Here is a 57045-nt window from a genome sequence, read left to right on the forward strand (position 1 = left end):
CCGGGCCTGTCGCGCGGGTTCGGATCAGTGGTCCGGGGACAGGCCGGGTTGGTCGGGGGTGGTGGGAGTGGTGTTGTTCGGGATGGGACCGGTGATGCCGGGCTGACCGCCCGGGTCGCTGAGTTGCGGGTCAGCGGGCGGTGCGGGGGCGGGAGAGGCTGGGGCGCTGGGCGTTTGCGGTGCCGGAGCCGGAGCCGTGGAAGGGGCCTGGGTGGATTCGGGCGGGGTCGGCGACGGTGAGGATTCGGGCGGCGGCGTGGGAGACGCTGGGGGAGTGGGGGTTGGCGGCGTCGCCGGTTGCTGTGGCGTCTCGGGACGTTGCGGTTGGGATGGGAGTGATTGTGGTGCGGTGTGATTCGTCCGGGGCGGAGTGGGCGAGGTGTCTCCGGGCACTTCGGGAGGCTCGGGCAGCGCTGGAATCCCGGTTCCCGCACCGGAATACGCCGGTTTGTAGATCGTGTTCATCGCCAGCACCGCTTCCTGACGCTGTGTCTCCTGCGCCAGCTTCGCATCGATGACGTGCGCGGCCTCGAGTGCGCGGGCGACCGCGCCGATCGGTCCGGAGACACCGGGCGGGACGACCGCCAGCTTCACCGCCTCGGCCGCGGCGGCCACCGCGCCCAATCGCGCGCCGACCTCGGCCATGACCTCGGCCAGATCATCGAGCGCCTCGGCGAAACTGCGCGTGCTGGCGTAGGCGGCGTCGGCCGCCGCGCCCTCCCATCCGACCGAATTCATCACCCCGTCGGTGGTGGAGCGAGTGATCGGCATCGCCGTGCCGATCGTGGCGGCGCCGTTCAGCCATACCAGGGACGCCCGCGCGATCTCCCCGGCATCCATCTGCTGCGTGCCCGCGTAGATCCGCTCGTGCGGTACGGACTCGAAATGTTCCATCGCACTGATGTATTCGGGATCGGTGGGACGCGCCTGCGGGCCGAAATGGGCGGATCCGAGGAGGCGCTCACTCATGACACACCCCGTCCGCACCCGAACTCGCTCACCACGGCTGCCTCGACGACAGCGTGCGCAGCGCGGCGGCGTGTGCGACGTCGGCCTCCTCGTACAGCCCGGCACTGATCAGGAAGGCCTCTTTCATCCGATAGGAGGCGGAGATGTACCGATCCAGCTGTGCGGCCGCATCCCGGGCCTTGCGGGAGAATCCGGCCTGCAACTGCTCGGCGGAGAAGAATCCGCCGAAACCGTGCAGCTGTGACACCGACTCGAGCTGCTGTTGTAGGGCGATCAACCCCTCGGCCTGCTCCTCGTACTGCGCCGCGCACCGCCGGGCCGCGTCCGGATCGAAACGTACCGTGCCGCTGCGCGCCGCCCGCATGAACCGGGCGATATCTGCCTGACTGGTATCGATCGTCAATGCGCACCCCTCGGGGATCGGTCGGTCGTGCCAAGCGTAACCGCAGGGCACGTCGGCAGGCGGGCGATAACGGCATCTGCGGCATCATCGCGGAATACGTTTCTGCAGGTGAGCGCCGATCTGCTGGGTCGAGGCGGGCGCCAGGTGCACCTGTTCGCCCGCGCGGATCAGATAGCGGCCGTCTCCGGCGACGTCGATCCAGGTGTAGTAGACGGGCGCGGGCGGAGTGGCCCGGTCCAGCCTCGGTTCGATCCGGATCTGCCCCTCGGCGCTGTGCGGTTTGAGCAGCAGCCGCCGGATGCGTGCGGCGAGCCGGTCGTTGGATACCACGGTTTCCTCGTCGCGCACCGCGGCCGCGGTCGCCGAGCGGGCCGGTTCACGTCCGGGTGGGGTGTCGGGCAGCAGCGCGGCGATCCGCGCGCCCAGTTTGCCGCTGTGACCGATCGAAATATGCACCTGCCCACCGAAATCCGCTGACGAACCGGTGTCCTGCACGGCCAGTACGGCATGGTCGTAGACCGCGGCACCCAGTGCCCGGATCTGCGAATCCGGATCGTGCGCGCCGCCGATGGCCACCACCCGCGTATGCGGCTGAGCCAGTATGCGCAGGCATGCCGACAGATCCGGGTCCGACCCCAGCGGCATGCGATCCTCCAGCGTGCGGCGCAGCGCGGCGGCCTCGTTGTCGGTGCGCGGGGTCTCCAGAATCCGGATCGGGAAGGGGTGCCGATCCAGGTCGGTCTCTCGCCAGATGTGTGCGAACTCATCCGGTGTGAAAGACCAACTCACGCCCAGACACCCTTCACCGTCCCATCCCCCGAACTAGATCAAGCGTAACGGGGCGTCGCGGGGGCGGCCAGACGGTGTCGCGGAATCCGCGATCCGACGGTCACCGGAAGGCCATGGAAAGGGCAGTGGGAGGGCCGCCGGAAAAGTGCATGCTGGAAGTGCACCCGGCGCCGCAAGGAGATGTCCCCTTCGCAGATTGCGGCGCAACCGGATCCGGTGTGGTCCGCCCTTACCACACCGGGCTCGCGGTCCGGTTCCCGCGTTTGTGGCGCCGGGTGTGTACGTAATACAGGTGGGCGAGGTACTGCCTGCGGGGCGCGCAGGCCGCCGGACCGGCTCGCCGCGGTCTTGGAGGTACACGTCATGTACGTACCGCAACCCGACGGTCCGGAACAGTGGCCGGGCGGCGATTCCGCTGCCCGCCTGCCGGATTGGCACGAACTGCTCGCGGCTTTCTGCGGGCACATCGGCGACGAACCCGATGCGCACCCGGTGACGAGCTGGGCCCGCGCACTCGCCGAACTCCATCTGACCCGCCGCGAATCGCCGCTGCGCACCGCCGAGATCGATTGTCGGCGTGCCGAAATCGTCGCCCACGTCGACGACTGGATCGCCGTGGTCACGCACACCCGGCGTCCGGCTCCGCAATCGCTCGGCGCGGTCATCGATGCCATGGCCGCGGCTCAGGTGCGCGCGGTCGCATTGCTGCGCGGCGGCCAGGACGTCGGCGACGAACGCATCCATACGGCCTGGTCCCTGCTGGCCGCCCTGGCCGACGAGTGGTCCGAACTGGTCCGTCGGACGACGCCGGTCGTCACCCCGGAGCCGATCATCCCGCCCCGCGCGGCGGGACAGTAAGGGCAGCGGCAGGGCCGACGAAGGGTGGTGCTGTTCGCCTGCTGTTTCCATATGCGTGGCCGGGGGAGGGTTTGATCGTTGCCGATTGCGGGAATCTTGTGGAGACCCGGAACAACAGGTTCATGATCAGCGGGGCAGATATCGCATATGGACAACCGAGCCGAGGAATACCCCGGACCGTCGGGTCGATCGGCCATGCCCGCGGGCGGTGGCCAGGGTGCGGGAATGATCGCCGATATGGACGCCCTCGCACCACAGGGATCCCGCGATCTGACCTCCGCCGAGTCGCTGCGACGGCTGGGGCTGGTGGGATATGGGCGAATCGTGCTCGCGCGTTATGCATTACCCATCATTCGCCCGGTCAATCACATCGTCGACGGTGAGACGATCGTCGTGCACGCCAGTCGCGGTGTGGCGCTGTCTCCCGAGCGGCAGACGGTCGCTTACGAGGCGGACGTCATCGACGAGAACACTCATCGGGGGTGGTGCGTGATCGTGACCGGTTCCGCGGAGCCGGTGGAGGAACCGGGCGAGATCGAGCGCCTGCGCCCGCTACTCCAACCGTGGCTCCCGGGACCGCGCGAACACATCATGCGGATCCTGCCCGATATGGTCACCGGACTCGAATTCGTCGATCCCGCCGACGGCGGGTAGTTCAGTACCCGGCCGCGACGTCGACGCGGGCGATCAGCTCGCGGCCCTGGGCGAAACGGCTCACATTCTCCGCGACGTGTTCGGCGAAGGCGACGGTGCGCAGCTGCGGCGGATTCGAATCGTGCGGTGTCACCAGGGCATTGGGCAGATCCCACAGCGGGTGGCCGTCGGGCAGGGGTTCCGGGTCGGTCACGTCGAGCCCGGCGCCGCCGATCGTGCCCGCGCGCAGCGCGTCGACCAGGGCGTCGGTGTCCACGAGACTGCCACGGGCGATGTTGATCACCCACGAGTGGGGCTCGAGCTGGGCCAATTCGGCTTTGCCGACCAGATGCCGGGTGCCGGGGGTGGCAGGGGCGGCGATGACCACGTGGTCGGTGCGGGACCAGACCTCCGGAAGACGCTGCGCGGGAAGGGTTTCCACCACGCCCGGCAGGTCGACCGGCGCGCCGGAACGGTTCACCGCGATCACTCGGGAACCGAGCGGGGCGAGCAGGGTGATCAATTCGCGGCCGATGCCCCCGGCGCCGACGACCGTGACCGTGGCGTTGCGCAGGGTGCCGATATTCCGGGCGAGTTCCTTGGTGCGCCAGCTGCGGGCCGCGAGATGCTCGGGCAGCGCGCGCACGCCCGCGAGCAGCAGCATCAGCGAGTGTTCCGCGACGGTCCTGGCGAAAGCGCCTGCCGCGGAGGTGAACAGGATGTTCGGGTGCCGGTCGAAGACGGGAGTGTCGAACCATTCCTCGATGCCCGCGGAGAACAGCTGAACCCATTCGATGTTCTCGGGCAGCTGCTCCGGGAATCCGGCCGGACCCGAGTCCCAGATCAGGGCTCGCGCGTCGTCCAGATCGGCCAGTACGCCCCCGGCCCCGGTGATCGCCTCTTCCAGCAACTGGGTGTGGTTCGGTGCGAGGGCGATGGGGGTGGCCGTCATGTGGCTCTCCTGTGCGATATCCGGGGCCGGTCGGACTCGACGTTAGCCGGGTGTATCCGATTCGGTGTCACCAGCGTCCTCGTCCAGGTCGATCTCGACGGGTTCGCGCTCGGCCCACTCCAGGAGTTGATCGATCCGGAAGACCGCCTCGTCGATGCCCGCGTGCAGATCGCCCAGTTCGGCGTAGCGTGCCGGCACAGTGGTGATGGTGAAGTCGCGGGGTTCGATGTCCGGGATCTCCGACCAGCGCACCGGAGTGGAGACGGTTGCCTCCGGGACGCCGCGCACCGAATACGCGGCGGCGATGGTGTGGTCGCGGGCGTTCTGGTTGTAGTCCACGAACAGCATCGCCGGATCGCGGTCCTTACGCCACCAGGTGGTGGTCACGTCGTCGGGCGCGCGGCGTTCGACCTCGCGGGCGAATGCCAGTGCGGCCCTGCGCACATCGGTGAATCCCCACTCCGGCGCGATCCGGACGTACACGTGCAGTCCCTTACCTCCGGAGGTCTTCGGCCAGCCGACCGCGCCGATCTCGTCCAGCACCTCCCGCACCACCCCCGCCACCCGCTGTACCCGCGACCACGGACATTCGGGCATCGGATCCAGATCGATCCGCCACTCGTCGGGTTTCTCGGTGTCGAACCGCCGCGAATTCCACGGATGGAATTCGACGGTGGACATCTGCACGGCCCACACGACATCCGCGAGCTCGCGCACGCACAGTTCGTCGGCATGCCGCCCGTAGCGCGGAAAGTACACGCGCACAGTGGAAATCCACTCCGGCGCCCCGCCCGGCAGTCGCTTCTGATGTACCTTCCCGCCCGGCAGCCCCTTCGGAAACCGATGCAACATGCAGGGCCGATCCCGCAGCGCATTCACGATCCCCTCGCCCACCTCGAGGTAGTACCGGACCAGATCCAGCTTGGTTGCCCCGATCTCGGGAAAATAGACCCGATCGGGGTTGGTCACCCGCACCGTATGCTCGCCGACCGCCAACTCCACCGCCGGCGAGGCAGACTTACTGGCCATCCGACCGACGATAGCGAGTCGATCATGCTCCTTGCACCCGAAATGCCTACTCGTTCTGTCCGGAGGTCACCGGATGACCGGGTCGAGCAAGTACTTGTTCGAGATCCGAACAGCGCGCAGCAGTGGACTAGGCCAGGTTCCTGGTGCGAGCGTCATATCCGCGACGCTACCGGCTGTGTCCTGGGGTCAGGTGGGGGTGGCGAGGGCGAAGGGGAGGACGGCGGGAGCTCCGGCGGCTCGCAGGGTGTGGGCGGCCAGGGTGAGGGTCCAGCCGGTGTCGGTGAGGGCGTCGATGAGCAGGATCGGGCCGTCCAGGTCGTCCAGGGGTGGGGGATCCCAGGAGTTGTGCAGGGCTGCTACGCGGTGGGCGGAGTTGGCGGCGGAGACCGGTGGGCGGCCGGGGCGGATGTGCAGGGTGCCCAGGTCGCGGAGGCGGCCGATGTGGGCCAGGCGGGCGGCCAGGTCGGCGGTGAGTTTCGGGTGGGTGGGGGATTCCATGGCCAGGACCGAGGTGGGGCGTTGATCCCAGTTCCAGTCGCGTAGGACTGCGATGCAGGCGTCCACGACGTGGTCGGGGACAGGCGCGTCGGGGCCGTCGAGCAGGGGGCGCAGACGCTGGCCCCAGCCCAGATCGCTGAGTCGGCCCAGTACACGGCCGGTTGCCGGGCCGTCGGTGATCTTGCCGGACAGCGGAATTCCGAGTTTCGCCATACCGGTCGGCCACTGCTTGCGCGGGGACAGGTCGATGCCCGGTCTGTCCAGGCGGGTGCGGATGGCGGCCAGGTCCGCGGTGTCGACCGTCGTATCGGGACGGACGCCGGTGCAGTTGTCGCAACGTCCGCAATCGGGGGTATCCGGATCGGGTCCGCTCAGCGCCGGATCGTCGAGCTGGCGGCGCAGGAAACTCATCCGGCATTCGGCGGTCGACTGATAGTCGATCATCGCCTGCTGCTCGGCCTCCCGTGCGTGGGACAGCCGCTCGTAGCGTTCGGTGTCGTAGGTCCACGGTTCACCGGTGGCGAGCCAGCCGCCCCGGACCCGGCGCACCGCCCCGTCGACATCGAGCACCTTGAGCACCATCTCGAGCCGGGAGCGATTGAGCTCGACCAGCGGTTCGAGCGCACTGGTGGACAGCGGGCGTTCGAAATCCAGCGCGTCCAGGACGGCGCGGACGATATGCTCGCGCGGAAAGGCAACGGAGGCAAAGTAACTCCAGATCCGCCTGTCCTCCGGACCGGGCAGCAGCACGACCTCCGCCCGTGCGGTGCCGCGGCCCGCGCGACCCACCTGCTGGTAGTAGGCGATCGGCGAGGACGGCGCGCCGATGTGCACGACGAACCCCAGATCCGGCTTGTCGAAACCCATACCCAATGCCGAGGTCGCCACCAGGGCCTTGACCTCGTTGTCCAGCAGGGCCTGTTCGAGCGCCTCCCGTTCGGCCGGATCGGTCCGGCCGGTGTACGCGCCGACGTCGTGGCCGTGCGAGCCCAGGACGTCCGCGAGGTCGTGGGCGGCCGCGACGGTGAGGGTGTAGATGATGCCCGAGCCGGGAAGTTCGTGCAGATACCTGCTGAGCCATGCGGTGCGTGCGGTCGCGTCCTCGATGTGGACGACGGACATGTGCAGCGATTCGCGGTCCAGGGTGCCGCGCAGAACCAGCGTGTCGGTACCGATCTGACCGGCCACGTCGGTGACCACGCGGTCGTTCGCCGTGGCCGTTGTGGCCAGGACGGGGACGTCGTCGCCGAGGTCGGCGACCAGGGTACGGATCCGGCGGTAGTCGGGCCGGAAATCGTGGCCCCAGTCCGAGACGCAGTGTGCCTCGTCGATCACGACCAGTCCGGCGTCGGCGGCCAGCTCCGGTAGGACCGCATCGCGAAAATCGGGGTTGTTCAAGCGTTCCGGGCTGACGAGCAGGACGTCGACCGCTCCGGCCGCCACCCGGGCGTGGATATCGTCCCACTCGGTCATGTTGCCGGAATTGATCGTCGCGGCGACCACACCTGCTCTGCCGGCCGCCGCGACCTGGTTGCGCATCAGCGCCAGCAGCGGCGAGACGATGACCGTCGGCCCCCGGCCCGCCGCGCGCAGCAGTTTGGCGGCGATGAAGTACACCGCCGACTTTCCCCAGCCGGTGCGCTGTACGACCAGGGCCCGCCGCCGCTGCCGGACCAGTGCATCGATGGCGGTCCACTGATCCTCTCGCAGGCGAGCCCGTGGCCCGGCCAGGTCACGCAGCAGCGCCTCGGCGGATTCACGCAGGTCGGTTGTAGTCACGCCGACCATGGTGCCCGAGCCCACCGACACACTCCACCGTCCCGTGCCAGACGCACCCGATATCGGCAGGCGCACCCGTTCCCGGGCCTGGTTCGGGTGCGGGTACGTGTAAAGGGTGCGGGCAATGCCTCTTTCCGCAGCACCACAGCCGAGCGGGGTTGCCGCGCGATCCCGCGGATGCGGCTTCGCCGGGCGCTCGTGCGGGACCGGCGTGCGGTCGTTCGTGAACTGGTCGTCTGTACACCGTCCAATCCTTCGCATCCTGCCGAGACCGGTGCTGACCGGCCGCACCTCGTGTCCGAATCCGCATGGTTTCGGCGTGGCTGCGAAGTATGCGAATCATGGCAGCGGGTGCGGCTGTGACCTGGTCAAATGACTATGGAACCGGATCGCCCTACCCCGCGTCGAACTAGAACAAACCCGGTTCGACTCAATTCGTATGGGGAGGTTCGAGCGTGAAGAATTGTCAAGGTTGCCGCACCTCGTGGCGAAACGGAATCGGCTCTCGCGTACCGCGAGTGGGCCCCGTCCCCCGGCACGGTGAGTTCTGTGAGCGGTTCACCTCGCGCCCCACGCGGCGCCCGCGCCCGGAGACCGATTTCCGATGAGCGCCGCGACATTGCATCCGGTATTCGGTTCCGCATCGGGCCCGCGTCTCGCGAACCGGCTCGTCCATCCCGGCGGGTTGTCGGCGAGTCCGGGCTGCGGACCGGATTCCGGCCCGGTGCCTCTGGGAGGCGATGTGGCCGCGCCGCACGATTGCGCCGCTGGGCAGCCGTGTCCGGCCTCCGCCGATCAGGCTCGGATCCACCGCAGGCGTGATGCGCTCGCTCGCGGGGTGACCGATGATCAGATCCGTCGAATGTGTGCGGGCGGGCGGTGGCGACGGCTGCGGCGCGGGGTCTATTCGGAGGAAGCGGCCTACGCGGAACTGGATGTGCTTGCCCGCCACCGCATTCTGGCCGCGGCGGTGTTGCCCGACATGGCCGCCGACGCGGTGGTGAGTCATCAGTCGGCTGCGGCGATCTACGGCGCGCCGATCTGGGCCGCCCCGATGGACCGCCTGTGCGTCACCCGTAACCGCCGCAACGGCGGCCGGATCAAACCGGATCTGAAAGTGCACTGCGCACCGATCGACTCCGTGGCCGAGGTGGGCGGTCTGTTGCTGAGCACGCCCGCGCGCACCATCGTCGATCTGGGCCGCACGGTTCCGTTCGAGTCCGCGGTCGTCGCGGGCGACTGGCTGGCCCGTGAATACGGTGTCACCGCCGCCGATCTCGATGTGGAGCTGGAAGCGGCCAATCGTCGCCGTGGCATCGATCGAGCACGGCTGGTGGCGAAGTTCCTGAATCCGCACAGCGAGAGCGTCGGCGAGTCGCGCAGCCGGGTGATGCTGCGCGAACTCGGCCTGCCGATCCCTCGGTCGCAGGGCGATGTCTTCACCGCCGAGGGCAGATTCCTCGGCCGGGTCGACTTCTATTTCGGCGACACCGGCGTGGTCGGCGAGTTCGACGGCCGCACCCGCTACGGCCGCCGGACACAGCCTGGACACGATCCGGCGGACACGGCCGCGGCCGAGAGGCGACGTGAGGATGCCTTGCGCAGCGCGGGTTTTCACGTCATCCGCTGGACCTGGGACGAACTGCCCACCGATGCGGTGACCGCCCGCTTCCGCGTCGCACTGGCCCGCGTCGGCCGCCAGCGTCCGCAAGGACACATCCGCCAATCCTCCCTACCCGAGCCGAGACCCCTGATGATCCGAAGTCTCTGAGCGACAAGGTTGTTCACTTCGGGCGCTTCGCCGGAGGCTCGGGCGGCGTCTACTCGGCCGCCCGAGCCGAGTGTGGCCGACTCGCGACGCATGCTTCCTGGTCACTATTCGACACGGCGGCTGCACGGTCGTGGTTCCGACTCGTCGGGAGTCGCTCTCCGGTCTGACCGGATCTGCGCGGCAGTGCGTCCAAGCGCACAGATCGCCCGGAATCGAGTGCTGCTCGGGCACATCGGCATCGCTCAGGTCCGCATTCGCCACTCGGTGGTGACGAATGCGGACGTGGCGGTGATTGCGGTTAGGCGGTTTCGGCGGCCAGGGCCAGCAGGTGTGCGCGGACCAGGTCGGGACGTTCCTCGGGGATGAAATGTCCGCAGCCGGGGACGTATTCGACGGTGTAGTCGGTGGCGTCGGCGGTTTCGGCGGCGGCCAGCGAATGGTGGATCGCGCCGTCGGCGGTGCCGAAGAGAGCGCGGATGGGCAGGGTCGCGCGACGTGGTTCACCGCGTCGTAGTGCGGGGACCTCGCGCAGGAGGAAGGTGCGGTAGGTGTCGGTGGCCGCGCGAGCGGGAACCGGATCGCGGAAGCGGTCGGTGTATGCGTGCACGACATCCGGTGTGAATTCGGTGGAGTCGGCGACCGTGAGCCGGAACACCCAGTCCAGGAAGGGAGTGTGCTGTTGCAGTGGCATGCCCAGTGCCGCGACGAGGGGTTGGTACAGCAGGAATCGCCACATGTGCGGTGCGACGGTGCGCGGGGTCTGCCAGGGGTGCGTGATGTTCAGCGGCATGAATCCGGAGAATCGCTCGGGCTCGCGCAGCACCATGCGGAAGCCGACATACCCGCCCCAGTCGTGACCGACCAGTAGCGTGCGATCGGAGGTCAGCGAATCCAGCAGGGCCAGCACATCACTGGCGACCTCCTCTTTGAACCAGCGGTGCGGCGCCGGTCCGGACCAGCCGTAGCCGGGCAGATCCGGCGCGATGATCCGCAGTCCGGGCGGTGGGTCGGCGAGCAGGTGGCGGTAGGTGTAATGGTGCTGCGGCCAGCCGTGCAGCGCGAGGACCGGGCGGCCGTCGGCGGGCCCCGCCTCGGTGACGTGGAATCGCACCCCGCGTGCGGTGATGTGGCTACGGCGCACTCCGGCGATGTCGGGGGGTTGTGAGATCGCATCGGGCATATCCGATGCTAACCGTCCGCAACCCGGCGAGTCGTCACCCGAAGGATTTCGGCGTCCGCGAGGATAATTCAGGCGCCGGGCGCGACAATGAGTGCGGCAGAGGCGATCAAGCCCTCGGGCACCGCGGGAGCAGGGAGGACGGGCGATGCCGAACAAGTTCGAGTCACCCCCGGGCTGGGCGCCACCCGGTGCGCAGTTCCAGAGCCACGGCGTGACCGGCCGCACCGTGGTCGGCGTGCTGATCGGGCTGGTGGTGACGCCGATCGGGATCGCTTTCGCGGCCAAGGGCGGTGCGGACATCCGTTACTGGGTGATCATCGGCGGAGTCACCGACCGGTGGACCGCGGCCGGTGAGATCATCGTCGGCTCGGTGCTGTTGATGCTGGTGGCGGCGATGGCGGCGTTCTCCCCGGCGGGCACCTTCGTGGCCGGGCTGGTGTTCGGCGTGTTCCCGGGCATTCTGCACATCCTGTTCCCCGACGACACGTTCCGCCTGATCGGCGATCTGCCGTACATCGATTCCACCTGGCAGGTGGCGCTGCATTCCTGGGTCACCAACGGATTCGCGCTCATCTCCGGATTCATGATGATGGGTGCGGGTTTCGCCGGTTTGATCCGCAGACGCTGAGCCGCCACCCGGAACCGGCGGGCTCGTAAACCGCCACGCGCCAAAGTGATTCATCGCGCCGCGATCACCGCGGATTTCACGAGTAGTCGCGGAAGCTCAGCACGAATCCGACGGCGGCGAGCAGGAACAGCAGGACGTACGCGATTACCCGGAACGCCGTGGTCGGCAGTTCGTGTACCCACAGGCCGGTGATGAAGGCGACCAGCATCATCAGCGTGCCGAGGAACGCCGTCCGGCGCGGATGCCCTGCCATGCTGACTGGGTACCCGATCCGATCCGGATTTCCCCCGACCCTCGGAACGACGGCGTGTCGGCGTGTACCGGTTCGGCGGAGGCGGCACGGTAGCCGTATGCAGGTGACCGCAGGCCCCTTCCGGCACATCTACGACCCGAGTCACGGTGAGCCGCATCCGTGGTACATCAACGACCACACCGTGATTCGCGATGGGGCCGGGCTCTGGCACCTGTTCGGGATCACCCACCCAGAACCGGCCGACCCGTGGGACGAGACGCGGTTCGCGCATGCCACCGCCGAACATCTGCTGGGGCCGTGGACGAAACGTCCGCACGCACTGGCTGTGGATCGCGAGTACGGCGAGACGCACCTGTGGGCCCCGTACGTGATCGACAGCGGCGCGGGCTATGCCATGTTCTACGACGGCGGCGGCGCGGACCGCACCGCGACCGCGATGAACCTGGCGACCTCCACCGATCTGCGGCACTGGACACGCCATCCGCGGGGGCCGGTGTTCCGCGACGGCTACGACGCCCGCGATCCGATGGTGCTGCGCCTGGACGACCGCTGGGTGATGTACTACTGCGCGACCAGCGAACCCGAGGGCGGCAACCACGTCGTCGCCTACCGCACCAGCACCGACCTCGTGCACTGGAGCGATCGCGCGATCGCCTACACGGATCCCGCGACCGGCACCGGCGCGGGACCCACCGAATCCCCATTCGTCGTGCGGCGCAACGATTTCTGGTACCTGTTCATCGGCCCGCGCCCCGACTACGTCGGCACCGACGTCTTCCGCAGCGCCGATCCGCTGCACTTCCGCGTCCAGGACCGCGTCGGCCACATCGAGGCCCACGCCGCCGAGATCGTGACCTGCGACGGCGACTGGTGGGTCACCACCGCGGGCTGGGGCAAGGGCGGCGTCCACATCGCACCCCTGCATTTCACCGACCCGGCCTGACCCCCTGTCGACCGGTCGGCGAACCGTCGATGACGTCCCGCCAGGCCACCGAGCGGATCGGCTTCTCCGCACCCGGCGTCGTACACCATCGACCGTGGGATCGGCCGATGTGCCGCGTCCATCTCGGGTACCCCGGGCTTGCTACGGCCCCGCCTCCCGCGCCCGATCGGCTACGACGCAGCGAGGGCATCGAGATCGGTCGGGCCGATGGGAAAATCGGACGGTAGCCACGAGGAAGCGATCGGCTGGCGAGACCGACCGATGTGCCGCCTCGCACCGTGCGCCGCGTTCGGTGACGGCCGGTCTTCCGGTTCGGCCCGCACCAGCCATCTACGATGCGATGCGAGTACCGGGAGCGCTCTGGCCGGTGTGGACAGTGGGATTCGTCGGAGGTGATTCGCGCCGAGTTCGGCGAATTGCGGTCGGTCGGGGCGCGGGCCTGTAATTCTGGTGGCGCCGGCCGAGGCACCGGCACAGCGGGCGCGGATACCCCGACGTGTCCGGGCAGGTGAGGAAGGAGAGCGCTGATGTTTCTCGGGATCGATATCGGTACCTCCGGCTCCAAGGGGGTGCTGGTTGCGGCCGATGGCACGATCATTGCGAGAGCTGAACGGGTACATGGTGTTTCGACGCCTCGGCCGGGTTGGGTCGAGCACGACGCCGAGACCGTGTGGTGGGCGGATTTCGTCGCGATCACGCGGGAACTGCTCGACGCGGCTGGGCCGGAATCCGTGCGGGGGCTGGCGGTCAGCGGTATCGGTCCGTGCCTGCTGCCCGCCGACGCCGCGGGTCTCCCGCTTCGCCCGGCCATCCTCTACGGCGTGGATACCCGCGCGACCACCGAGATCGCCGAGTTGAACGCGGAATTTGGTGCGGAACAGGTTCTTTCGCGTGCGGGCTCGCCGCTCACCAGTCAGGCCGTTGGACCGAAGGCGCGCTGGCTGGCACGGCACGAACCCGATGTCTACGGGCGCACCCGCATGCTGCTGATGGCGAGTTCCTTTCTGGTGCACCGGCTTACCGGTCGCTACGTACTCGATCACCAGTCGGCGAGTCAGTGCGTGCCGATGTACGATCTGCGCCGCCGCGAATGGGCCACGGACTGGGCGGATTCGGTCGCGCCCGGAATCGAACTGCCCGAATTGCGCTGGCCCACCGAGATCGTCGGGCAGGTGACGCGAGATGCGTCCGCCGCCACCGGACTTCCGGTCGGCCTGCCCGTCACCACCGGCACGATCGACGCCTGGGCCGAGGCCGCCAGCGTGGGGGTGCGCGCCCCCGGTGACGCCATGGTCATGTACGGCACCACCATGTTCCTGGTGCAGGTGCTGACCGATCCGAATCCGCATCCGGGCCTGTGGGGAACGTGCGGAACCTGGCCCGGCACATACACTCTCGCGGCCGGCATGGCTACCTCCGGCGCGGTGACCGACTGGTTGCGCCGCCTCGTCGGCGGGGATTTCACCGATCTGGTGGCGGAGGCGGACCGGGTCCCGGCGGGCAGTCGCGGGCTGATCGTGGTGCCCTATTTCGCCGGTGAACGCACGCCGCTGTTCGATCCGGACGCTCGCGGCATCGTCGCCGGCCTGACCCTGACGCACGGCCGCGCCGAACTCTATCGCGCGGCGCTCGAGGGCATCGGCTACGGGGTGCGGCACAATTTCGAGGCGATGGCCGAGGCCGGCGGCCGGGCACACCGGCTCGTCGCGGTCGGGGGCGGCACCAAGGGCGGTCTGTGGACGCGCATCGTCTCCGATATCACCGGCTTGCCCCAGCAACTCCCGGCCGAAACGGTCGGCGCCTGCCTCGGTGACGCCATGCTCGCCGCCGAGGCGTCGGGTGTGGACACCTCCCGATGGAATCCGGTGGTCAGCACGATCGAACCTGATCCGGCCAACACCGAGCTGTACGCGCAGTACTACCGGCACTACCGCGCACTATACGAATCCACCCGTGACACAGCACATTTCCTGGCAGGAGAACAACACCGCACCGCTGCGCATTGACCTCACATCCAGAAGCGCACTGATCGTGGGCTGCCCGCGCACCGCGCACTGATCTCTCGTACTTCCGCGCACTCATCTCACACGGTCGCGCACCGTCCCGTCTCTCCGCTTGCTGATCACTCGTGCTTTCGCGCGTTGCCCTCGCGTACCTGCGCGTGCTGATCTCTTGCATTGTCGTGCGTTTGCCCTTGCACTGCTGAGTGCTTCCTCGCACCCGCGCGCACTGATCCCGCGCTGTCGCGAGCGGATTCCCTGCATCTCGCCGACCCGGCGCACAGATCTCGCACTGGCGTCGATATGGAATATATGCTCTAATTCGATATAGAGGGAACATTCCATATCGAACCGGCCGTGACTCGAACGTCCGGCCGAGAGGGTGATTCACGATGGCCGTGCTCAATACCCACATCCGCCGCATCCCGGTGTCCGCCGCGCGGGCGGGAGCCCTGCTCGACACGCTCGCCGGTCCCGGAGATGTGCTGTGGCCCAGTGATTCCTGGCCACCCCTGGTCCTGGACCGGCCACTGTCGACCGGTGCGGCCGGGGGACACGGCGTGGTCCGCTACACGGTGCAGGGGTATCAGCCGGGCAGATGGTTGAACTGCCGATTCGATCGCGTCTTCGGCACCGCGGGCGTCGAGGGCTTCCATGAATTCCTGGTCCTCGACGCGGGAAACGATGAGACGCTGCTGGTCCACCAGTTGGCGGCCCGGCTCAGCGGCCGATTCCGGCTGATCTGGCCACTGGCCGTGCGCTGGTTGCACGATGCGCTCATCGAGGATCTGCTCGATCACGCCGAATACGAACTCACCGGATCCGTACGCACCCCCGCTCGCTGGAACGGATATGTGCGGCTACTGCGGGCCGCGCTGGGCCGGGCCGGAACGTCCACGCCTCGGGTCGCAGCTCACGCGGTGTGAGCCCGATGGTCCGGGACCGCTGTCTCGGACAGTGACGCAGCCGGGGATTCATGGAAGAATTCACAGCCATGCAGGCGAGTTGGAATACCGGGAGGGCCGCATGCCGACACAGGCGTTGAATCAGCACAATTTTCAGCAGGTCGTCTCCGGCGGCGGCATCGTCCTGGTTGACTTCTGGGCGACGTGGTGCGGGTGGTGCACCAAATTCGCGCCGGTGTACGAGGAATCCTCCCGCATGCACCCGGATATCGTGCATGCCACCGTCGATGCCGACGCCGAGCAGCAGTTGGCGGCCGTCGCGCAGGTCAGCAGCCTGCCGACCCTGATCGCCTTCCGTGAGGGCCTGCCGGTCTACTCCGAGCCCGGTTTCAAGACCTCCGAACAACTGGAAAACGTTGTGCAGGAGATCATGTGGCTGGATATGGACGAGGTCCGTAAAGAGCTGATCAAGCAGAATCCGGAACTCGCGCAGGCCCCGGAGATGGCCCAGAGGAACGCGGTCGCCGGGCGCGCCGCCGGACTCGCCGACGAACCGCTCCGTTACGGCTGGCCCGGACTGCGCGGAGTGGCGGTGCGCTGAGCCGGTACGCCGGGCCGGTACGCCAGCCCGGCGACGGTCGCGAGCAGACCGACCGCGACCATGTACACCCATCCGGCGCGATAGTCGCCGAGTCCGGGAACGGCCGCGCGGGCGAGTATGGCGGTCAGAATCGCCACGCCCAGTGCGGAACTCGTCTGCCGCGCCATCATCAACGTCCCCGAACCCAGTGAGAGCTGATCGGCGGGCAGCAGTGCCGAGGCCCCGAACAGCGGCGGTTGCAACAGCGCGGTACTCGCCCCGGCGAGGATCGCACCGGGCAGGAACATGATCGGATACGACGCGGTGAGTCCGGCCGTGACGATCCACCATGCCGCGCCAAGCGCGATGGTCGCCCCGCCCAGCGCCGCGCAGGTCCGTGCGCCGAACCGGGCCACGAACCGCCCGGACAGCGGCGAGAGCAGCAGGCAGCTGATCGGGATGGGGGCGATGCCCAGGCTCGCGGCCAGTTGCGAATAGTGCCACTGCTGGGTCAGGAACAGGGTGGCCTCCAGGATGAGCGCGGCGAAGGCCAGGTAGTAGGCGAACACTCCGACCGTCGCGATGCGAAACGGCTTGTGCCGCAAGACCACCGGGCTCACGACTGGATCCGGATGACGTCGCGCGTGCCAGGCGAACGCGCCCGCCAGCGCCACCGCGGCCAGCAGTGTGCTCAGCGTCGCGGGTGAGGTGTATCCCCAGTCCGATGCCTGGACGAAGACGGTGGTCAGGGCGGCGGTGGCGGCGAGAATCAGTGCGGCGCCGACCAAGTCGAGTTTTCGCCCCGCCTGCCCTCGGATATCGGGCAGCACGCGCAGCCCGAAGAGGAAGGCCGCCACCGTGAACGGGATGTTGAGCAGGAAGATCCAGCGCCAGCCCGCCTGCAGCAGCAGGCCGCCGATCACCGGACCGCTGCCCGCGCCCGCGGCGGCGATCGCGGTCCAGATTCCCATCACGGTCGGATGCTCCCGGACCTCGAACGAGGGCAGCACCAGTCCGAGCCCGGTGGGCACCAGCAGCGCCGCGGCCACGGCCTGCACGATGCGGGCGGCGATGAGCGCGCCGAGACCGGGCGCGGCCGCGCAGGCGATCGAGGAGAGTCCGAAAAGGGCTATGCCGAGCAGGAATCCGCGCTTGCGGCCGGTGTCGTCGGCGAGGCGTCCCGCGGGGACCAGTAGCGCGGCCATGACGATCGTGTAGGCGTTGAGCACCCAGGACACCGTGCTCGCCGACGCGTGGCCGAAGGATGTCTGCAACGTGGGAAAGGCGACCGTGACGGCGAACAGGTCCAGGATGGCCAGGTATTGGGCGACGGCCGCGACCGCCAGCACCCGCCACCTGCGTGGTGATGCGGAAAGGGGTACGGACTCGTTCTGCTGGAGCCCGTTGATACTGGCGGAAACAGTCATGGGTGCAACTATCCAGTCACGACATGACCTCAGCTAGTGGCAGAATTGACAATATGCGCTAGGTTACCGACATGACCGATCGTCGCGAGCGAACCATCGCCATCGCCGTCGCCCCCGGCCAGCCGATGTTCGAGGTGGCGATCTCGTATCAGGTTTTCTTCGAACCGCCGCCCGGCGTCGACACCGCGGACTGGTACGACCTGAGACTGTGCGGCCCGCGCGGGACTCGCCATGCGACACTTCGCGATCCGTTCGTCGCGCTCACCGATTACGACTACGACGACATGCTCACCGCCGGAACCGTCATCGTGCCCGGCACGCCGAACGTCCGGCAGGATCCGCCCGCCGAACTGGTCGAGGCCGTGCGCGCGGCCTATGCGGCCGGGGCGCGCATCGTGGCGCTGTGCTCGGGAGCATTCGTGCTGGCCGCGGCGGGACTGCTCGACGACCGCCGCATGACCACCCACTGGAAGCACGTCGACGTGCTGCTGGATCGGTTCCCCGGCATGGATGTCGACCCGTCGGTGCTCTACATCGATGACGGCCGCATCCTCACCAGCGCGGGCACGATGGCGGGGATGGATCTGTGTATTCACCTGATCCGCAAGGATCTCGGCTCACGCATCGCCAATGCCGTCGCCCGGAACCTGGTGGTTCCGCCGCATCGCGCGGGCGGTCAGGCGCAGTTCCTGGCCGCACCGGTGCCCGCCGAGGCCGCCGATCCCGGTCTCACCGCGACCCTGCAGTGGGCGCTGGAACGTCTGGACACCCCGCTCGCCGTCGGCGATCTGGCCAAGCGGGCTGGAATGAGCGAGCGGACCCTGGCCCGGCGTTTCCATGCCGAACTCGGCGCGACACCGCTGCGGTGGCTGCTCACCCAGCGGTTGATCCGGGCGCGAGAGTTGTTGGAGGCCACCGACTTTCCCGTCGACGTCGTCGCCGAACGCTGTGGCCTGGGCAGTGCGGCCAACCTGCGCGCGCACTTCGGCCGGGAGGTCGGCATCTCGCCCAGCGAGTACCGGCGCTCGCATCGGTCCGATCGGCACGAGGTGGACACCGCCGAATCCCGAGCCTGAACGACGGTGCCGGGCAGCGGATTCCGGGTCAGAATCGGTGCCGGCGCCCGGTCACCGACCGATGCTGATACCACCACGAGGTGGTGGCCACCTCGGCGTTCTCCAGCGGTAGGTATCGACCGCCGTCGCGCCAGCCGAGCGCCTGCAGGGTGACGCGCAGACTCCGGTCGAAGCAGATCGGGTCGCGAACATGCCAGCGGTACATGCCGAATCGCTGCTGCGGCTGATAGATCTGGTCCGGCGGGAGCACCTGCACCAGGCCCAGATAGGGCGTGGAGTAGGTGTGGTAGGCGTCGTTCATATCGAAATTCCATGCGCCGCCGAAGTAGTCCTCGGTGCCGGTGCCGCAGATGGTGGGGAATTCGGTGTCGCCGTCGAGATAGAACTTCATCTCGCCCTCACCCCACCAGCCCGGCGCGTTGGGCACGATCGCCAGATAGCTGCCCACGTAGCGACCCGGTCCCGGAACATCTTCCAGCACAGTGTGAATCGCCGGATTCCCCAGCGGATTGCTCTGCCGTCGCCACGCGTGCAGATAGCCCGCCGAGCGCGGCACATCCTGTTCCAGATAGGTGATCTGGTAGTACACGGGCACCGCGTGGTCGCTGCCGTTGTGCAGGGTGAACCGGGCGTGCGCGCGAAACGGCATGGGCCAGAAGCTGTTCAGCCCGCCCGCGGGGGCGACCACCACCATCTCCGAATTCACCTGTGCCAGTTCGTCCCAGGCGTTGCAGAAGAACGACCCCAGCGGCACCTCGATGGCCGGTTCGGCATCGTTGTCCCAGTACACCCGCAATGTCATCGCGTTCAGCACCGCGCGGTCGGTGGTCAGCCAGATGTGCCGGATCACGCCGGGGCCGGAAACGTCTGCCAGGGTGGCGGTTTCACCGGACGGGAGATTTATCGAAGGCGATATCTTCCAGCCGATTCCGAGGTCCGCTGCCGCATGCGCGCCGGTGCCCTCCGTCGCGCGTCCACCCGTGCTCGGCGCCCCGGTCGGGTTCTCCGGGCTGATGGAACGGGTCCGTGTCTGATCGATCCGCCATAGTTCTTGCACCATCGCGATTTTTGCATGCCTGGAGTGGTCACGCGAGTAATTCGGCTGCGTCGATGATCCGCGCTCGGCGCGTCGGGGTACGCCGGGAATTCGGTGTCGCCCCGACGGTGGGCACCCTAGCCTCGGCATATGACTTGGACCGCCCCGGAGATAGTGCGCCCCCGTCAACTCGTGGTGGGGGAGGAGCGTTCGCTGCTGCAGGACAGACTCGACTACCAGCGCGCGACGCTGCTGTGGAGATGCCGCGGCCTGACTGCCGCCCAGTTGGTGATCCGCAGTGTCGAGCCGTCGTCGATGTCGCTGCTGGGTTTGGTCAGGCATATGACCGACGTGGAGCGGGCCTGGTTCCGGCGGCGGGCGGCGCGGCAGGAGGTGGTGTACCAGCACTCCACCGAACAGAATCAGGACGGCGAATTCGACGATGTCGACACCGCCGACCCGGTGCGCGATTTCGCCCTGTACCGCGGCGAGATCGAGCTGTGTGATGCCGCGGTGGCCCCGCTGTCGCTGGACTACTCCTTCGTTCATCCCCGCACCGGCCGCGAGATCGGCCTGCGCTGGGTCTACCTGCACATGATCGAGGAATACGCCCGTCACAACGGTCACGCCGACCTGCTGCGCGAACGTATCGACGGCGTGACCGGCGAATAGTCCTCACAGGCCGTGGTCGCGGGCCCAGGCGGCGATCTGGGTGCGGGAGGTGAAGCCGAGTTTGGTCAGGATGTGCTCGACGTGCGTTTCGGCCGTGCGCACCGAGATCACCAGATCCGCGGCGATGCGCTTGTTGCTGTGGCCCGCGGCGACCAGTCGGGCGACGTCCTTCTCCCGGCGGGTGAGCACCCCGATGGCCTTGTCGTCGATCGGTTCGGTGCGCAACGGTTTCGGCGTCGTCCGATCGGGAACGGTGGTGCGGCCCAGCGCGTAGTCGATGGCGGCGGGCAGTGACAGGGCGGCGCCGCTGTCGTATGCCTCGCGAAATCCCTTCTCGCCCAACTCTTCCAGGACCTGAACGCGCACCTTCTCGCCGACCGCGGTGGCGATGGCATGGGCCAGGCGCACGGTGTCGCGCTGCAGGGTCTGCGCAGCGCCCATCAACCGGGCCGCGCGCACCATATCCCCGCGGGCCGCCGCGGACCAGGCCATACCGTCGAATGCCGAGGCCAGCCAGATGCACCGGTCGAATTCGGCGAACATCTCCACCGCGCGGCTCATGTACGCCGCGGCCGCCTCCTGGTTGCCGTGCCGCCAGTGATCGACGCCGACCGTCCACAGCGCCAGGCCGCCCAGCAGGTGCACGCCGTGCCGCTCGGTCAGCGCCCGCAGAGTCTCGGCGATCGTGGTCGAACGGTCGTCCTCGAGCAACGTCGCGCACATGAATCCGAAAGAGAGACTGTCCATTTCGGTGGTCGCGTGCCCGGCGTCGCGGGCCAGTGCGGCGGCCTGCTCGGCCATCGCCAGCGCGCGTCTGGTGTCGCCGTCGGTGAACGCGATCAACGCGCTGTCGAGCCGATTCTCGGCGAGGATGTCCGCCGCGCCCAGTTCCGTCGCCAGCGCCAGACTCTGTTCGACGAATCCGGCCGCGGATTCGCGATCGGACAGCAGCGCGGCGAGCGAGGCCGCCGAGGACAGCCCGCGCGCCCGTTCGCGCGTCGGAGTCGTCGGAGTGCGCATCAGCGCGTCGGTGAGCCAGCGGCGGCCCTCGGACAGGAAGCGGTAGTGCTCCCAGTACGGGCGCAGCGCGGTGGCGGTGTCCAGGGCCAAGCGGGGCGCGTCGGACATCGAGAACTGCAGGGCCGAACGGAGATTCGCGTGTTCGCGGGACAGATCCCGGAACCAGGCCAGATCGTCGGAGCTGCAGTAGGCGCGAGATCCGCGCAACGCCAACCGCCGATAGTGGTCTCGATGCCGTGCCCGCACGGCCGACTCCGCGCCGGATTCGACCAGCCGGTCGTGGCCGAACTGCCGAATCGGTTCCAGCATCGAATATCTGGCCTTCTCGTCGTCCTGACGCAGCAGCAGCACCGACTTGTCGACCAGTCCGGTCAGTGCGCCGATGAGATCCTCGCCCGGCAGCTCGCACACCGCCTCCGCGGCATCGATGTCCAATCCACCGGCGAAGACCGAGAGTTGTTGCCACAGTGCCTGTTCCGCGCCGGTGCACAGCTGATAGCTCCAGTGGATCGCGCCCTCGATGGTCCGCTGACGTCGCGGCGCGGTGCGTGGACCGGCGCTGAGCAGGGTCATCGTGTCATCGAGCCGGTCCAGAATCTGCGCGGGGGTGAAGACACGAAATCGCAAGGCCGCCAACTCGAGTGCCAGCGGCATCCCGTCCAGGCGGCGGCAGATCGCGGCGAGCGTGGCGCGGTTGGCCGGGGTGCTGGTGAAGCCGGGATCGACCGCACCGGCCCGTTCGACCAGCAGTTGGACCGCATCGCTGTCGCCCGCCGGATCCTCCCGGCCGCGCCGCTTGCCGCCGACCGGCAGCGGCGGTATCGGCATCACCTGTTCACCCGCGATGCCCAGCACCTCGCGACTGGTCGCGACCACCCGCACCTCCGGAGTCGCGGTGACGATGCGCTCGACCAGTTCGGCGCAGGCATCGATGAGGTGCTCGCAGTTGTCCAGGATCAGCAGCATCCGCTGGGAGGTCAGGAATTCCAGCAGCCGCGGCATCGGATCGCTGGTGTCGTCGCCCAGGTGCAGCGCCTCGGCGACACTGAGCGTCACCAGATCCGGATCGCGCACGTCGGCGAGTTCGACCAGCCAGACCCCGTCCCGGAAGGCCCGCCCGACCGATGCGCCGAGCTGACGCGACAGCCGCGTCTTGCCGACGCCGCCCGGCCCGAGCAACGTCAGCACTCGCGTCGTCGGCAGCAGGCGCTTCGCGGCGGCCAGTTCGTCGTGGCGGCCGACGAAGCTGGTGACCTCGGCGGGAAGGTTCCCGCTGACACGCCGCGCCATATCCGCCACACTAGCGCGTGCCCGGAATGCTCGAATCGGCCTCGCGACGAACCGGCTGCGGGACGCGGACCCGGCGGGCATAGGCTTGCCGATGCGTGGCCGCACCCGTGCGGAAACGAGTGAGAAGCATCCGACGATCGAGGAGGCCCGCAGTGCGAATCGGCATCCTGCTGAACGAACCGACCGGACCCGACGCCCTGAACGGCCTGACCGACGAACTGCGCCGCGCCGCGGACGAGGGCTTCAACTCCGCCTGGATGACACATATCTTCGGCGTCGACGCGCTCACCGCGCTGGCCGTGGCGGGCAGCCGGGTTGCGGGCATCGATATCGGCACCGGTGTGGTGCCGAGCTATCCGCGTCATCCCGGCGCGCTGGCCCAGCAGGCGCGCACGACCGCGCTCGCGGTCGGCCCGGGGCGGCTCACGCTCGGCCTCGGCCTGTCCCACAAGATCGTCATCGAGAACATGTTCGGGTACAGCTTCGAACGCCCGGCTCGGCACATGCGCGAATTCCTGTCCGTGCTGCTGCCGCTGCTCGAGGACAAGCCGGTCTCGTTCACCGGCGAGACGGTGAAGGCCAATCTGGCGCTGTCGGTGCCGAACGAGGGACGCGTGCCGGTGCTGCTGGCCGCGATGGGACCGGCGATGCTCAAACTCGCGGGCCGGGTCACCGACGGCACCGTGCTGTGGATGACGGGTCCGGCGACGGTTCGCGATCACATCGCGCCGGCGATCACCGCCGCCGCGGCCGAGGTGGGACGTCCCGCGCCGCGCGTGGTGTGCCCGCTGCCGGTCTGCGTAACCGATGACGTGGACGCCGCCCGCGCACGCGCGGCGAAGCTCTACGCCGCCTACGGTTCGCTGCCCTCGTACCGGGCGATGATGGACCGCGAGGGTGCCGAGGGTCCGGCGGATCTGGCCATTATCGGCTCGGAAGACCATGTCGCCGAACGTATTCGGGCGATCTTCGACGCGGGTGCCACGGAATTCGTCGGAGCGGTATTCGCCGGCGGCGAGGATGCGGTGCGCACCCGGGCCCTGCTCACCGGGCTGGCGGACTGACCCGTGGCCCGGTCGCGGCGCGCCCGGGTCGACGACGTGCACGAGCTGGCGCTGGCCATGCCACACGTCACGGTCGAATACGGCCCGCAGGAGAATCCGATCTATCAGGTCGGGCGCAAGTCGTTCATCTTCTTTCGGACCCCGCGCCCGGACGCGGTCGATCCGGAGACCGGCGACCGCTATCCGGACGTGATCGTGATCTGGGTTCCGTCCGAGTCCGACAAGCTGGCGCTGATCCAGGATCCGGATTCGCCCTGGTTCAGCACCGCGCATTTCGACGGGCATCTGTCCGTGCTGGTGCGTGCCTCCCGGCTCGGGGAACTCACACTGGACGAGTTGCGCGAGGTCGTGCAGGATGCCTGGCTCTCCCGCGCATCGGCGACGCGGGTCAAGCGCTGGCTGGCTGAAAACAGGCTCTGACCTGTGTGGCAGCAATTCGATCCGGGATCGGTTGACCTCTACCTCGGTTGAGGTTGCAGGCTGGAGTCATGACACAGCCGGTAGAAATCTGGAACACCGTCTACGACAACGACACCGCCCCCTGGGTGATCGGGGAGCCACAGCCGCAGGTACTGACCTTCGAACGCGAGGGCTGGATCCGCGGTCGCGTCCTGGATCCCGGGTGCGGTGCGGGTGAGCACACCATCGCGCTGACCGCTCTCGGATACGACGTGCTCGGTGTGGATCTCTCGCCGAGCGCGGTCGCCTACGCCCGCGCCAACGCCGAGAACAAGGGCGTGCCGGCCGCGCGATTCGAACTCGCCGACATGGTCGCGATCGGCGGCGATCCCGGGCTGGCGGCCGAACTCGGCGTCTTCGACACGATTCTGGACAGCGCGCTGTTCCACGTCTTCCTCGAGGATCCGCAGGCGCGGGCCGCCTATGTGAACGCCCTGCACACGCTGTGCGCGCCGGGCGGGCGGGTGCTGCTGCTGGCGCTGTCCGACGCCGAGCCCGGCTTCGGCCCGCGGATCAGCGACCGCATGATTCGCGAATCATTCGGCGAGGGTTGGGAATTGGAGGATCTGCGGCCCGCGCGTTATCGCGGCCGGATCACCGGCGTCCTGCCGCCCGAAGCCCTCGAAGGGGTGCGGGCCGATCCGGACGGGAATGTGCAGGCCGCTGCTTGGCAAGCCCGTATCGCGCGGCGCTGAATTCGCGGCCCCGCCCGCGGACGTTCAGGACTCGTCCGGGTTGGGTGCGCCGGTTGATCGACGGGACCTGTTGCGCCGCACGGACTTCGTGGCCTCGAGCTGGTCCAGATCGGCAAGCAGATCCCGGGCGAGTTCCCGTTCGGCCTCGTAATGCCTGACGCACCAGCGCAGCACCGCGATGGGGAAGACCCAGTCGGGATTTCGGTCCGACCCCTCCGCCTCGGCGTCGGCCGCGGCCCGGCGGCGCATCTGCTCGGCGTAGTCGATGTGCTCGACGAGTATGTCGCGCAACCGATCCGGCTCGGCGAGATTTCCGAGCCAGGCGCGCAGCATCACGCTGTGCTTGAGCACCGGAGCCTCGACGGGTGAGTGATTGACCCAGTGCGCCAGGGCCTCCCGGCCGCCGTCGGTGATCGTGTACATTCGCTTGCCGCGAATTCCGTCCTCGGACTGCACGATTCGGGAGGTGACGTAGTCGTGTTCGTCCAGACGTTTGAGTTCGGCGTAGATCTGGCTGAACGACGGGCTCCAGTAGAAGAACTGCAGACTCCAGTCGGCCCACTTCTTCAGCTCGTATCCGGACAGCTCCCCGGCGTGCGAGAGCATGCCGAGCACGGCCCAGGAGGTGGTCGGCAGGCTCGTGTCGGACGTCGTCATCGGACCGCACCGCCCAGGTGTGTTCCGGTCCGGGCTACCGGCACCGCGGCCGCCTCGGGAACAGCGTGCGCCCGGCCTCGTGTGCGACCTCGAGCACCACTCGGGCGAGCCGATCGAAACCCATCGCATCGGCCGGACCCGACAGGGACAGTGCCGCGGGCGCCGCGCCGCGCACGCGGATGGGCGCTGCGACGCAGGCGATTCCGGCCATGGCCTCCTCGTGGTCGATCGCCACGCCCTGGCGCAGCCGGACGCGGTCGAGTTCGCGCCGCATCGCCTCGGGTTCGCAGACCGTGCGTGCGGTCAGGCGCGCCGGACGCGCGCGGACCACCGATTCGGCGATGGGCGGCTCCAGCGTCGCGAGCATCGCCTTGCCCAGAGCCGTTGCGTGCGCGGGCATCCGGCCGCCGAGCCGGGTCGGCAGCGCGGCGGCGAGCCGACCGCCGATCTTGTCCAGATAGATCACCTCGCGCCCGTCCAGGACGCCCAGATGACCCACCATGCCGGTGCGCTGGGCCAGTTCGTGCAGCAGCGGGCCGACCGCGTCGCGAATCTCGTTGTGGTCGGCGGTGAGTCCGCCCAGTTCCAGGGTGCGCATGCCCAGCCGGTAGCCGCCGGAGGTGTGCGCGAGCCAGCGCAGCCGGATCATCTGGTCCAGGATCCGATGCACGGTCGATCGCGGAAGTCCGGTTCGCTCAACGATTTCCAGCAGGGTCAGGGCCGGAGTCGCGGCGTCGAACGCATCGAGGATCAGGGTCATCCGCTCGATCATCGACACCGGAATCGGCCGGGCGGCAACGCTCGCCGGACGCTGCCGGGGTGAGGAATCGGTGAGGTGACCTCGGGCGGGGACGGCGCGTTCGGTGACGGGCAGCGTGGTGACGGTCATATGGTCCTCCGTTGGCGCATATGCGGTCCAGAACTATGTCGACTAGGCATATTCGGTGTGCAGACTTGTGTTACCAGTCACACTGGACCCTCGCGGCGGATCGCGAATCGGTGGAACTACGTATGTTCTACCGAGCCGTCCCGGTCACCGGGGCTATGTATTGACTCGAATGGTGGATGAGCTGGTCTGATAACTGTCGGCTATGACTTCCAAGGAGTGATCACAGTGGCTGCCTTCAGTTCCCTCGGCTACGTGCGGATCGGGATCACCGATCCGACCGCCTGGCGCGCTTTCGCCTTCGACACCATCGGATTCGCCGAAGGCCACGGCCCCGACGAGGATTCGATCTATCTGCGCATGGACGAGCACACCTATCGGCTCGAACTGGTGCCCGGTGCACGCGACGAGGTGCTCGCGGTCGGCTGGCAGGTCGCCGACACGATCTCCCTGGCCCTGGTGCGCGAGGTTCTGGAGAAGGCCGACGTCGCGATAACCGCGCTCACGCCGGAGCAGGCGCGGGCGCGGCACGTGGAGGAGGCGATCGCCTTCGCCGATCCCTCCGGTGTGCGTATCGAGGTGTTCCACGGGCCGCTGCTGGACCACAGTCCGGTGCTGTCCCGGTTCGGCAACCGATTCGTCACCGGGGCAATGGGTTTGGGTCATGTGGTGCTGCCGGTTCCGGATCTCGAGGCGGCCCGCTGGTTCTACGCCGAGGTCCTGGGCTTCGCCGCCCGCGGCTCGTTCCGGGTGGGCCCGCCGGAGCATCCGCTGTGGATCCGCTTTCTCGGGGTGAATCCGCGTCATCACAGCCTCGCGCTGATTCCCGGAACCCCTTCGCAGGGACCGGGTCTGGTGCACATCATGGTGGAGGTGGATCAGCTCGATGACGTCGGCCGGGCGCTGGATCGGGTGACCTCGTCGGGATACCGCCTGTCCTCCACTCTCGGGCGGCACACCAACGACAAGATGGTCTCCTTCTACGTTCGCACCCCCGGCGGCTGGGATCTCGAATTCGGTTGTGACGGAATGCTCGTCGGCCAGGACTATGTGGCCGAGGAGATGACCGCCGACAGCTACTGGGGCCACCAGTGGGCCGGACAGTGAGCCGTCCGCTCAGGCGGCGGTATCGGTGAACGTCACCCGCACCGACACCGGGGTGGTCTGCAACGCGGCGAAACCGGCGGCGGTGAGCGGTGCGAGCAGTCGATGGGGCGCGAAGGCTCGGGCGCGCGCCACCACATCGTCCTCGGGCCGTAGTTCGGCGATCGCGGTGCGCCACCGATTGCCCTGGCGCAGCCGGATGTTCGGCTCGGCCGCGATGTTGTTGCCCCAGCCCGAGCGCATGCCGTGCTGGCAGATGATCCAGGCGCCCTCGTCGTCGAATCGGACCGAGACGGGTACCACGCGCGGCTGACCCGACTTGCGGCCGATCGTCTCGAGTTCGGTGGCGAATGTGGAACGCACACCGATTCGGTTCAGGGTGCGGAACAGCGGATTGACCACGTATCGGCCGACATTGCGTTCGATCACGAACTTGCGGGCCAGTCGATCCGGACGTGATTCGGACAGCTGTGTCATCGTCGTGCTCCCTCGTCGGTGGTCATCGGCAGGTAGACCGATTGGTTTAGTCGAAGAGTAGTACACCGATCGGTATAGTGGCAAGGTAGGCTGGTAGGCCATTGGAAACGCGGATCGGAAAGGTCGCCCATGGGAGTGCGGGATCGGTTGATCGACGGTGCGATCGATCTGATGCGGCGCAACGGCGTGGCCGGTACCGGTATCGCCCAGCTGCTGCAGCACAGCGGCGTCTCGCGGCGCTCGATATATCTGAATTTCCCGGCCGGTAAATCGGAGTTGATCGCCGAGGCGACCCGCACCGCGGGTCGCGCCTACAGCGCGCTGATGCGCTCGGTCACCGAGAGTTCGGATATGGCCTCGGCGCTGGCCGCGTTTCCGGCGCTCTGGCGGGAGACGGTCGTGTCCAGCGATTTCACCGCGGGCTGCCCGATCGTGGCCGCCGCCCTGGGCCGCGCGGACGCCCCCGAGGCCGCCGACGCCGCAGGGGAGACGTTCGCCGACTGGGAATCGATCCTCGCCGAACGGCTACGCGCCGAACGTATCGAACCCGAACTTGCCCGGTCCCTGGCGACCACGATCATCGCCGCCGTCGAGGGCGCGGTCGTCATGGCCCTGGCCACCCGCTCGGCCGATCCCCTCGAACGAGTCGCCGCCCAGATGTCCACCCTGGTGGCCCATCACACCGCAGCCGCCTAGAGCGTTCCTACGGCAGCGCACCCTGCAACACGGGCGGCCTTGTCGCGTCCCTGCAATGGTTCACCGGGGGATGCCGGGGTGGGATGTATCACCCGGTCAGTACCCTGGTCTGTATGACAGCATCGCGCAGTGATTCGTTGACGGGTGGCGGTCGGGCGACGGGTGGCCACGCTCTCGCGGCCACCGATCTCGACGACGTCCGCGCGGCGGTGCACGACGCGGCGCGCCGCGCCCGGGTGGCCTCGCGCACGCTCGCCCGGCTCACCACCGCCGAGAAGAACAGCGCGCTGCAGGCGTGTGCCGATGCTCTGCTCGCCGCCGCGGACTGGGTACTCACGGCCAACGCCGAGGACATCGAGGCCGCCCGCGCGGGCGGCACCGCCGATTCCCTGCTGGACCGGCTGCGCCTGACCTCGGCCCGGGTCGACGGCATCGCCGCGGGGCTGCGCCAGGTCGCGGGCCTGCCGGATCCGGTCGGCGTGGTGATCCGCGGTTCGACGCTGCCCAACGGCCTGGAGATCCGTCAGGTGCGGGTGCCGCTCGGTGTGGTCGGCATGGTCTACGAGGCACGGCCGAACGTCACGGTCGACGCGTTCGGCCTGGCGCTCAAATCCGGCAACGCGGCCCTGCTGCGCGGCTCCTCCTCGGCGGCGCGATCGAATGCCGCGCTGGTCGAGGTGCTGCGCGATGCCCTTGTCGCACAGGGACTTCCGGCCGACGCGGTGCAACTGCTGCCCAGTCACGACCGCTCCAGCGTCACCCATCTGATCCAGGCGCGCGGTCTGGTGGACGTGGTGATCCCGCGCGGCGGAGCCGGGCTGATCGAGGCCGTCGTGCGCGACGCGCAGGTGCCCACCATCGAGACCGGAACCGGTAATTGCCACGTCTACGTGCACTCCGCCGCGGATCTGGATATGGCCGAGTCGATCCTGCTCAATGCCAAGACCCGGCGGCCGAGCGTGTGCAATACCGCCGAGACGGTCCTGATCGATCGGGCCGTCGCGGACACCGCGGTGCCCCGGCTGATCGGCGCGCTCGAAGGTGTGGGCGTCACCGTGCACGGTGATCTGCCGGGTCTGGTGCCCGCCACGGAGAAGGATTGGGCCGAGGAGTATCTGTCGCTGGATATCGCGCTGCAGGTCGTCGACGATCTGGACGCGGCGGTCGAGCACATCAACCGGTGGGGCACCGGCCACACCGAGGCCATCGTCACCGCTGATCTGCGGGCCGCGCGCGAGTTCACCGATCGCGTGGACGCGGCGACGGTCATGGTGAACGCGTCCACCGCGTTCACCGACGGCGAGCAGTTCGGCTTCGGCGCGGAGATCGGCATCTCCACCCAGAAGTTGCACGCCCGCGGCCCGATGGGCCTGCCCGAGCTCACCTCCACCAAGTGGATCGTGTGGGGAGACGGCCAGACCAGGCCGTGAGTGCTGTGGGACACACTGTCGTCACCGAGCGTCGAGTGTGTACCGTCGAGTCAGGGCTCGTTTATGCGCTGCACAACAGTTGCGAGCGGCGGCTAGGGTAACCACGGAGGACCGGTGGCAGAGGTAACCGAAACAGTGCACGAGCCGATCTTCGCGTCGGTCGAGGATGTCCTCACCCGGCTCGCCACGACCGGCTACCTGTCGGACAAGGCGACCGCGACCTCGGTCTTCCTCGCCGATCGTCTGGGCAAACCGCTGCTCATCGAGGGCCCCGCGGGTGTCGGCAAGACCGAGCTGGCCCGCTCGGTCGCACAGGTCGCGGGCGCGGAGCTGGTGCGGTTGCAGTGCTACGAGGGCATCGACGAGGCCCGGGCGCTGTACGAGTGGAATCACGCCAAGCAGATCCTGCGCATCCAGGCCGGGACGGCCGACTCCGGCGTAGCCGAGAACAGTTGGGCGGAAACGAAATCCGACGTGTTCAGCGAGGAGTTCCTGCTGTCGCGTCCGCTGCTGACCGCGATCCGGCGCAGCGAACCCACGGTGCTGCTGATCGACGAGGCGGACAAGGCCGACGTCGAGATCGAGGGCCTGATGCTGGAAGTGCTCAGCGATTTCGCGGTCACCGTCCCGGAACTGGGCACCATCACCGCCACCCGCCTCCCCTTCGCGGTGCTGACCTCCAACGCCACCCGCGAGTTGTCCGAGGCGCTCAAACGCCGCTGCCTGTACCTGCACATCGATTTCCCGGACGAGGAACTCGAACGTCGCATCCTCGCGAGCCGAGTGCCCGAACTGAAGCCCGCGGTCGCGGCGCAACTGGTGCGGATCGTGCACGTGCTGCGCGGTATGCAGCTCAAGAAGTTGCCCTCGGTGGCGGAGTCGATCGACTGGGGCCGCACGCTGCTGGCCCTGGGCCTGAAAGATCTGGACGACAGGTCGGTGCGCGCGACCCTCGGCGTCGTGCTCAAACATCACAGCGATCACCAGCGTGCGCTGTCCGAGCTGAAGCTGGCCTGATGTTCGGCGGCAGAGCCCGGACGCCCGGGTCGGCCGAGTCGCCGGCCGACCTCCCGGACGCCGCGCCGCACGGCCTGTCCGGACATCTGGTCGGATTCGTGGAGGCGTTGCGCGCCAGGGGAATTCCGGTCGGCCCCTCGGAGACGGTGGACGCCGGACAGGTCATCGCGGTGCTGGATCTGATGGACCGCGAGATGTTGCGCGAGGGCCTGGCCTGCGCGCTGCTGCGCCGAACCACTCAGCGCGCCACCTTCGACGGCCTGTTCGACCTGTGGTTCCCGGCCGCGCTGGGCGAGCGCACCGGCGCGGACGAGGTGGAGATCCCGCGTCGGCCCGACGGCGAGGTCGACATCCTCGAACTGCGAAAGATGTTGGCCGAGTTGCTCGTCGCGGATCCCTCCGCCGAGCGGACGCAGCAATTGCAGCAACTCGCCGCGCAGATGGTCGAGCAGATGGGGCAGTACCGGTCGGCCAACGGCCCGTCGTTCTCCGCGTATCAGACGCTCAAGGATGTCCAGCCCGAACTCCTGGTGAGCAAATTGCTCGCGGGATTGGCTGCGGGAGTGGACGATTCGGATTTCGGCTCGGAGATCGCGCGGCGCGCTGCGCGGGCGCGGGTCAAGGAGTTCCGCGGCACCGTCGAGGCCGAGACCCGGCGTCGGGTGGCCGAGCGGATCGGCCGCGAGCGCGTCGCCACCTACGGTGTGCAGCGGCAGGCCGAGGACGCGGATTTCCTGCGCATCTCCGAGAACGAACTGGCCGAACTGCGGCGCAGCAGTCAACGGCTGGCCCGGGTGCTGGCCTCCCGGCTGGCCGCGCGCCGCCGCCGGGCCCGGCGCGGGGAGATCGATCTGCGCAAGACGTTGCGCCGGTCCATGTCCACCGGCGGGGTGCCGATCGACCTCGTCTCGCGCAAGCCGCGCCCCGGACGCCCGGATCTGGTTCTGCTGTGCGATATCTCGGGCTCGGTGGCCGGGTTCTCCAGCTTCACCATGCTGCTGGTGAACGCGTTGCGCGAACAGTTCTCCCGGGTGCGGATCTTCGCGTTCGTGGATCGCGCCGACGAGGTGACGCACCTGTTCGACCAGGTGACGCCGCTGGATCAGGTGACCAGGCGGATCTTCAGCGAGACGAAGGTGGTCGGCATCGAGGGGCACTCCGATTACGGCGCTGCCTTGGACGGATTCGCCGAGCAGTGGCCCGACGCGGTCACCAGTCGTACCTCGCTGCTGATCCTCGGCGACGCGCGCACCAACTATCGCGATCCGGCCCTCGATACCCTCCGCCGTCTCGCCGATACCGCCAAACACGCGTACTGGCTGAATCCCGAGGCGGAAAAGGTATGGGGCACAGGCGATTCCGCGGCTCGCCGGTACGCGGAGATCGTCGAGATGTACGAATGCCGGTCGGCCCGGCAGCTGACCGCCGTCGTCGGGGGACTGCTGCCGATCTGAGTGGCGGGGTGACCATTAGCTTTTATTAAGCGCATCCCATGGGTGGGTCGCGATCATCCATCCATGGATTCGGCGGAGATCAGGCACGCGCTCGCCCGTGCCCGCACGGTACCCGAGGGCCGTGATCGCACCCGGCGCCTGGAAACCCTCGCCGCGACCGCGCGCGGCGGTGCCGATCGTGCCGCGGAGGCGGAGGTGCTGCTCGAGCTGGTGCAGGCGTATACCTACGCGGGAGAACGGGATCTGGCACCCATCGCGATCGTCCGGCTGCTGCGGGTCTTCGACGAGCATCCCGATGCCACCGCGGAGCTGTCGCGTTCGGTGCACTGGTACATGAAGTGGATGACCAGCGACCTGATCGACAATCCGGCCGTCCCGCTGGGAATCGTCCGGCGCTGGTTCGACGAACTCGACAACCGCTATCGCGCGGCGGGATACAGTCCGCGCCCGGTGCTGAAGCTGCGTTCGATCCTGGCCCGGGACCTCGGTGACCACCAGGAGGCCGCGCGGCTGCGCGCCCTCGCGCTGGACGCGCCGCGCGACGAGATGACCGATTGTGAAGCGTGCGAGGGCAATTGGGCCGGGTCACTGTCGGTGTCCATGGGCGAGGACGCCGATGCGCTGCGCCGGTGGGCCCCGGTCCTGGACGGCAGACGACGGTGCGCGCACGAGCCGCACCGGGTCCGCGCGCACGCCCTGCTGCCGCTGGTGCGCACCGGCGGTTTCGATTCGGCCCGCGCCGCGCACCTGACCGGGTATCCGCTGGTCGAAGGCATTGCTGGACTGCGTCACGCGGTGGCCCAGCACATCGAGTTCTGCGCGCTGACCGGTAACGAGGCACGCGGGGTGGACATCGCGACCGAGCACGCCGACTGGCTGACCGACAGCGGCGCGGATGCCAATCTGCGACTGGAATTCCTCACCGGCGTCGGCGTGCTGCTGCGGCGGCTGGTGGCACTCGGACGCGGTGACGTGCGGGTCGGCGAGAGCGCCGCCGCGGCTCTGCTGGAGACGCTCACCGCGGAGATCGAGGGGCTGTGCGCCCGGTACGACGCTCGCAACGGAACCGGTTCGGTCGGCGCGGTCGTTCGCGCCCGCCTGGACCGCGCGCCGCTGGTGGATCATCTGCCGCTGGGAATTCGTACCAGGGCCGAGGTTCGCCCGCCGATCCGTCTCGCCCCGCCGGTCACAGCGTCCGCGCGACGGCCCGAAGCCGAGCAGCTCGCCGAATGGGCCGTCGCCCGCCTGTCGGTGGATCCCGCCGGCGCCGAGCAGCGCCTTCGCCGGGCGCTCGAGGCGGGTGCGTCGGTGTTGCCCGCAGAACAGCTGGCCCGGTTGAGTTCGCTTCTGGTGACCGCGATCTCGGGACAGCGCGGTCGCGAATCCGCCCTGGCCGACGCGGCGTTGGTCGCGGCCTGGCGGTGGGAGCCGTTGTCGGCGGCCGACGCCCTGCATCACACGTTGGTCGCGGCCCGCGCCTATCACCGGGCAGACCGTCACGGGGAGGCTGTCGCGCTGTTCGAGCAGCCGCTGTCACTGGAGTCCGATTCGTCCGGACAATCCTCGCCCGACACCTCGATTCCATATCCGCCGACCGAGATCGCGCTGATCCGAAGGCAATTCGGGGAATCGCTCAACGCACTGAACCGATACCGCGACGCCGCGGCGCAATTCGCCGAGGCCCTCCGGCTGATCGAGAACGATCCGCAGCAGCGCGAGCTGACCGCGGAACTGGTCCACGCCGAGGCCGCGGCCCTGTCGGTGTGCGGCCGCGACGCCGACGCCCTCGCCGGCTATCTGCGGGCCGGGGATCTGTTCGCGGCCCTCGGGCGCATCGGTCCTCGCGCACGCAGCGTGCGGGCGGCGGCGTGGTTGCAGTTCTGGGGCGCGGAATCGATCGCGGCGTCCCCGCGAGTCGGATTGGCGACCATGCGGACTCTGCTGGAAGATCTGGAACGGCTCGCACGGACCGCGTCCGCATCGGAGGTGCGCGGTGAACTCCTGCACACCCGCCGACAGCTCGACACGATGCGAGAGGAGGCGAACGCGATATGACCCGCGCGGTGTCCCGGGCGGTTCTGGTCCTGGTGGTCCTCGCGGTGATCGCCGCATGCCTGTGGGCCGGATCCGGATCGTCCTCCTGCACCGCGACCCAGACAGGGCATCAGCACCGCACGTCCGTGGTCCGGGTGGAACGCTGCGCCGCGGCGGGATTCCGGTCGCTGGTGCACCACTGAGCGCCGCGACATCCGCGCGCTGCGGGCCCGCGACGGGCGGGGAGTGACACGCCGGGGAAACGCCGCCCAGTAAGCTCGGCAGTCGTGCGAGAAACAGGCCGGCGCAAACTGGGCGTGATGGGCGGAACCTTCGATCCCGTCCACCACGGGCACCTGGTCGCTGCCAGCGAGGTCGCCCACCGTTTCGACCTCGACGAGGTGATCTTCGTCCCCACCGGCCAACCCTGGCAGAAGTCCGGTAAACAGGTCAGTCCGGCCGAGGACCGCTATCTCATGACGGTCATCGCGACCGCGTCCAATCCGCGGTTCTCGGTCAGCCGCGCGGACATCGATCGCGGCAAGGTCACCTACACCGTCGACACCCTGCGTGACCTCAAGCAACAGCATCCCGACGCGGAGCTGTACTTCATCACCGGTGCGGACGCACTGTCCAGCATCCTCACATGGCAGGATTGGGCCGAACTGTTCGAACTGGCGAAGTTCGTCGGGGTGAGCCGACCGGGGTACGACCTGAACACCGAGCATCTGGAGAAGCATCTGCGGGACAGCCCGCCCGATGCGGTGACCGTGATCGAGATCCCGGCCCTGGCGATCTCCTCGAGCGAGTGCCGTCGCCGTGCCGCCGAGGGGCGTCCGGTGTGGTATCTGGTGCCGGACGGGGTCGTGCAGTACATATCGAAGCGGCATCTGTACGTGCCGGTAGGGAACGGGAAGGTGGGCCGGGCGTAATGACAGCATCCGCCGAAGCGGTGCAGATGGCACAGGTGGCCGCGCGCGCCGCCGACGAGAAGCTGGCCACCGATGTGGTCGTGCTCGACGTGTCCGAACAGTTGGTGATCACGGACTGCTTCGTCATCGCGTCCGCGCCCAACGAGCGGCAGGTCAACGCGATCGTCGACGCCGTCGAGGAGCATCTGCGCCTCGCCGGGCACAAGCCGGTGCGCCGCGAGGGCACCCGCGAGGGCCGCTGGGTGCTGCTGGATTACGTCGAGGTGGTGGTGCACATCCAGCACAGCGACGAGCGCGATTTCTATGGGCTGGAACGGCTTTGGAAGGATTGTCCGCCGGTGCCGGTCGAGGGGGTCGGCGAGGCCCGGACGGCGGACGGATCGACCGAGTGACGGACGGGTCCGCGGCGGCGTGGCTGAGCACACGTCGTCCGGTGGTCAGCGTCGGAGACGGATACGGATACAGATGACTAAGCACGTCGGCGTTCGCCGGTTGATCCTGTTGCGGCACGGCCAGACCGAATGGAATGCGGCCGACCGCATGCAGGGCCAGTACGACACCGACCTCAGTGAGCTCGGCCGTCGGCAGGCCAAGGACGCGGCCCTCGAGCTGATGGGTGTCGACCCGATCGCGCTGATCTCCTCGGACCTGCGGCGCGCCTATGACACGGCCAGCGCCCTGGCCGAGCACAGCGGTCTGGACGTGGTGCCCGATCCGCGGCTGCGCGAGACCGGTCTCGGCGAATGGGAGGGACTCACCCACATCGAGGTGGACGCACGGTATCCCGGTGCGCGTCAGGAGTGGCGGCTGGATGCGTCGTTCACCCCGCCCGGTGGTGAGAGCAAGCTCGAGGTGGGCGCGCGGGCGCTGCCGGTGGTACGCGAATTGTTCGACGCGCGCGCGGACTGGCCCGGCCGTACCATCATCCTCGTCGCGCACGGCGGATTGATCGCGGCTCTGACCGCCGCGCTGCTCGAACTGCCTGCGGCGAACTGGCCCGTCCTGGGTGGACTGGCGAATACCAGCTGGGTGCAGCTCAGCAGTCACGGTCCGAGCATCGAGCGCCCCGGGTGGCGGCTCGATGTTTGGAACGCGGCGGCGAAGGTAGCACCTGATGTCCTCTGAGAAACCCACCCCGAGCGACCGGGACGATACGACCCGGCAGGTCTCGGACGAATTGCTGCGCAAGGCGTCCGAGGGGCCGGTCCGGCATCTGCCGGACGCGCTGTTCGGCGGGCCCGCACCCGCTCGGCCCGGTGACGCGTCGGCTGGTGCCGACAAGTCCGCGCCGGGCGCCGAGCCCGGCGGGGCCGTCTCCGATGAACTGCTGCGCAAAGCGTCCGAGGGGCCCGTGCGTCATCTGCCGGATCTGCTGTTCGGCGGGCCCGCGCCGGAACCTGCCGCGCGGGAAGAGAACTCGGGCGCGAGCGCGCACCGACGGACCGGATCGGGGACTGCCCCGGGTGATTCCGAGGGAGATACCGGACCGCCCGGGCTATCGGTGAACCCCGAACCTGCTGTGGTCGCCGGTGTTTCCGGCGACCCGGTATTGCATGCCGAGGGTGTCGCGTCCGTGGGCGCGGCCGACCCTGTCACTGCGAATTCCGCTGTTGATCAGGGAGATTCGAGTGCCGGATCGCAGGACAGTGGTGGATCGGCCGATGCCGATGCCGGGATGGCGGCGCTGGATAGGGCCGATGCGGAGCACGATGGTGCCGCGGCGGCTTCACCGGCAAATGTCGTTGCTGCCGAGGATGACTCGGCTGCCGTTGCGGAGGTCGCAGCCGAATCGTTCGAGGCCGGTTCCGGAGCCTCGAGCGAGGTTGTGCACCTCGAACCGGCCATCGCGGTGTCGAAATCCGTTTCGGGTGAGAGTGATTCGGTCGCGGAGGCCGAGGGCGCCGGAGTCGGTCCGGTGGGCGGTGTGGACGGTATCGATGCTTCGGTCGTCGCTGATCTATCGGCCGAGGTTGCCCATCCCGAACCGCTCGTCGCGATGTCGGTTTCGGGCGTTAGTGATTCGATCGCGAACGCTGAGATCGCGGACGCCGGAACGGATTCGGTCGGCGCTGCGGACGATGCAGATGTTTCGGCCGTCGGTGAGAAGGAGTCCGTGGTGGATGCCGGGTCGGGGTCCGACGTGCCGGGAGGATCCGAGCGGCCGGTGCTGCTGGTGATCGCCGACTCGCTGGCGTACTTCGGGCCCAAGGGCGGGCTGCCCGCGGATGATCCGCGTATCTGGCCCAACCTGGTTGCGGCGGAACTGGATTGGGATGTGGAGTTGATCGCGCGGATCGGCTGGACCTGCCGGGATGCCTACTGGGCGCTGATCGGCGATCCGCGGGCCTGGGCCGCGGTGCCGCGAGCGGGTGCGGTGGTCTTCGCGACCGGCGGGATGGATTCGCTGCCCTCGCCGCTGCCTACCGCGCTGCGCGAGCTGATCCGCTATCTGCGGCCACCGGCGGTTCGGCGGCGGGTGCGCGACGGCTACAACTGGTTGCAGCCGCGGCTGTCGAAACTGGGTCGCCCGGTGGCGTTGCCGCCGCATGTGAGCATCGACTATCTCGAGCAGTCCCGTACCTCGCTGGCGCAGTTGCGTCCCGAACTGCCGGTGGTGGCCGTGCTGCCCTCCGTGCACGACTGCGAGGCGTACGGGCGGGTGCACACGGGCCGCGAACCGGCGGTGCGGGCGCTGCGTGAATGGTCCGCGAAAACCGCTGTGCCGCTGGTGGATCTCGGGGAGGCGGTGCGCGACAACGTTTTCCACGGCGAGTCGAATCCCGATGGCATCCATTGGGGTTGGGAGGGGCATACCGCGGTCGCGCGGGCGATGGTGAAGGTGCTCTCGGAGGTGAGTTGCTGACCATGCGGACCGGAAGGCACTGAGGGCGATGCCCGTCGTTGTGGTGACCGACTCCTCCGCGAGCCTGCCCGCCGATCTGGTGGCGGACCTGGGCATTCTCGTGGTGCCGCTGCATGTGCTGGTGGACGGCCGCGAAATTCGCGAGGGCGTGGACGAATGCGCTATCGATTACGCCTCGGCGACGGTGAGCACCTCGGCCGCCTCCCCGGGGGAGCTGCGCGCGGTGTACGAGCGCGCCCTGGCGCTCAGTGACGGCGATGGCGTTGTGGCCGTACACATTTCCCGTCAGCTCTCGGCGACCTGGGAGGCCGGGCGGCAGGCCGTGGACGATATGGATGTGGGCGATCGGGTCCGCCTGGTGGATTCGCTCGGCGCCGGGCTCGGCACGGGCCTGCCGGTCCTTGCCGCCGCGCGCCGCGCACGTGCCGGTGCCACGCTGGACATCGTCTACGATTCGGCGGTCGCCGCGGCCGGTCGAGGCCGGGCGTTCATCATGGTCAACCGGACCGAGCAGTTGCGCCGCGGCGGGCGGCTCAGCAGCGCCGCCGCGTTCTTCGGCACCGAGTTGGTGACCAAACCCCTGCTACAGATGATCGAGGGGCGTCTCGAACTGCGGGAGAAGGCCCGCACCAGATCCAAGGCGTACGCGAAACTCGTTGCCGCAGCGGTGGATGCGGCCGGAGAAGCGGGCGCGGCCATCGCCGTCCAACACCTCGCCGCCCCCGACGCCGCCGACACTCTCGCCGCACAGCTCACCGAACTGATCCCCGACATCCGCGAATTGATCACCGCCGAATTCGGCCCGACCCTGGGAGTACACCTGGGCTCCGGCGCGGTCGGCGTACTGGTGATCCCGGGCGGCTGCGGCTGAGTCCGCCGGCCGTGTCCGAGGGATTGTTCCGTCCGGTCACATCGGTCCGCGATACGGCCACACGATGCGAAAGTTCCGTGTGGTATCGGCGCGCAGCGGTGCTGATCCGATCGTAGGCATCGGTCCGGATAGGCGGCAGACGGCCGGATCGCTGGTACGAGATGCTCGGTTGGTGTTCTCACGGCGCGGCGGAGCTTGTTCACCGGTGCGGCGACCGATGTGAATGTTGTTGTTGTCGAATGTGATTCGATCTCCAGGGCTCTGGACCATGTGAAGTTCGGGGCTGGCTGACGGCCGCGTTGCTGTATGCATCCAGGCAGCAGGGTGTTCTCGGCGATAGCACAGGGGGCTGACAGGTATGGGTCGGTCCGGGTGTGTTGTCCACAGCGGATCGGTTGTCCACAGAGGGGATATCACCGCAGGTCGATGCGATCGGGGTGCGGGTGGCCGGTCCTACGGTGGCTGGCATGGGGCGCGATGACGAGCGGATGCGGGTTCGGGAGCGGTTGGGGGCGCTCGATGGGCAGGTCCCCGGCCGGCGGACGGTGCGCGGGGGCCGGTGGGACTCGGAGGAGGTCGATTTCGAGGAGTCCGAGGGCGACGGCGAAACATCCGGGGGATGGGACGACGAGGTGTCGGGGGTGCCGAATACCCCGCAGTGGCTGAGTGAGCCGGTGGGCAGTGTCTCGCTCTGGCACGAGCGGCTGGTGCCCGAGCGATTCCGCGGGATCCGGCTGCATCCGGGACGACGCGGGGTGCTGGTCCTCGGTGCCGTCGGGGTTGCCGCGGTGCTGGTGGCGGTCGTGGTGACCCAGCGGGAAAGTCCTGTCGCACAGCCGGTTCCGCCTCTTCCGATGGTGCAGACCTCGCCGATGACGAGCGCGTCGGCGGTATCCGGCACGTCGGCCGAGAGCGCCGCGTCCGCGCCACCGCCCAGCCGGCCGGCGGAACTGGTGGTGAGTGTGGTCGGACTGGTCGAACACGTCGGGCTGCTGCACCTCCCGGCGGGCTCCCGGGTCGCCGACGCGGTGGCGATCGCGGTGGCCAGAGAGGGCGCCGATCTGGCTCGCCTGAATCTCGCCCAACGACTTGCCGACGGCGATCAGGTCATCGTCGGTGCGCTTTCCTCGCATCAGGGCACCCCGCAACCGGACAGCGCGGTGATCTCCGGCAGCGATCGTCCCGTCCACACCTCCGGCGCCTCCTCGGCCCCCGCCGCCAAGGTGAACCTCAACACCGCCACCGAATCCGAACTCGACGAACTCCCCGGCGTCGGCCCGGCAACGGCCCGCAGCATCATCGCCTGGCGCACCGAACACGGCCCCTTCACCACCATCGACCAACTCGCCGACATCCCGGGCCTCGGTCCCTCCCGCCTCAGCCGCCTCCGCGACCTGGTTACGCTGTGAAACCGCCCGAGGCTCCCGTCGAAGCGCGCGGGGCGCGGGAGCAGGGGGAGACCGCGGTGGTGCCGCAGGTGCTGGATGCGCGGCTGGTTCCGGCAGCTGTGATGTGTTGGGGGACAACGGTTGTGACAGTTCTGGCGGGGTGGTCTGCGGGGATGCTGTTGGTGGGGGTGCTGGTCGGGGTGGCGATTGTGCTGGGGGTGTGCGCGGTTCGGGTTCGCAGGGCCGAGTGGCGGATGGTTGCCGTGGTGTTGTTGGCGGCTGTGGTTGCGGGGGTGGGGTTCGGGATCGCGGCGGCGTGGCGGGAGTACCGGGTTGCGACGCATCCACTGCGGACGGCGACGGCGGGAACCTATCTGACGGTCACCGTCGTGCCGAGAGATGATCCGAAACCGTTGCCCACCAAGTCTTTCGGTGGTCGACAATGGATGATCGAGGCGGATCTGCGGGAATATCGGCGCGGAGCGATATCGGTGCGTGCGGGTGGTTCGGTGATCGTCCTGGTCGGACAGGCCGGGTGGCCGGGGCTGTTGCCGGGGCAGGTGGTGCGGTTCCGGGCGCGCCTGGATCGGCCGTGGCGGCGGGATCTGACGGTGGCAGTGCTACGGGCGCAGGGGCCGCCGGTAACCATTGAGCGCGCGCCGTGGTGGCAGCGCGCGGCCGGATCGGTACGGGCGCACTTCGCCGCGGCGGCCGCGCGTGCCCTGCCGCCTACGGAGGCGGGACTGTTGCCCGGACTGGTCGACGGTGACGTATCCCGGCTACCCGATCGCGTGCGGGAGGACTTCCAGCTCACGGAACTTTCGCATCTGGTGGCGGTATCAGGCACCAATGTGACGATTGTACTTGCCGCGGTGATGATTTCGATGCGCCTGCTGACCATCGATCCGCGCGTCGGCGCGGTGCTGGCGGCACTGGCCCTCCTCGGTTTCGTCGTGCTGGCACGTCCCTCGCCGTCGGTATTGCGCGCGGCGGTGATGGGTGGTGTGGCCGTGCTCGCGGTGCTGCTCGGTCGGCGCAAGCAGGCGCTGCCCGCGTTGTGCGGCGCGACGATCGGGTTGATCGGGTGGTCTCCGGAGTTGGCCCTGAACATCGGGTTCGCGCTGTCGGTGCTGGCGACGGTCGGCCTGATCGTCCTGGCGCCGCGATGGTCGCGCTGGCTCGAGGAACGCGGCTGGCGGCGCGGTCCGGCCGAAGCCGTCGGCGTCGCCACCGCGGCCTTCCTGCTGACCGCACCGCTGATCGTCGCGCTGACCGGCCATGTCGGCCTGCTCGCCATCGTGGCGAATTTGTTGGTGGAGCCGGTGATCGCGCCGATCACGGTGGTCGGCACGCTCGGCGCGATGCTGTCCTGTGCGTGGCTGCCCGCCGGTGTGCTGGTGTTGCGGCTGACCGGGCCACCCCTGTGGTGGTTGCTGTTCGTCGCCGAACGTGGCGCGTCACTGGGCTTTTCGGTCTCACTGCCGGACGGCCCGCGCGGCGGATTCGCCGCCGCGATACTCGTCGCGGGTCTTCTGGTCCTGTTCCATCGCATCACCCGCCCGGCGGATCCCTCGGGCCCTGGTCCGCCGGACGGAGAATCACAGGAGAGCCGAACTCGGTGACATTCGCCGCGAGACCGCCGCCGTCACCAGTTGTGTCCGTCGGTGCGGTCGGCAGTGCTGTCTCGGCAGGCGGCCCGGTCTTCGGGGCAGCCGGGGGCGAAGGAGGCGAACCGTCGCGGCGGCGAGGTGCGGCGGTGTCGGTGGCCCACCGTAGGATGCGGGGCGTGACCGATCGTCCTGCCTCCGTCCACCTCGTGCTCGGTGAGGAAGAGTTGCTCATCGAGCGCGCGGTCGCCTCGATCGTCTCCGGTGTGCGCGCCGGGGCCCCGGATCCCGAAGCGCTGCCGGTGGATCGGTTGCGCGCGGGTGATGCGAGTACCGCCGAGCTGGCCGAGTTGCTGAGTCCGTCGCTGTTCGCCGAGGACAGGGTGATCGTCCTGGAGTCCGCGGCCGAGGCGGGTAAGGATGCGGTCGCGGTGATCACCGATGCCGCGGCCGAGCCGCCCGAGGGCGTGGTCCTGGTCATTCTGCATTCCGGTGGCGGTCGTGCCAAGGCGCTCGCCCCGGCCCTGCAGAAGTCGGGCGCGGTCACCCACAACTGCGCCAAGATCAGCAAGGCCGGTGAACGAGTCGAGTTCGTGCGCAACGAATTCCGGTCCGCGGGGCTGCGAGTCCAGGCGGAAGTGGTGCAGGCGATGCTGGAGGCGGTCGGCTCGGATCTGCGCGAGCTAGCCGCGGCCTGTTCCCAGCTCGCCGCCGATACCGGCGGCAAGGTCGATATCGACGCGGTGCGCCGCTATTACTCGGGCCGGGCCGAGGTGACCGGATTCGATGTCGCGGATCTGGCCGTCTCCGGGGATCGTCCCGCCGCGATGGAGGCGCTGCGCTGGGCCACCGATCGCGGGGTGCCCGCGGTCCTGCTCGCCGACGCCCTCGCCGATTCGGTGCACACCATCGCCCGGGTCGGCTCGGCCGGTCGCGGCGACCCGTTCAAACTCGCCTCCCAACTCGGCATGCCTCCTTGGAAGGTGAAGAAGGCCCAGGGCCAGGCCCGAGGCTGGACAGCCGCCACCATCGGCTCGGCCCTACAGATCGTCGCCACCCTCAATGCCGACGTCAAGGGCGGTGCGGCCGACACCGACTACGCCCTCGAACACGCCCTGTCCACCATCCTGGACCTGCACGGCGTCGCCTGAGTCCCGCCGCTGCGAATCGGCTCGGCCGGACTGCCGGGCGGTGATCGATCCACGGGCATAGGCCGGACCAGTGGATTGCGCCGCGGTCGACCTCGGTGGTGCCGCACATGGCTCGGTCCCATGGGGAGCGCAGCGAATTTCGTCATTGCCTATTCCGGGGCGGTCACGAACTACGCTCGCACAACAAGTCCGGGGATTCCGTTCGGGTTGATCTCGGCGCGTAGTGACTCGTCCCGAGCGCGAAGTCGCCGATTCGGCCGAGCGGTCTCACACATGGTTGGTCGTCGGTCGATGGTGAATCCTTCACAGGGTACGACAAAAGCCGCCGTGGTCGTCTATTCTCACAGACCCTCTGCCACGGCGGCTGTAAAGCATGTGCGCGGTAGGTGCTACCGCGACGAATCAGCCGATCTTGTTGTAGGCCAGCGCCAGGGCCGACTTCTTGTTGGCGGCCTGGTTGGCGTGGATGACACCCTTGGAGGCGGCCTTGTCCAGGCTGCGGCTCGCGCTCACCAGCAGCTCCTTGGCCTGGTCCTTCTCACCGGCCGAGGCGGCCTCGCGGAACTTGCGGATGGAGGTGCGCAGCGAGGACTTCACCGACTGGTTGCGCAGGCGCGCCGCCTCGTTGGTGCGGATCCGCTTCATCTGGGACTTGATGTTGGCCACGCGTATGATTCCTTGTCGTCTGTGTGGTGTGTTCTGTACTACCGGGAAGTCTCTGGGCGCACTACACCGAAACCGTGATGGGTAGCGCAGCACCGACGATCGAGAGTACCAGTCGGGTGGACTCCGAGTGAAATCGCCCTGGTCGGGCGTTTACTGCGGGCGGAGCTGTACCGAACTCACGGATGCCCGGTCCGGCTCACTGCCAGTGATACTCCCGGCACAGTCGGTGCGCGACCACGTCGAAGGTCCGGCGCGGCAGAATCGCCCCTTCGCGCCGGATGCCCTCCTCGGGGACGTCGAGTACTCGATCCAACCGCACCCAACTCGTCCGGCCCTGGTAATCCCAAGGGCCCGAACCGATCTCGACCCAATGGTGATCCTGCGAACGTTCCGGATTCGAGGAGAGCATCAACCCCAGCAGGGTGTTCCCGGCCCGGCCGACGACCAGCACCGGGCGATCCTTGCCCTCGTTCGGGTCCTCCTCGAACGGCACCCAGGTCCACACGATTTCACCGGGATCGGCCCGTCCGTCCAGGCGCGGGCAGTAGACCACCTGACGGGCCCGCTCGCGCGTCGGCACCGGAACCGACGCCGCCGGTCGCACCGCGACCCCGGGCGGGCGGCGCTTGCCCACCGCGCGATCCCACATCGCGGAGCGCTGCATCCGATCGACCAGTTTGGGAGCCTGCTGCCGGACGATCCGAGGGCCCTGTTCCCGGGCAAGGATTCCCAACTGCCTGCCTAGTGAGCTCCACGTACCGGCCATAGTCCGCGAGCATAACGGCCGATTCCGTCGTTCTCATCCCGCCTGGTCGCGGCGAACCGGCAACGGATCGATACGGCGACGATCCTTGCCGCCGGACCTCGCCGAAAAACTGGTACGGGCCCATGGGATCATGGATGCCGCCTGAATACCCTTCGTGACCAGGAGCCCAGTGCCCAGCTTCGCCGATACCACGTTTACCGATCCGTCGCAAATTCGGAACTTCTGCATCATCGCGCACATCGACCACGGGAAGTCGACCCTGGCCGATCGCATGCTGCAGCTCACCGGAGTTGTCGAGGAGCGGGCGATGCGCGCGCAGTACCTGGACCGGATGGATATCGAGCGCGAGCGCGGTATCACCATCAAGGCCCAGAACGTGCGGCTGCCCTGGTCCGTCGACGGGTCGGACTATGTCCTGCACCTGATCGACACACCCGGCCACGTGGACTTCACCTACGAGGTGTCCCGGGCGCTCGAGGCGTGCGAGGGCGCGATCCTGCTGGTCGACGCAGCGCAGGGCATCGAGGCGCAGACGCTGGCCAATCTCTACCTGGCGCTGGACAAGGATCTGACGGTTATCCCGGTGCTGAACAAGATCGACCTGCCCGCCGCCGATCCGGACCGTTATGCCGCCGAACTCGCCCATATCGTCGGCTGTGAGCCCGAGGATGTGCTGCGGGTGTCCGGTAAGACGGGCGTCGGGGTGACCGAACTGCTGAACGCGGTGATCGAGCAGATCCCGCCGCCGGAGGGTGCGGCGGACGCGCCGGCTCGCGCGATGATCTTCGACTCGGTGTACGACACCTATCGCGGTGTGGTCACCTACGTGCGCGTGGTGGACGGCAAGCTCGTCCCGCGCCAGAAGATCAAGATGATGTCCACGGGTGCGACCCACGAACTGCTCGAGATCGGCATCGTCTCCCCGGAACCCAAGCCGACTCGCGGCCTGGGCGTCGGCGAGGTCGGATATCTCATCACCGGTGTGAAGGACGTGCGGCAGTCGAAGGTCGGCGATACCGTCACCACCGCCCGCGAAGGCGCGTCCGAGGCGCTGGCCGGATATCAGGACCCCCGCCCGATGGTCTACTCGGGCCTGTACCCGGTGGACGGTTCGGACTATCCGAATCTGCGCGACGCGCTGGAGAAATTGCAGCTCAACGACGCCGCGCTGACCTACACCCCGGAAACCTCGGTGGCGCTGGGCTTCGGCTTCCGCTGCGGCTTCCTGGGTCTGCTGCACATGGAGATCACCCGCGAACGCCTGCAACGCGAATTCGATCTGGACCTGATCTCCACCGCGCCGAACGTCGTCTACCGCGTGGTGCTCGAGGACGGCGCCGAACATGTGGTGACCAACCCGTCGTACTGGCCGGAGGGCAAACTGCGGCACGTGTACGAGCCGGTGGTCAAGTGCACGGTCATCGCGCCGAGCGAATTCATCGGTTCGATCATGGAGCTGTGCCAGTCCCGGCGCGGTGAACTCGGCGGTATGGACTATCTGTCCGAGACCCGCGTCGAGATGCGGTACACGCTGCCGATGGCGGAGATCATCTTCGACTTCTTCGACTCGCTCAAATCCCGCACCCGCGGCTACGCGAGTCTGGACTACGAGGAGGCCGGTGAGCAGGAGGCCGATCTGGTGAAGGTCGACATCCTGCTGCAGGGCGAGGCCGTGGACGCCTTCTCCGCGATCGTGCACCGCGACGCGGCGCAGGCCTACGGCCACAAGATGACCACCAAACTGCGCGAACTCATTCCGCGGCAGCAGTTCGAGGTGCCCATCCAGGCAGCCATCGGCTCGAAGGTCATTGCGCGCGAGAACATTCGGGCGATCCGCAAGGACGTGCTGGCCAAGTGCTACGGCGGTGACATCAGCCGCAAGCGCAAGCTGCTGGAGAAACAGAAGGAGGGCAAGAAGCGGATGAAGACGATCGGACGTGTCGACGTTCCGCAAGAGGCCTTCGTCGCGGCGCTGTCGACCGAGGCCTCCTCGGACAAACCGAAGGGGAAATGACCGGCGGATCACCAGAATTCCGCTGGTTACGGCACCCGAAGGTGATGCAGTCGGCGGTTCGGTCCGATTCTGCCGGTCGATCTCGGGGCTTTCGAATCGAATCGCGCACTGGCACGCTGGTGTGGCACACCATGATCCGGTGTTCGCCGTGCCTGGAGGATGTGACAGCCGGGGTATCCGGAAATATGGTGTTACCTGTTCTCGACTGTTGGCAAGACCCGTCCGGTTTCGAGGCCGGACACCTGAGAGTGGAGTGTGTATGACGCGTGACCTGCCCCTCGACGCAGACGCGGAGGACCCGGGCGATCACGCCGGGGACACCGCGTATCGCGTCGCGACCGGCGTCGCGCGGGTCGCCAGGGCAGGCGCGTACGTCACCGGCGGCGCGCTGGTCGCCGAGGGCAGTCAAGCGCCGGAGAACAACGAATCCCACGACGCCAGCCGGATCGCGGGTTGGTCGCTGCAAGATCCCCAGCCGAATGCGCCCAGCCCGGTCGTCACCTATCCGGATCCGTCCCCGGATTCGGTGCCGCCCGTTCTCGGCCATCCGGGTGCGGCCGCTTCCGACCATCCGCAACTCGCCTTTCCGAATCTCCCACCGGGATTCGAATTCCACGTTCAGATCGAAACCGGGCCCGACGCCGCGTCCCATCCGCCCGATCTGAGCAAGATTCCCGGTGTGAACTCGATGCCCGGAACCGATGGCAGCACACCGGGATTGAGCGTTGTCCCCGGTCCGAGCGTCGGCTCCGTGCCGGGGACGGGGACCGACCATCTGCCCGGTACGGGCACCGTGCCCGGCCTGGGTAACGGAGTGCCGGGTCTCGGTAACGGGGTGCCCGGCCTGGGTAACGGAATCCCGAACCTGGGCAATGGTATTCCCGGTTTCGGGAATACGCCGGGTACCGGTGATTCGCCGTTCGATCTGCCGAGCGTTCCGGCGATGCCGAGCGTTCCCTCGGTCCCCGAATTCCAGATTCCCAAGCTGAATTCCGGTAACGGTGGATCAAATTTCAATCTGCCCGGCATCCATCCGGCGGCCGCGCCGATCGCCGCGGAGAGCGGTCAGGACGCGACGCTGACGAGTCTGATCCATCCTGCCGATGCGTCGATTGCCAATGCTGCCAACGGTTTCCAGTCCATCGATCTGGGCGATCGGTCGGCCTCGTCCGCCGGCGGGGGAGCGGGTTTCGGCCCGCTCGGCTCGGAAAATGATGCGCTGCACATGGTTTCCGGATTCGACGGGGTCGGCAGCGCCGAGTCGGGCGTCTACGCCGACGTCCAGGTGCACCTGGACGCGCACGCCGGACTCGACGGGGTGTGGCTGAATCTGAGTGCGCAGGCCGCGGGCGGTGTCGTCGGCGGCATCGGGGAGCAGATCGACACCTATGGTCGGTGGCTGGGCGGAGGTGAGTCCGCACCGGCCGACGCGTCCGGCCCGGAGTCCGTGCTGGTCCAGGACCTGACCGGACAACCGCACGGAATCCGTTCGGGGATGGGCATTCCCGGCCCGGATGGGGCGGGGCCCGCGCACGGGCCGCTGGGCGCGGCCGGCCTGGTTCCGGCTCCCGGTGTCCCGCAGCCCGTGGTGCCCGGTGTGGTGATACCGGCGAATGTTCCGGCCACCGCCGCGTTGTCGCCGTCGCTGCCCGCGGCCGGGCCGGTCGCCTCGTCCGTGCCCGCATCTGTCGCCGCGCCCGCGGCGGTGACCACACCCGCCGTCGTGACCTCGGTCGTCACCGCGCCCCAGCCCGCGGTGATCGCGGCGCCTCCGGTTCCGCAACCTGTCGTCACGACGCCGCTGCAACCCGCGGCCCATCCGGATGCGGCGCTGCACACGCTGGCCGGTGCGCTGCCGGATCATCTCGGGCCGGTGCCGCTCGGTGCGGCCGCGGCGGTCGGGCCCGCGGCATTCCTCGGTCTGTCCAGGCCCGCTCCGGCCACGGCCGGGCCCACGTCACCGGGTCCGGAGCACGGTGCGAACAACGGACCGACGGTCGGGCAGCCGCTGACCGGGACGTTCGATCATTCCCTGATCCCGCATGTGAGCATCCCGGCCATCCCGCCGACGGGCATTCTGGGCCCCGCGCACGTCCCGAAGCCGCCGCATCCCACCTATGGTCCGACCACGGGCCCTTCGCCATCCCACGTGTACGGCCCCTCCACCGGGCCCCGCCCGTCGGGAACTCCGTCGAACGGGCACGGCGCCGGCGACTCCTCCGGGGCGACCTCCACCATCGCCGGACATCCGAGCCCGACCTTGACGGACGACTCGACCACCGATTCCCGTCCCACCACGGTCGGCCCGAGTACGGCCGCGCACCCCGGCTCGGACGCCGGAACCGCGTCGGCCACTTCCGTGCCGAGCCATGAATCATCCACGCCCACAAGGGATTCGACGTCTTCGCATGACGCGTCGCCGAGCCGCGATGCGACCCCGACGCACGACTCGTCGCCGGCCGACGGTCCGCAGCCCAGCCACGCCCCGACGTCCACCTACGATTCGGGACCGACCCGGCAGCCCGTGCCGACGCACGATTCGTCGCCGGCCCACGAGGTGCCGCTGCCGACTGGCGGGCCGAGCGTGCCCTCGCATGTGCCGACCATGCCGACGATGCCCGGTCACGACAACCCGCCCGCCGCCACGGCCCCGCACATTCCGGACGGGTACGGCGGCGGGCCCGGCGTGCACACCGCACCCCATGCCCCGATGCTGCCGCCGATGACCATGAGCCCGCATTTTCCGATGAAACCCATTGCGTCGGTACATGATTCGAGCGACTACTCGACCTGGCAGGATTCCGGCCACGCCGGGCTGGCCGCTGCGCCCACGGGCCTGTCCAGCGGTCTGCTGCCCGGAACCCAGGCCGATCCCGCGCACACCCTGATCCATCCCGCTCCCGACCTGCATATCGCGCTGTGACCACGGTCGATCCGGCCGCGGCCAAACATCCCGACGCGATGGCGCCGCTCCTGCGACAGCTCGACGAGCTGCTGGGGCTCACCCGTGCGGCTGGGCGGGCCGACCTGACCGCCCGGCTGAGCATGTCCCGGTCCCGGGTCGCCGATCCCCGGGTGCGCCTGGTCGTGGTCGGCGAACCCAAGAACGGGATGAGCACCCTGGTCAACGGCCTGGTCGGGACGGTGGTCAGCGCCACCGACAGCCCGGTCAGCGTCCCGGTGATCGCCGAATACGGTCCGCAGGCCACCGCGACGCTGGTCCGCACGGTCGCCGGTGGCCGCACCGAACGTCAGCCGGTCGATCCGCTGAATCCGGCGGCGGTGATGTCCCTGGACGGCGTGGTGCGTGCGGAGTTCACCGATCCGAGCCCGCTGCTGGCAGAGGGTTTCGTCGTGATGGATGCGCCCGGCGCACCCGCCGATACGCCGACCATCTGGTCGCTGATCGCCGCCGCCGACGCCGTGCTGTACGTCGCCGACGCGGGCAAGGAATACACCCCCGAACAGATCGTGCTGCTGGCGCGGATCCAGCAGGTCTGCCCGACGGTGATCTGTGTGCTGAACAAGATCGACCGGTATCCGGTCTGGGGTCAGGTGCAGCAGCGCAATCGCGAACTGCTGGATCAGGCGGGTCTGGGCTTCGCGGTCGCGCCGATCTCCGCCGAGAAACATCTGCGGGCCGGTGCGGATCAGCGCCGGGACCTGGAATCCGGTGTGCCGCAACTGATCGAGCATCTGCGTGAGTACGTCCTGCGGCGTGCGGACGCGCTGGCCCACGAGGCCGCGGTGCGCGATATCCGCACCATCACCGACCATCTGGCGCTGAGCCTGCGCAGCGAGGCCGAGACGTTGCGGGATCCGCAGCGGTTCACCGAGATCACCGAACAGCTGCGCAGCTCCCGCACCGAGGCCGACAACCTGCGGCAGCGCTCGGCGAACTGGCAGATCACCCTCGCGGACGGCTGTTCGGATCTGATGGCCGACATCGAACACGATCTGCGGCACCGGCTGCGCAGTCTGGTCCGCGACGCCGAGGCCGAGATCGTCAAGGGCGATCCGGCCCGTGGCTGGAAGGAATTCGGCGCGGATCTGGATGCCCGCATCTGCGAGGCGGTGGAGGAGAACTTCGTCATCGCGCACTACCGCTCGGTGGAATTGGCCGAGGAGGTCGCGGAGAAGTTCCCCGACAGCGACTACGAGTCCGCGCTCGCGGATCTGCGCCTGGAGAATCCGGCCGACGTCCTGGAACCGGTGGCCTCCCTGGAACCGCTCGCGTCGGCGAAAACCGGTGTGATCCAACCGATTCTGAACATCATGCGGGGTTCCTACGGCGGCCTGCTGATGGTCGGCGTCGTCCTGGCCAGCGTGCTGAACATCCCGCCGGTGAACTGGTATTCGGGCGCGGCCGCGGTACTGCTGGGCGTCAACGCGCTGTGGGAGGACCGCAAACTCCGTCGCGAACGTCGTCAGGCCGAGGCCCGCACGGCCGTCGCTCGTCTGATGGACGATGTGATCTTCCAGGTCAGCAAGGAATCACGGCATCGCCTGCGCGGCGTGCAGCGCACCCTGCGTGACCATTTCACCGAAATCGCCAATCAGACACTGCGTTCGGTGGACGAATCCCTGCGCGCGGCGGAGGAGGCCGCCGCCGAACAGTCCGGCCCGGCCCGCGACCGTCGCCTCACCGAGATCGAGTCCTCCCTGATCCGCCTCCGCGAGATCCGCGAACGCGTGAACGCGCACTGACGGGCGTCCGCGTCACTTCATCCGGCGCGGTGCGCGGGGTGGAATTCGCCTGCGCGGACGGATTGTTCGGCGCGGATGACGTGGGTGAGCGCGTTGATCAGGGCCAGATGGGTGAACGCCTGCGGGAAGTTGCCCAGGTGACGTCCGGTTCGCGGGTCGATCTCCTCGGCGTAGAGCTCGAGTGGGCTGGCGTAGCCGAGCAGCCGCTCGCACAGGCGGCGGGCGCGCTGCACCTCACCGATCTCCACCAGTGCCGAGACCAGCCAGAACGAGCAGATCGTGAAGGTGCCCTCCACACCGGACAGGCCGTCGTCGGTGGTGTCGGTGCGATAGCGCAGCACCAGGCCCTGGTCGGTGAGATCGTCGGCGATGGCCAGTACGGTCTTGGTCACCCGCGGATCGTTCGCGGGCAGGAAGCGCAGCAGCGGCACCAGCAGCAGCGAGGCGTCCAGGGTGTCGCCGCCGTAGGTCTGGGTGAAGATGCCGTCCGCGTTGACGCCGTTGTCGAGGACGTCCGCGTGGATCTCCTGGGCCAGCTCGGCCCACTTCCTGGCGTAGTCGGTCTCGCCGTGCATCTCGGCCAGATGCGCGCCGCGATCCAGCGCGACCCAGCACATCACCTTGGAGGAGGTGAAATGCTGCGGCTCACCGCGGACCTCCCAGATCCCGCGATCGGGCTCGCGCCAGTGTTCGATCGCGCCCTGCACCTGCTTCTCCAACATCGGCCACAGCGTTTCGGGCACCTGCTGACGGGAACGCACGTGCAGATACACCGAGTCCAGGATGGTGCCCCAGATGTCGTGCTGATCCTGGTTGTAGGCCCCGTTGCCGATGCGGACCGGCCGAGCGCCGTCGTAGCCGTGCAGATGGCCCAGTTCGTATTCGGTGATCGTGCGCTCCCCGCCGATGCCGTACAGCACCTGCAGCGGCAGCGTGTCGCCGTTGTGGTCGGTGGCCGCGTCGTGCAGGAAGGCGAAGAAGTCGTCGGCCTCGCGGTTCATGCCCAGGGTGTACAGACCCCACAGCGCGAAGGTGGAATCACGCACCCAGGCGTAGCGGTAGTCCCAATTACGTTCTCCGCCAGGGGTTTCCGGCAGCGAGGTGGTGGCCGCGGCGAGCAGTGCGCCGGTCGGGGCGTAGGTGAGGCCCTTGAGGGTCAGCGCGCTGCGCTGCAGATATCCGCGCCACGGGTGATCGGGGAATTTGCCGAGGGTGATCCACTGCCGCCAGCATTCGGTGGTGGCCCACATCTTCTCCGCCGCCTCGGCGTAGCTGCGCGGTGCGGGCAGTTCGGACCAGGACAACGCGATGTAGACCTCGTCGCCCTCCTTCATCCGGGTGCGGGCGCGGGCTTCGCGTCCCTCGATCCCGATGCGCAGGTCGGTGGTGAGGGTCAGGCTGGTGCAGTCGGCGTCGCCCTCACAGGTGGCGGTGGCCTGTTCGTAGACCCGGCCGGTGTACTCCCAGCTGGCCGGGGCGCGGTGGTAGTCGAAGGCCGGTTCGCAGCTGACCTCCAGCTCGACCACGCCGTTCACGCATTTCACCGTGCGCAGCAGCATGTGTTCGGCGTCCCAGTCCATCGGCGTGCGGCGATGGGTGCGGCTGCGCTTGTCGTTGTTGTGCCACGGGCCCAGCACCAGCGCGTCGCGCACGATCAGCCAGCCGGTGTCGGTCTGCCAGGTCGTCTCGACGATCATGCCGCCGGGAAGGTAGCGGCGGGCCGCGGGCACGTTCACGCCGTACGGGCCGACCCGGAAGTGCCCGGCGCTGCGATCCAGCATCGCGCCGAAGACGCTGGGCGAATCCGGCCGCGGCAGGCACATCCACTCGACCGCCCCGTTGCGGGCGATCAGGCAGTTGGCCTCGCAGTCGGACAGGAAGGCGTAGTCGTCGATGGGCGGATAGGCGGATTTGTGCGTCATGCCCGTGGAGGTCGGCAGATATCCTGCGGTCAACTCACTGTCGTCGACGTCGCCGAGCGCGTCGCGGCGCACCGCACAGGCATCGGCCGGGGCGTCGTCGCCGGGAACGGGCTGCGGCGTGCGGTCCGCATCGCTGACGTCGTCGGGTGCGTCGCTCAGCGGTTCGTCGTAGGACGTCATAGGGACATCATCGGCCCGTCACCGTGTGCCGTCCAGCGTTGCGCGCCCTCAGCGGGTGAGCAGCCAGGCGACGATCACGAGCACGATCAGGGCGACCAGGGCCAGTTGAACACGTGAGCGAGGCATCACACCGCTTCCTTCTGCCGCGCGCCCGGGGTGTCGGGCAGCGGTGGTCCGTAGTCCAGCGGGTGTGGCCCGTACTCCAAGGGCTGCGGCCCGTAATCCAGGGGCTGTGGGCCGAATACCACCAGTTCGGGTGCCGTCTCCGCGGGGTCGGCGGGATTCTCGGCATCGATCGACGAGATCGGCTCCGGCTCGGTCGCGCGATCCCGGCCGAGCACGCGCAGCGCGTCGCGCAGGAGACGATCGAGCAGGTAGGCGATCAGGAAACTGATCGGGACCATCCCGATCAGCACCACCGCGAACTGCGGTAGGAACGGCAGGCCCGCGACCCACAATTCGAATCCGTCCCACCATCCGGCAATGCGATGCACACGCTCAGCCTAGCCCGCTTGCCGGTACGACGGCAGCACGCCTCCGCCCTGACGCGAACGCCCTGCCGCTGTCGGTAGCCCGGGGTACGCTCTCGCCCATGTCAACCGATGAGGATTTCGCTGAGCTCACCACGCAGTTGCTCGACACCGATGACCTCGAGGAGGGGCCTCGGCTGATCGCCACCCACTACGCCACGCCCGACGAGGCGATCGAGATGGTGCGGGCCGCCCAACTGCTCGGCCTGGGAGTGCGGCTGCACAACCGGCTGCGCATCGAGGAGGCCGACGAGGACGGCGAGGAGTCCGCCTCCGAGGAATGGATCCTGGACCTGCTCGAGAGCCCGCCGGAAGTGGACGAGGACTAGAACCCGAATCTTTTTCCGATCTTCGAGACCGTCTCGCCGACCTCCTGACCCACGGTGCTCACCGCGGCCCCGACATCGCGGCCCAGGTTGCGCACCGTGCGGATCAGGGGGTCCTCCGAGGCGTCGAAACTTTCCCGGTAGGTGCGGGCGGCCTCGCGGATCTCATCGCTGATCCGGGTGTTCTTGTCGTGCTCGCGCAGCGGATATCGCCCGTCCAGGATGCGGTCGTACTCACCGCCCGCGATCCAGCGCCGTAGTTCCGCCGCGCGCAGCACCGAGAACGGATGCGTCTGCAATTCCATGTTCAGCAGTTTGAGCACGCCGTCGCGCAGATCGCCGGTGCGGTCGTAATCGTCGGCCTGCTGCAGGAATGCGGCATGACTCATCTCACTCACCATCGCGCCGCCCGCCAACTTCATGTGGACGCGCACCGAAGCCTCCACGTCCTGCCCGCACAGCAGCCCGGCCCGATCGCCCGAGAGTTCGGATTTGCGACTCCACTCCAACAGCGCGGCGATGATCGCGCGCAGCGCCCAGCCGCCGATCGGCATCCAGCCGAACGAGGACGCGAAGTTCAGCAGATGCATCAGCATGGTCCGGTAGACCGCGTGCCCGGACATCGCGTGCCCGAGTTCGTGCCCGACGACGAATCGCAACTCCTCCACGTCCAGCAGTTCGACCAGTCCGGTGGTCAGCACGATGAACGGCTCGTCCATCCCGATGGTGAAGGCGTTGGCGACCGGATCCTGCAGCACGTACATCTCCGGTGCGACCGGTGCGTCGAGGATGCGCACGGCATCGCTCCGCAGCTCGTGCAGCGTCTTGAACTGCCGTTCGTCCACCCGGACCGCGGTCGCCAGGTACATCAGCCGGTGCTGGCGCTCACGCAGCAGACCGGACAGGGTGCGCAGCACGGTGTCGAACCCGGCGAAGGTGCGCATGGCCACCAGAGCGGTGCGATCCGCCGGATGCTCCCACGCCCGTGTGCTGATGCCGGGAAAAGTGCGGCGGATCCGGTCCGGAGCGGCGGATTCTCCGGTGGTCGGGCCGTCTCCGGCGGATTCGCTCGGTGTTGTGGTCACAGATGCCCCCTGGGGTTCGATCGGGTCGCGGCGATTCGTCCTGTTCTGCTACAGTCTGCCCGTGTCATCGAGTGCAGTCCCGCAGGTCCGCCATGAATTGGCGTTGATCGCAGTGGGTTGCCTCGTGGTCGCGGACATCTACTGTCGCAGATGACCCGTCGGACACCTCTGCGCGTCATCCCCCAATAGACTCGGCGCGCATTTCCTTTCGCAGATGTGTCCCAGCCCGGCGGCTCTCGCCGTAGACGCGCCACTGCCCCACATCGTTGTTCACGGCAGGTCTATCCCGATAACCATATCCACCCCGCCGCCAACTGTTGAAATACGTCGGTGGGGCAGCAGGAAAGGGTCCACCCCTATGTCTCGCAGCTCCTGGCCACTCTCGCGCCGCCGCTCGGTCGCCGCCGCGCTCACCGCACTCGCGGCCGTGACCCTGTCCGCCTGCGGCGGCGGAGCCAGCGACACCGCGAGCGGCGGTGGGAGTGGCAGCAGCAGTTCGCTGACCCTCTTCGCGTATTCCGTGGCTCAGCCTGCCTTCCAGAAGGTGGTTCCCGAGTTCAACAAGACCGACGCGGGCAAGGGCGTCCAGGTCCAGCAGTCCTACGGCCCGTCCGGTGATCAGTCCCGCAAGGTAGCGGCCGGAGCCCAGGCCGATGTGGTGAACTTCTCCGTCGAACCCGACATCACCCGGCTGGTCAAGGCCGGCCTGATCGACTCGAAATGGAATGCGGACGCCGACAAGGGAATTCCGTTCGGGTCGGTCGTCGTGATCGCGGTGCGCAAGGGGAATCCGAAGGGCATCCACGACTGGAACGATCTGTTGAAGCCGGGTGTGCAGGTGGTCACTCCGAACCCGTTCAGCTCGGGTTCGGCCAAGTGGAACCTGCTGGCTCCGTACGCGGCTGAGAGCGACGGCGGCAAGAACCCGCAGGCCGGCCTGGACTACCTGGGCCAGCTGATCTCCAAGGATCACATCAAGGTGCAGCCGAAGTCGGGCCGCGAGGCCACCGACACCTTCCTGCAGGGCACCGGTGACGTGCTGATCAGCTACGAGAACGAGGCCATCAATGCCGAGCGTAGCGGCGACCCGATCGAGCACCTCCTGCCGCCGACCACGTTCAAGATCGAGAACCCGTTCGCGGTGCTGAAGAACGCGAAGAACTCGGACAAGGCCGTGGCATTCAAGAACTTCCTGTACACCCCCGCCGGTCAGAAGGCCTTCGCCGAGGCCGGCTACCGCCCGGTCGACCCGCAGGTCGCTGCCGATTACAGCAAGGATTTCCCGCAGCCGCAGAAGCTGTGGACCGTCGCCGATCTGGGTGGCTGGGCCAAGGTCGACAAGGACCTGTTCACGCCGAACACGGGCAGCGTCG

General features: G+C 68.4%; 53 protein-coding genes (1 of these 53 only partly in view). 34 read left to right on the top strand and 19 right to left on the bottom strand.

What is annotated here, in order from left to right; translation table 11 throughout:
- Positions 1 to 24 precede the first annotated feature (24 nt).
- The 3 genes from NM2_RS06305 to NM2_RS06315 form a co-directional block, all read right to left on the bottom strand.
- Positions 25 to 969, bottom strand: a complete 945-nt coding sequence (locus NM2_RS06305) for a hypothetical protein (RefSeq protein ID WP_067665165.1) — start codon at positions 967 to 969, stop codon at positions 25 to 27.
- Between the two features lie 28 nt (positions 970 to 997).
- Positions 998 to 1372 carry a hypothetical protein gene (locus NM2_RS06310; RefSeq protein ID WP_067665168.1) on the bottom strand — a complete coding sequence of 125 codons (375 nt, stop codon included), beginning with the start codon at positions 1370 to 1372 and terminating at the stop codon, positions 998 to 1000.
- Between the two features lie 84 nt (positions 1373 to 1456).
- A complete protein-coding gene (locus tag NM2_RS06315) occupies positions 1457 to 2161 on the bottom strand; it encodes an ESX secretion-associated protein EspG (protein WP_067665171.1) in 705 nt (234 codons plus the stop codon).
- A 363-nt stretch (positions 2162 to 2524) separates the two neighbouring features.
- Between NM2_RS06315 and NM2_RS06320 the strand changes: the two genes are divergently transcribed.
- Positions 2525 to 3019, top strand: a complete 495-nt coding sequence (locus tag NM2_RS06320) for a hypothetical protein (protein WP_067665174.1) — start codon at positions 2525 to 2527, stop codon at positions 3017 to 3019.
- Between the two features lie 147 nt (positions 3020 to 3166).
- Entirely contained in the window at positions 3167 to 3673 is a 507-nt protein-coding gene (locus NM2_RS06325; RefSeq protein ID WP_218025863.1) for a pyridoxamine 5'-phosphate oxidase family protein, read from the top strand.
- Between the two features lies 1 nt (position 3674).
- Here the strand turns inward: NM2_RS06325 and NM2_RS06330 are convergent, their stop codons facing one another.
- The 3 genes from NM2_RS06330 to NM2_RS06340 form a co-directional block, all read right to left on the bottom strand.
- Positions 3675 to 4604: a D-isomer specific 2-hydroxyacid dehydrogenase family protein gene (locus NM2_RS06330; protein ID WP_067665177.1), complete on the bottom strand. Its 930-nt coding sequence runs from the start codon at positions 4602 to 4604 to the stop codon at positions 3675 to 3677.
- 42 nt (positions 4605 to 4646) lie between these two features.
- Positions 4647 to 5633 (bottom strand): non-homologous end-joining DNA ligase, encoded by a 987-nt coding sequence (gene ligD / locus NM2_RS06335; protein ID WP_067665180.1) that lies wholly within the window; start codon positions 5631 to 5633, stop codon positions 4647 to 4649.
- Positions 5634 to 5819: 186 nt separating this feature from the next.
- Positions 5820 to 7919 carry a RecQ family ATP-dependent DNA helicase gene (locus NM2_RS06340; RefSeq protein WP_067665303.1) on the bottom strand — a complete coding sequence of 700 codons (2100 nt, stop codon included), beginning with the start codon at positions 7917 to 7919 and terminating at the stop codon, positions 5820 to 5822.
- A gap of 595 nt (positions 7920 to 8514) precedes the next feature.
- Here NM2_RS06340 and NM2_RS06345 point away from each other — a divergent pair.
- Positions 8515 to 9681, top strand: coding sequence for a putative endonuclease domain-containing protein (locus tag NM2_RS06345; RefSeq protein WP_245717872.1), 1167 nt, complete (start codon positions 8515 to 8517; stop codon positions 9679 to 9681).
- A 298-nt stretch (positions 9682 to 9979) separates the two neighbouring features.
- On the opposite strand, the gene NM2_RS06350 is transcribed toward NM2_RS06345, so the two are convergent.
- The gene (locus NM2_RS06350; protein WP_067665183.1) at positions 9980 to 10861 is read right to left on the bottom strand and encodes an alpha/beta fold hydrolase; all 882 of its coding nucleotides are present in this window, start codon (positions 10859 to 10861) and stop codon (positions 9980 to 9982) included.
- A 145-nt stretch (positions 10862 to 11006) separates the two neighbouring features.
- Between NM2_RS06350 and NM2_RS06355 the strand changes: the two genes are divergently transcribed.
- The gene (locus NM2_RS06355) at positions 11007 to 11489 is read left to right on the top strand and encodes a hypothetical protein (protein ID WP_067665186.1); all 483 of its coding nucleotides are present in this window, start codon (positions 11007 to 11009) and stop codon (positions 11487 to 11489) included.
- A 76-nt stretch (positions 11490 to 11565) separates the two neighbouring features.
- Here NM2_RS06355 and NM2_RS48730 read toward each other — a convergent pair whose 3' ends face one another.
- The gene (locus NM2_RS48730) at positions 11566 to 11742 is read right to left on the bottom strand and encodes a hypothetical protein (RefSeq protein ID WP_157120909.1); all 177 of its coding nucleotides are present in this window, start codon (positions 11740 to 11742) and stop codon (positions 11566 to 11568) included.
- Positions 11743 to 11839: 97 nt separating this feature from the next.
- On the opposite strand from NM2_RS48730, the gene NM2_RS06360 reads away from it, so the two are divergent.
- The 4 genes from NM2_RS06360 to NM2_RS06375 all read left to right on the top strand — a co-directional run bounded on the left by NM2_RS06360 (position 11840) and on the right by NM2_RS06375 (position 16191).
- On the top strand, positions 11840 to 12685 hold the full coding sequence (locus tag NM2_RS06360) for a glycoside hydrolase family protein (RefSeq protein WP_067665189.1): 846 nt from the start codon (positions 11840 to 11842) through the stop codon (positions 12683 to 12685).
- Between the two features lie 527 nt (positions 12686 to 13212).
- A complete protein-coding gene (locus NM2_RS06365) occupies positions 13213 to 14691 on the top strand; it encodes an FGGY-family carbohydrate kinase (RefSeq protein WP_067665192.1) in 1479 nt (492 codons plus the stop codon).
- A 386-nt stretch (positions 14692 to 15077) separates the two neighbouring features.
- Entirely contained in the window at positions 15078 to 15611 is a 534-nt protein-coding gene (locus tag NM2_RS06370) for a hypothetical protein (protein WP_067665194.1), read from the top strand.
- A 100-nt stretch (positions 15612 to 15711) separates the two neighbouring features.
- Positions 15712 to 16191 carry a thioredoxin family protein gene (locus tag NM2_RS06375; protein WP_067665197.1) on the top strand — a complete coding sequence of 160 codons (480 nt, stop codon included), beginning with the start codon at positions 15712 to 15714 and terminating at the stop codon, positions 16189 to 16191.
- Here NM2_RS06375 and NM2_RS06380 read toward each other — a convergent pair.
- Complete coding sequence (locus NM2_RS06380) at positions 16152 to 17597, bottom strand: MFS transporter (RefSeq protein WP_067665200.1); 1446 nt, start codon at positions 17595 to 17597, stop codon at positions 16152 to 16154. The two genes, NM2_RS06375 and NM2_RS06380, sit on opposite strands and share 40 nt — an antisense overlap.
- A 71-nt stretch (positions 17598 to 17668) precedes the next feature.
- On the opposite strand from NM2_RS06380, the gene NM2_RS06385 reads away from it, so the two are divergent.
- A complete protein-coding gene (locus NM2_RS06385; protein WP_067665204.1) occupies positions 17669 to 18673 on the top strand; it encodes a GlxA family transcriptional regulator in 1005 nt (334 codons plus the stop codon).
- A 28-nt stretch (positions 18674 to 18701) separates the two neighbouring features.
- On the opposite strand, the gene NM2_RS06390 is transcribed toward NM2_RS06385, so the two are convergent.
- Entirely contained in the window at positions 18702 to 19733 is a 1032-nt protein-coding gene (locus tag NM2_RS06390; RefSeq protein ID WP_067665207.1) for a glycoside hydrolase family 172 protein, read from the bottom strand.
- Between the two features lie 126 nt (positions 19734 to 19859).
- Between NM2_RS06390 and NM2_RS06395 the strand changes: the two genes are divergently transcribed.
- Positions 19860 to 20381, top strand: a complete 522-nt coding sequence (locus NM2_RS06395; RefSeq protein ID WP_067665210.1) for a DinB family protein — start codon at positions 19860 to 19862, stop codon at positions 20379 to 20381.
- A 3-nt stretch (positions 20382 to 20384) separates the two neighbouring features.
- Here NM2_RS06395 and NM2_RS06400 read toward each other — a convergent pair whose 3' ends face one another.
- On the bottom strand, positions 20385 to 22691 hold the full coding sequence (locus NM2_RS06400) for a LuxR C-terminal-related transcriptional regulator (protein ID WP_067665213.1): 2307 nt from the start codon (positions 22689 to 22691) through the stop codon (positions 20385 to 20387).
- Between the two features lie 152 nt (positions 22692 to 22843).
- Here NM2_RS06400 and NM2_RS06405 point away from each other — a divergent pair, with 152 nt between their 5' ends.
- The 3 genes from NM2_RS06405 to NM2_RS06415 all read left to right on the top strand — a co-directional run bounded on the left by NM2_RS06405 (position 22844) and on the right by NM2_RS06415 (position 24909).
- A complete protein-coding gene (locus NM2_RS06405) occupies positions 22844 to 23755 on the top strand; it encodes an LLM class F420-dependent oxidoreductase (RefSeq protein WP_067665216.1) in 912 nt (303 codons plus the stop codon).
- Between the two features lie 57 nt (positions 23756 to 23812).
- Positions 23813 to 24175 (top strand): MmcQ/YjbR family DNA-binding protein, encoded by a 363-nt coding sequence (locus NM2_RS06410; protein WP_067665309.1) that lies wholly within the window; start codon positions 23813 to 23815, stop codon positions 24173 to 24175.
- A gap of 68 nt (positions 24176 to 24243) precedes the next feature.
- Complete coding sequence (locus NM2_RS06415) at positions 24244 to 24909, top strand: class I SAM-dependent methyltransferase (protein ID WP_067665219.1); 666 nt, start codon at positions 24244 to 24246, stop codon at positions 24907 to 24909.
- 24 nt (positions 24910 to 24933) lie between these two features.
- Here the strand turns inward: NM2_RS06415 and NM2_RS06420 are convergent, their stop codons facing one another.
- Entirely contained in the window at positions 24934 to 25566 is a 633-nt protein-coding gene (locus tag NM2_RS06420; protein WP_067665222.1) for a PadR family transcriptional regulator, read from the bottom strand.
- A gap of 34 nt (positions 25567 to 25600) precedes the next feature.
- Positions 25601 to 26455 carry an IclR family transcriptional regulator gene (locus NM2_RS06425; RefSeq protein WP_067665223.1) on the bottom strand — a complete coding sequence of 285 codons (855 nt, stop codon included), beginning with the start codon at positions 26453 to 26455 and terminating at the stop codon, positions 25601 to 25603.
- A 225-nt stretch (positions 26456 to 26680) separates the two neighbouring features.
- On the opposite strand from NM2_RS06425, the gene NM2_RS06430 reads away from it, so the two are divergent.
- Positions 26681 to 27559: a VOC family protein gene (locus NM2_RS06430; RefSeq protein ID WP_067665312.1), complete on the top strand. Its 879-nt coding sequence runs from the start codon at positions 26681 to 26683 to the stop codon at positions 27557 to 27559.
- A gap of 9 nt (positions 27560 to 27568) precedes the next feature.
- Here the strand turns inward: NM2_RS06430 and NM2_RS06435 are convergent, their stop codons facing one another.
- Positions 27569 to 28033 (bottom strand): nitroreductase family deazaflavin-dependent oxidoreductase, encoded by a 465-nt coding sequence (locus tag NM2_RS06435; RefSeq protein ID WP_067665225.1) that lies wholly within the window; start codon positions 28031 to 28033, stop codon positions 27569 to 27571.
- Positions 28034 to 28162: 129 nt separating this feature from the next.
- Here NM2_RS06435 and NM2_RS06440 point away from each other — a divergent pair, with 129 nt between their 5' ends.
- The 14 genes from NM2_RS06440 (at position 28163) to holA (ending at position 43476) form a co-directional block, all read left to right on the top strand.
- Complete coding sequence (locus NM2_RS06440; protein ID WP_067665226.1) at positions 28163 to 28729, top strand: TetR/AcrR family transcriptional regulator; 567 nt, start codon at positions 28163 to 28165, stop codon at positions 28727 to 28729.
- 113 nt (positions 28730 to 28842) lie between these two features.
- Positions 28843 to 30159: a glutamate-5-semialdehyde dehydrogenase gene (locus NM2_RS06445; RefSeq protein WP_084530541.1), complete on the top strand. Its 1317-nt coding sequence runs from the start codon at positions 28843 to 28845 to the stop codon at positions 30157 to 30159.
- 114 nt (positions 30160 to 30273) lie between these two features.
- Positions 30274 to 31176, top strand: a complete 903-nt coding sequence (locus NM2_RS06450; RefSeq protein ID WP_174575609.1) for an AAA family ATPase — start codon at positions 30274 to 30276, stop codon at positions 31174 to 31176.
- Complete coding sequence (locus NM2_RS06455) at positions 31176 to 32630, top strand: vWA domain-containing protein (protein WP_067665233.1); 1455 nt, start codon at positions 31176 to 31178, stop codon at positions 32628 to 32630. Before NM2_RS06450 ends, NM2_RS06455 begins: the two co-directional genes overlap by 1 nt.
- Positions 32631 to 32693: 63 nt before the next feature.
- Positions 32694 to 34685, top strand: a complete 1992-nt coding sequence (locus NM2_RS06460; RefSeq protein WP_067665236.1) for a hypothetical protein — start codon at positions 32694 to 32696, stop codon at positions 34683 to 34685.
- Positions 34682 to 34867, top strand: a complete 186-nt coding sequence (locus tag NM2_RS06465; RefSeq protein ID WP_067665239.1) for a hypothetical protein — start codon at positions 34682 to 34684, stop codon at positions 34865 to 34867. The genes NM2_RS06460 and NM2_RS06465 overlap by 4 nt, the downstream gene beginning before the upstream one ends.
- An 84-nt stretch (positions 34868 to 34951) precedes the next feature.
- Complete coding sequence (gene nadD / locus NM2_RS06470) at positions 34952 to 35596, top strand: nicotinate-nucleotide adenylyltransferase (protein WP_084530538.1); 645 nt, start codon at positions 34952 to 34954, stop codon at positions 35594 to 35596.
- Positions 35596 to 35988 carry a ribosome silencing factor gene (rsfS, locus tag NM2_RS06475; protein WP_067665245.1) on the top strand — a complete coding sequence of 131 codons (393 nt, stop codon included), beginning with the start codon at positions 35596 to 35598 and terminating at the stop codon, positions 35986 to 35988. Before nadD ends, rsfS begins: the two co-directional genes overlap by 1 nt.
- A gap of 73 nt (positions 35989 to 36061) precedes the next feature.
- Positions 36062 to 36721 carry a histidine phosphatase family protein gene (locus NM2_RS06480; RefSeq protein WP_067665248.1) on the top strand — a complete coding sequence of 220 codons (660 nt, stop codon included), beginning with the start codon at positions 36062 to 36064 and terminating at the stop codon, positions 36719 to 36721.
- Positions 36722 to 37712: 991 nt separating this feature from the next.
- Positions 37713 to 38459, top strand: coding sequence for a diglucosylglycerate octanoyltransferase (gene octT / locus NM2_RS06485; protein WP_439956844.1), 747 nt, complete (start codon positions 37713 to 37715; stop codon positions 38457 to 38459).
- 28 nt (positions 38460 to 38487) lie between these two features.
- Entirely contained in the window at positions 38488 to 39330 is an 843-nt protein-coding gene (locus NM2_RS06490) for a DegV family protein (RefSeq protein WP_067665251.1), read from the top strand.
- A gap of 467 nt (positions 39331 to 39797) precedes the next feature.
- Complete coding sequence (locus NM2_RS06495) at positions 39798 to 40739, top strand: ComEA family DNA-binding protein (protein WP_067665254.1); 942 nt, start codon at positions 39798 to 39800, stop codon at positions 40737 to 40739.
- Positions 40736 to 42340 (top strand): ComEC/Rec2 family competence protein, encoded by a 1605-nt coding sequence (locus NM2_RS06500; RefSeq protein WP_245717873.1) that lies wholly within the window; start codon positions 40736 to 40738, stop codon positions 42338 to 42340. The genes NM2_RS06495 and NM2_RS06500 overlap by 4 nt, the downstream gene beginning before the upstream one ends.
- 164 nt (positions 42341 to 42504) lie before the next feature.
- On the top strand, positions 42505 to 43476 hold the full coding sequence (holA, locus tag NM2_RS06505; RefSeq protein WP_245717874.1) for a DNA polymerase III subunit delta: 972 nt from the start codon (positions 42505 to 42507) through the stop codon (positions 43474 to 43476).
- A gap of 402 nt (positions 43477 to 43878) precedes the next feature.
- On the opposite strand, the gene rpsT is transcribed toward holA, so the two are convergent.
- A complete protein-coding gene (gene rpsT, locus NM2_RS06510) occupies positions 43879 to 44142 on the bottom strand; it encodes a 30S ribosomal protein S20 (RefSeq protein WP_067665260.1) in 264 nt (87 codons plus the stop codon).
- A 196-nt stretch (positions 44143 to 44338) separates the two neighbouring features.
- Positions 44339 to 44908, bottom strand: coding sequence for a type II toxin-antitoxin system PemK/MazF family toxin (locus NM2_RS06515; RefSeq protein WP_067665263.1), 570 nt, complete (start codon positions 44906 to 44908; stop codon positions 44339 to 44341).
- Positions 44909 to 45062: 154 nt separating this feature from the next.
- Between NM2_RS06515 and lepA the strand changes: the two genes are divergently transcribed.
- The 3 genes from lepA to NM2_RS06530 all read left to right on the top strand — a co-directional run bounded on the left by lepA (position 45063) and on the right by NM2_RS06530 (position 51629).
- Positions 45063 to 46922 (top strand): translation elongation factor 4, encoded by a 1860-nt coding sequence (lepA, locus tag NM2_RS06520; RefSeq protein ID WP_439956843.1) that lies wholly within the window; start codon positions 45063 to 45065, stop codon positions 46920 to 46922.
- Between the two features lie 259 nt (positions 46923 to 47181).
- On the top strand, positions 47182 to 49845 hold the full coding sequence (locus NM2_RS06525) for a hypothetical protein (protein ID WP_067665268.1): 2664 nt from the start codon (positions 47182 to 47184) through the stop codon (positions 49843 to 49845).
- Positions 49842 to 51629: a P-loop NTPase family protein gene (locus NM2_RS06530; RefSeq protein WP_369690303.1), complete on the top strand. Its 1788-nt coding sequence runs from the start codon at positions 49842 to 49844 to the stop codon at positions 51627 to 51629. The genes NM2_RS06525 and NM2_RS06530 overlap by 4 nt, the downstream gene beginning before the upstream one ends.
- Before the next feature lie 17 nt (positions 51630 to 51646).
- Here NM2_RS06530 and NM2_RS06535 read toward each other — a convergent pair whose 3' ends face one another.
- Both NM2_RS06535 and NM2_RS06540 read right to left on the bottom strand, forming a co-directional pair.
- Positions 51647 to 53551, bottom strand: coding sequence for a glycoside hydrolase family 15 protein (locus NM2_RS06535; RefSeq protein ID WP_067665327.1), 1905 nt, complete (start codon positions 53549 to 53551; stop codon positions 51647 to 51649).
- 305 nt (positions 53552 to 53856) lie between these two features.
- Entirely contained in the window at positions 53857 to 54225 is a 369-nt protein-coding gene (locus NM2_RS06540) for a hypothetical protein (RefSeq protein ID WP_067665271.1), read from the bottom strand.
- A 98-nt stretch (positions 54226 to 54323) separates the two neighbouring features.
- Between NM2_RS06540 and NM2_RS06545 the strand changes: the two genes are divergently transcribed.
- Positions 54324 to 54590: a hypothetical protein gene (locus NM2_RS06545; protein WP_067665274.1), complete on the top strand. Its 267-nt coding sequence runs from the start codon at positions 54324 to 54326 to the stop codon at positions 54588 to 54590.
- Here NM2_RS06545 and NM2_RS06550 read toward each other — a convergent pair.
- The gene (locus tag NM2_RS06550; RefSeq protein WP_067665278.1) at positions 54587 to 55672 is read right to left on the bottom strand and encodes a M48 family metallopeptidase; all 1086 of its coding nucleotides are present in this window, start codon (positions 55670 to 55672) and stop codon (positions 54587 to 54589) included. The genes NM2_RS06545 and NM2_RS06550 overlap by 4 nt on opposite strands.
- Between NM2_RS06550 and NM2_RS52900 the strand changes: the two genes are divergently transcribed.
- Positions 55581 to 55826 (top strand): Ms4533A family Cys-rich leader peptide, encoded by a 246-nt coding sequence (locus NM2_RS52900; protein ID WP_369690304.1) that lies wholly within the window; start codon positions 55581 to 55583, stop codon positions 55824 to 55826. The genes NM2_RS06550 and NM2_RS52900 overlap by 92 nt on opposite strands.
- Positions 55827 to 56030: 204 nt before the next feature.
- A protein-coding gene (locus NM2_RS06555; protein WP_067665281.1) for a sulfate ABC transporter substrate-binding protein crosses the window boundary here: on the top strand, positions 56031 to 57045 show its 5' portion. 29 nt of this gene lie beyond the right edge of the window; 1015 of the gene's 1044 nt are visible here — the first part of the coding sequence; its start codon is at positions 56031 to 56033; the stop codon falls past the right edge of the window.

Source organism: Nocardia miyunensis NBRC 108239 (assembly GCF_001613065.1).
Lineage (GTDB): Bacteria > Actinomycetota > Actinomycetes > Mycobacteriales > Mycobacteriaceae > Nocardia > Nocardia miyunensis.

What these genes read in the sequence shown, in the direction of transcription:
- NM2_RS06380 (WP_067665200.1), bottom strand. Translation starts at nt 17,597, where the DNA reads ATGACTGTTTCCGCCAGTATCAACGGGCTCCAGCAGAACGAGTCCGTA.
- NM2_RS06495 (WP_067665254.1), top strand. Translation starts at nt 39,798, where the DNA reads ATGGGGCGCGATGACGAGCGGATGCGGGTTCGGGAGCGGTTGGGGGCG.
- NM2_RS06425 (WP_067665223.1), bottom strand. Translation starts at nt 26,455, where the DNA reads ATGACCGTCACCACGCTGCCCGTCACCGAACGCGCCGTCCCCGCCCGA.
- NM2_RS06360 (WP_067665189.1), top strand. Translation starts at nt 11,840, where the DNA reads ATGCAGGTGACCGCAGGCCCCTTCCGGCACATCTACGACCCGAGTCAC.
- NM2_RS06370 (WP_067665194.1), top strand. Translation starts at nt 15,078, where the DNA reads ATGGCCGTGCTCAATACCCACATCCGCCGCATCCCGGTGTCCGCCGCG.
- NM2_RS06340 (WP_067665303.1), bottom strand. Translation starts at nt 7,919, where the DNA reads ATGGTCGGCGTGACTACAACCGACCTGCGTGAATCCGCCGAGGCGCTG.
- NM2_RS06545 (WP_067665274.1), top strand. Translation starts at nt 54,324, where the DNA reads ATGTCAACCGATGAGGATTTCGCTGAGCTCACCACGCAGTTGCTCGAC.
- NM2_RS06415 (WP_067665219.1), top strand. Translation starts at nt 24,244, where the DNA reads ATGACACAGCCGGTAGAAATCTGGAACACCGTCTACGACAACGACACC.
- ligD (WP_067665180.1), bottom strand. Translation starts at nt 5,633, where the DNA reads ATGGCCAGTAAGTCTGCCTCGCCGGCGGTGGAGTTGGCGGTCGGCGAG.
- NM2_RS06320 (WP_067665174.1), top strand. Translation starts at nt 2,525, where the DNA reads ATGTACGTACCGCAACCCGACGGTCCGGAACAGTGGCCGGGCGGCGAT.
- NM2_RS06400 (WP_067665213.1), bottom strand. Translation starts at nt 22,691, where the DNA reads ATGGCGCGGCGTGTCAGCGGGAACCTTCCCGCCGAGGTCACCAGCTTC.
- rsfS (WP_067665245.1), top strand. Translation starts at nt 35,596, where the DNA reads ATGACAGCATCCGCCGAAGCGGTGCAGATGGCACAGGTGGCCGCGCGC.
- NM2_RS06365 (WP_067665192.1), top strand. Translation starts at nt 13,213, where the DNA reads ATGTTTCTCGGGATCGATATCGGTACCTCCGGCTCCAAGGGGGTGCTG.
- NM2_RS06330 (WP_067665177.1), bottom strand. Translation starts at nt 4,604, where the DNA reads ATGACGGCCACCCCCATCGCCCTCGCACCGAACCACACCCAGTTGCTG.
- NM2_RS06355 (WP_067665186.1), top strand. Translation starts at nt 11,007, where the DNA reads ATGCCGAACAAGTTCGAGTCACCCCCGGGCTGGGCGCCACCCGGTGCG.
- NM2_RS06445 (WP_084530541.1), top strand. Translation starts at nt 28,843, where the DNA reads ATGACAGCATCGCGCAGTGATTCGTTGACGGGTGGCGGTCGGGCGACG.
- NM2_RS06480 (WP_067665248.1), top strand. Translation starts at nt 36,062, where the DNA reads ATGACTAAGCACGTCGGCGTTCGCCGGTTGATCCTGTTGCGGCACGGC.
- NM2_RS06420 (WP_067665222.1), bottom strand. Translation starts at nt 25,566, where the DNA reads ATGACGACGTCCGACACGAGCCTGCCGACCACCTCCTGGGCCGTGCTC.
- NM2_RS06350 (WP_067665183.1), bottom strand. Translation starts at nt 10,861, where the DNA reads ATGCCCGATGCGATCTCACAACCCCCCGACATCGCCGGAGTGCGCCGT.
- NM2_RS06345 (WP_245717872.1), top strand. Translation starts at nt 8,515, where the DNA reads ATGAGCGCCGCGACATTGCATCCGGTATTCGGTTCCGCATCGGGCCCG.
- NM2_RS06385 (WP_067665204.1), top strand. Translation starts at nt 17,669, where the DNA reads ATGACCGATCGTCGCGAGCGAACCATCGCCATCGCCGTCGCCCCCGGC.
- NM2_RS06515 (WP_067665263.1), bottom strand. Translation starts at nt 44,908, where the DNA reads ATGGCCGGTACGTGGAGCTCACTAGGCAGGCAGTTGGGAATCCTTGCC.
- NM2_RS06535 (WP_067665327.1), bottom strand. Translation starts at nt 53,551, where the DNA reads ATGACGCACAAATCCGCCTATCCGCCCATCGACGACTACGCCTTCCTG.
- NM2_RS48730 (WP_157120909.1), bottom strand. Translation starts at nt 11,742, where the DNA reads ATGGCAGGGCATCCGCGCCGGACGGCGTTCCTCGGCACGCTGATGATG.
- NM2_RS06490 (WP_067665251.1), top strand. Translation starts at nt 38,488, where the DNA reads ATGCCCGTCGTTGTGGTGACCGACTCCTCCGCGAGCCTGCCCGCCGAT.
- NM2_RS06390 (WP_067665207.1), bottom strand. Translation starts at nt 19,733, where the DNA reads ATGGTGCAAGAACTATGGCGGATCGATCAGACACGGACCCGTTCCATC.
- NM2_RS06305 (WP_067665165.1), bottom strand. Translation starts at nt 969, where the DNA reads ATGAGTGAGCGCCTCCTCGGATCCGCCCATTTCGGCCCGCAGGCGCGT.
- NM2_RS06525 (WP_067665268.1), top strand. Translation starts at nt 47,182, where the DNA reads ATGACGCGTGACCTGCCCCTCGACGCAGACGCGGAGGACCCGGGCGAT.
- NM2_RS06375 (WP_067665197.1), top strand. Translation starts at nt 15,712, where the DNA reads ATGCCGACACAGGCGTTGAATCAGCACAATTTTCAGCAGGTCGTCTCC.
- NM2_RS06440 (WP_067665226.1), top strand. Translation starts at nt 28,163, where the DNA reads ATGGGAGTGCGGGATCGGTTGATCGACGGTGCGATCGATCTGATGCGG.
- NM2_RS06465 (WP_067665239.1), top strand. Translation starts at nt 34,682, where the DNA reads ATGACCCGCGCGGTGTCCCGGGCGGTTCTGGTCCTGGTGGTCCTCGCG.
- NM2_RS06435 (WP_067665225.1), bottom strand. Translation starts at nt 28,033, where the DNA reads ATGACACAGCTGTCCGAATCACGTCCGGATCGACTGGCCCGCAAGTTC.
- NM2_RS06395 (WP_067665210.1), top strand. Translation starts at nt 19,860, where the DNA reads ATGACTTGGACCGCCCCGGAGATAGTGCGCCCCCGTCAACTCGTGGTG.
- NM2_RS06325 (WP_218025863.1), top strand. Translation starts at nt 3,167, where the DNA reads ATGGACAACCGAGCCGAGGAATACCCCGGACCGTCGGGTCGATCGGCC.
- NM2_RS06460 (WP_067665236.1), top strand. Translation starts at nt 32,694, where the DNA reads ATGGATTCGGCGGAGATCAGGCACGCGCTCGCCCGTGCCCGCACGGTA.
- NM2_RS52900 (WP_369690304.1), top strand. Translation starts at nt 55,581, where the DNA reads ATGCCGGGAAAAGTGCGGCGGATCCGGTCCGGAGCGGCGGATTCTCCG.
- NM2_RS06410 (WP_067665309.1), top strand. Translation starts at nt 23,813, where the DNA reads ATGCCACACGTCACGGTCGAATACGGCCCGCAGGAGAATCCGATCTAT.
- NM2_RS06455 (WP_067665233.1), top strand. Translation starts at nt 31,176, where the DNA reads ATGTTCGGCGGCAGAGCCCGGACGCCCGGGTCGGCCGAGTCGCCGGCC.